The sequence below is a fragment of the Enterobacter cloacae complex sp. 2021EL-01169 genome (genome assembly GCF_020733125.1).
In the GTDB taxonomy this organism is placed as follows: domain Bacteria; phylum Pseudomonadota; class Gammaproteobacteria; order Enterobacterales; family Enterobacteriaceae; genus Enterobacter; species Enterobacter roggenkampii.
The window spans coordinates 1-57,671 of sequence record NZ_JAJFTC010000017.1; the positions used below are offsets into that span (position 1 = coordinate 1).

Annotated in this window: 58 protein-coding genes and 1 pseudogene (1 of these 59 running past the window's edge); 18 read left to right on the forward strand and 41 right to left on the reverse strand. The window is 44.9% G+C overall.

Features of this window, described 5'->3' with window-relative positions; all coding sequences use genetic code 11:
* Nucleotides 1-507 (forward strand): 3'-5' exonuclease (locus LLF79_RS23600; RefSeq protein WP_275060748.1); only part of this gene is annotated, 507 nt, incomplete at its 5' end.
* A gap of 2 nt (nucleotides 508-509) precedes the next feature.
* Here the strand turns inward: LLF79_RS23600 and LLF79_RS23605 are convergent.
* Nucleotides 510-764 carry a hypothetical protein gene (locus LLF79_RS23605; protein ID WP_000880375.1) on the reverse strand — a complete coding sequence of 85 codons (255 nt, stop codon included), beginning with the start codon at nucleotides 762-764 and terminating at the stop codon, nucleotides 510-512.
* A gap of 140 nt (nucleotides 765-904) precedes the next feature.
* A pseudogene (locus LLF79_RS23610) lies at nucleotides 905-1,125 on the reverse strand (type I restriction-modification system subunit M N-terminal domain-containing protein); the annotation flags it as partial.
* A gap of 625 nt (nucleotides 1,126-1,750) precedes the next feature.
* Between LLF79_RS23610 and LLF79_RS23615 the strand changes: the two are divergent.
* Both LLF79_RS23615 and LLF79_RS23620 read left to right on the forward strand, forming a co-directional pair.
* A complete protein-coding gene (locus LLF79_RS23615) occupies nucleotides 1,751-2,092 on the forward strand; it encodes a hypothetical protein (protein ID WP_001151572.1) in 342 nt (113 codons plus the stop codon).
* 91 nt (nucleotides 2,093-2,183) lie between these two features.
* On the forward strand, nucleotides 2,184-2,375 hold the full coding sequence (locus tag LLF79_RS23620) for a hypothetical protein (RefSeq protein ID WP_000398479.1): 192 nt from the start codon (nucleotides 2,184-2,186) through the stop codon (nucleotides 2,373-2,375).
* 240 nt (nucleotides 2,376-2,615) lie between these two features.
* Here the strand turns inward: LLF79_RS23620 and LLF79_RS23625 are convergent, their stop codons facing one another.
* The 8 genes from LLF79_RS23625 to LLF79_RS23660 all read right to left on the reverse strand — a co-directional run bounded on the left by LLF79_RS23625 (nucleotide 2,616) and on the right by LLF79_RS23660 (nucleotide 9,382).
* The gene (locus LLF79_RS23625; RefSeq protein ID WP_000374058.1) at nucleotides 2,616-3,071 is read right to left on the reverse strand and encodes a hypothetical protein; all 456 of its coding nucleotides are present in this window, start codon (nucleotides 3,069-3,071) and stop codon (nucleotides 2,616-2,618) included.
* 90 nt (nucleotides 3,072-3,161) lie between these two features.
* Nucleotides 3,162-4,403, reverse strand: coding sequence for a VWA domain-containing protein (locus LLF79_RS23630; RefSeq protein ID WP_001053340.1), 1,242 nt, complete (start codon nucleotides 4,401-4,403; stop codon nucleotides 3,162-3,164).
* A gap of 428 nt (nucleotides 4,404-4,831) precedes the next feature.
* Entirely contained in the window at nucleotides 4,832-5,407 is a 576-nt protein-coding gene (locus LLF79_RS23635) for a TerD family protein (RefSeq protein WP_000301247.1), read from the reverse strand.
* A 68-nt stretch (nucleotides 5,408-5,475) separates the two neighbouring features.
* Nucleotides 5,476-6,054, reverse strand: coding sequence for a tellurium resistance membrane protein TerD (gene terD, locus LLF79_RS23640; protein ID WP_000116680.1), 579 nt, complete (start codon nucleotides 6,052-6,054; stop codon nucleotides 5,476-5,478).
* Between the two features lie 48 nt (nucleotides 6,055-6,102).
* Nucleotides 6,103-7,143: a tellurium resistance membrane protein TerC gene (gene terC / locus LLF79_RS23645; protein WP_000255079.1), complete on the reverse strand. Its 1,041-nt coding sequence runs from the start codon at nucleotides 7,141-7,143 to the stop codon at nucleotides 6,103-6,105.
* Nucleotides 7,144-7,165: 22 nt separating this feature from the next.
* Nucleotides 7,166-7,621 carry a tellurite resistance TerB family protein gene (locus LLF79_RS23650; RefSeq protein ID WP_000007449.1) on the reverse strand — a complete coding sequence of 152 codons (456 nt, stop codon included), beginning with the start codon at nucleotides 7,619-7,621 and terminating at the stop codon, nucleotides 7,166-7,168.
* 22 nt (nucleotides 7,622-7,643) lie between these two features.
* Nucleotides 7,644-8,801 (reverse strand): TerD family protein, encoded by a 1,158-nt coding sequence (locus LLF79_RS23655; RefSeq protein ID WP_001054786.1) that lies wholly within the window; start codon nucleotides 8,799-8,801, stop codon nucleotides 7,644-7,646.
* The gene (locus tag LLF79_RS23660; protein WP_000254137.1) at nucleotides 8,801-9,382 is read right to left on the reverse strand and encodes a tellurium resistance-associated protein TerZ; all 582 of its coding nucleotides are present in this window, start codon (nucleotides 9,380-9,382) and stop codon (nucleotides 8,801-8,803) included. The genes LLF79_RS23655 and LLF79_RS23660 overlap by 1 nt, the downstream gene beginning before the upstream one ends.
* A gap of 320 nt (nucleotides 9,383-9,702) precedes the next feature.
* Here LLF79_RS23660 and LLF79_RS23665 point away from each other — a divergent pair, with 320 nt between their 5' ends.
* From LLF79_RS23665 to LLF79_RS23725, 13 genes are all read left to right on the forward strand, one after another.
* The gene (locus tag LLF79_RS23665) at nucleotides 9,703-10,761 is read left to right on the forward strand and encodes an ATP-grasp domain-containing protein (RefSeq protein ID WP_012695441.1); all 1,059 of its coding nucleotides are present in this window, start codon (nucleotides 9,703-9,705) and stop codon (nucleotides 10,759-10,761) included.
* Between the two features lie 9 nt (nucleotides 10,762-10,770).
* Nucleotides 10,771-11,913 (forward strand): phosphoribosyltransferase domain-containing protein, encoded by a 1,143-nt coding sequence (locus tag LLF79_RS23670; RefSeq protein WP_001280115.1) that lies wholly within the window; start codon nucleotides 10,771-10,773, stop codon nucleotides 11,911-11,913.
* A complete protein-coding gene (locus LLF79_RS23675) occupies nucleotides 11,906-12,679 on the forward strand; it encodes a hypothetical protein (RefSeq protein ID WP_001040058.1) in 774 nt (257 codons plus the stop codon). Before LLF79_RS23670 ends, LLF79_RS23675 begins: the two co-directional genes overlap by 8 nt.
* A 1-nt stretch (nucleotide 12,680) precedes the next feature.
* Nucleotides 12,681-13,760, forward strand: coding sequence for a cysteine protease StiP family protein (locus LLF79_RS23680; protein WP_001585166.1), 1,080 nt, complete (start codon nucleotides 12,681-12,683; stop codon nucleotides 13,758-13,760).
* On the forward strand, nucleotides 13,760-14,716 hold the full coding sequence (locus tag LLF79_RS23685; protein WP_011152965.1) for an HpcH/HpaI aldolase/citrate lyase family protein: 957 nt from the start codon (nucleotides 13,760-13,762) through the stop codon (nucleotides 14,714-14,716). Before LLF79_RS23680 ends, LLF79_RS23685 begins: the two co-directional genes overlap by 1 nt.
* Nucleotides 14,717-14,726: 10 nt before the next feature.
* Nucleotides 14,727-15,935 (forward strand): DUF4236 domain-containing protein, encoded by a 1,209-nt coding sequence (locus LLF79_RS23690; RefSeq protein WP_058688214.1) that lies wholly within the window; start codon nucleotides 14,727-14,729, stop codon nucleotides 15,933-15,935.
* Between the two features lie 17 nt (nucleotides 15,936-15,952).
* Nucleotides 15,953-16,420 carry a tellurium resistance protein TerW gene (gene terW, locus LLF79_RS23695; protein WP_001176767.1) on the forward strand — a complete coding sequence of 156 codons (468 nt, stop codon included), beginning with the start codon at nucleotides 15,953-15,955 and terminating at the stop codon, nucleotides 16,418-16,420.
* Nucleotides 16,421-16,883: 463 nt separating this feature from the next.
* Nucleotides 16,884-17,522, forward strand: coding sequence for a VWA domain-containing protein (locus LLF79_RS23700; protein WP_001388628.1), 639 nt, complete (start codon nucleotides 16,884-16,886; stop codon nucleotides 17,520-17,522).
* 22 nt (nucleotides 17,523-17,544) lie between these two features.
* Nucleotides 17,545-18,186: a TerD family protein gene (locus LLF79_RS23705; RefSeq protein WP_000116681.1), complete on the forward strand. Its 642-nt coding sequence runs from the start codon at nucleotides 17,545-17,547 to the stop codon at nucleotides 18,184-18,186.
* A complete protein-coding gene (locus tag LLF79_RS23710; protein WP_013087240.1) occupies nucleotides 18,186-18,824 on the forward strand; it encodes a VWA domain-containing protein in 639 nt (212 codons plus the stop codon). The genes LLF79_RS23705 and LLF79_RS23710 overlap by 1 nt, the downstream gene beginning before the upstream one ends.
* 85 nt (nucleotides 18,825-18,909) lie before the next feature.
* Nucleotides 18,910-19,950 carry a TerY-C metal binding domain-containing protein gene (locus LLF79_RS23715; RefSeq protein ID WP_045899550.1) on the forward strand — a complete coding sequence of 347 codons (1,041 nt, stop codon included), beginning with the start codon at nucleotides 18,910-18,912 and terminating at the stop codon, nucleotides 19,948-19,950.
* Nucleotides 19,950-21,587 (forward strand): PP2C family serine/threonine-protein phosphatase, encoded by a 1,638-nt coding sequence (locus LLF79_RS23720; protein WP_013087238.1) that lies wholly within the window; start codon nucleotides 19,950-19,952, stop codon nucleotides 21,585-21,587. The genes LLF79_RS23715 and LLF79_RS23720 overlap by 1 nt, the downstream gene beginning before the upstream one ends.
* A 25-nt stretch (nucleotides 21,588-21,612) precedes the next feature.
* Complete coding sequence (locus tag LLF79_RS23725) at nucleotides 21,613-23,112, forward strand: helix-hairpin-helix domain-containing protein (RefSeq protein ID WP_058688213.1); 1,500 nt, start codon at nucleotides 21,613-21,615, stop codon at nucleotides 23,110-23,112.
* Nucleotides 23,113-23,277: 165 nt separating this feature from the next.
* Here LLF79_RS23725 and LLF79_RS23730 read toward each other — a convergent pair whose 3' ends face one another.
* Both LLF79_RS23730 and LLF79_RS23735 read right to left on the reverse strand, forming a co-directional pair.
* Entirely contained in the window at nucleotides 23,278-24,360 is a 1,083-nt protein-coding gene (locus LLF79_RS23730; protein ID WP_001232447.1) for a hypothetical protein, read from the reverse strand.
* A gap of 360 nt (nucleotides 24,361-24,720) precedes the next feature.
* Entirely contained in the window at nucleotides 24,721-24,933 is a 213-nt protein-coding gene (locus tag LLF79_RS23735) for an Hha/YmoA family nucleoid-associated regulatory protein (RefSeq protein ID WP_001285422.1), read from the reverse strand.
* Nucleotides 24,934-25,102: 169 nt separating this feature from the next.
* Here LLF79_RS23735 and LLF79_RS23740 point away from each other — a divergent pair, with 169 nt between their 5' ends.
* Nucleotides 25,103-26,278, forward strand: a complete 1,176-nt coding sequence (locus LLF79_RS23740; protein ID WP_000795949.1) for a tyrosine-type recombinase/integrase — start codon at nucleotides 25,103-25,105, stop codon at nucleotides 26,276-26,278.
* 21 nt (nucleotides 26,279-26,299) lie between these two features.
* Here LLF79_RS23740 and LLF79_RS23745 read toward each other — a convergent pair whose 3' ends face one another.
* The 24 genes from LLF79_RS23745 to trhI all read right to left on the reverse strand — a co-directional run bounded on the left by LLF79_RS23745 (nucleotide 26,300) and on the right by trhI (nucleotide 47,795).
* Nucleotides 26,300-26,644, reverse strand: coding sequence for a hypothetical protein (locus tag LLF79_RS23745; protein ID WP_001805195.1), 345 nt, complete (start codon nucleotides 26,642-26,644; stop codon nucleotides 26,300-26,302).
* On the reverse strand, nucleotides 26,580-27,485 hold the full coding sequence (locus tag LLF79_RS23750) for a hypothetical protein (protein WP_001198595.1): 906 nt from the start codon (nucleotides 27,483-27,485) through the stop codon (nucleotides 26,580-26,582). Before LLF79_RS23750 ends, LLF79_RS23745 begins: the two co-directional genes overlap by 65 nt.
* A 9-nt stretch (nucleotides 27,486-27,494) precedes the next feature.
* A complete protein-coding gene (locus tag LLF79_RS23755; RefSeq protein WP_000119428.1) occupies nucleotides 27,495-28,457 on the reverse strand; it encodes a DNA replication terminus site-binding protein in 963 nt (320 codons plus the stop codon).
* Nucleotides 28,458-28,547: 90 nt separating this feature from the next.
* The gene (locus LLF79_RS23760) at nucleotides 28,548-28,994 is read right to left on the reverse strand and encodes a hypothetical protein (protein ID WP_000549069.1); all 447 of its coding nucleotides are present in this window, start codon (nucleotides 28,992-28,994) and stop codon (nucleotides 28,548-28,550) included.
* A gap of 16 nt (nucleotides 28,995-29,010) precedes the next feature.
* Nucleotides 29,011-29,547, reverse strand: coding sequence for a hypothetical protein (locus LLF79_RS23765; RefSeq protein WP_000107167.1), 537 nt, complete (start codon nucleotides 29,545-29,547; stop codon nucleotides 29,011-29,013).
* Between the two features lie 73 nt (nucleotides 29,548-29,620).
* Nucleotides 29,621-29,878, reverse strand: coding sequence for a hypothetical protein (locus LLF79_RS23770; protein WP_001371933.1), 258 nt, complete (start codon nucleotides 29,876-29,878; stop codon nucleotides 29,621-29,623).
* Between the two features lie 7 nt (nucleotides 29,879-29,885).
* The gene (locus tag LLF79_RS23775) at nucleotides 29,886-30,476 is read right to left on the reverse strand and encodes a hypothetical protein (RefSeq protein WP_000578891.1); all 591 of its coding nucleotides are present in this window, start codon (nucleotides 30,474-30,476) and stop codon (nucleotides 29,886-29,888) included.
* 44 nt (nucleotides 30,477-30,520) lie between these two features.
* Entirely contained in the window at nucleotides 30,521-30,796 is a 276-nt protein-coding gene (locus LLF79_RS23780) for a hypothetical protein (RefSeq protein ID WP_001004201.1), read from the reverse strand.
* Nucleotides 30,797-31,059: 263 nt separating this feature from the next.
* Nucleotides 31,060-32,016, reverse strand: a complete 957-nt coding sequence (locus LLF79_RS23785) for a hypothetical protein (RefSeq protein ID WP_000149830.1) — start codon at nucleotides 32,014-32,016, stop codon at nucleotides 31,060-31,062.
* 171 nt (nucleotides 32,017-32,187) lie between these two features.
* Complete coding sequence (locus tag LLF79_RS23790; protein WP_000472041.1) at nucleotides 32,188-33,126, reverse strand: hypothetical protein; 939 nt, start codon at nucleotides 33,124-33,126, stop codon at nucleotides 32,188-32,190.
* Between the two features lie 66 nt (nucleotides 33,127-33,192).
* Nucleotides 33,193-34,113: a hypothetical protein gene (locus LLF79_RS23795; protein WP_000991697.1), complete on the reverse strand. Its 921-nt coding sequence runs from the start codon at nucleotides 34,111-34,113 to the stop codon at nucleotides 33,193-33,195.
* 68 nt (nucleotides 34,114-34,181) lie between these two features.
* Entirely contained in the window at nucleotides 34,182-35,117 is a 936-nt protein-coding gene (locus LLF79_RS23800) for a hypothetical protein (protein ID WP_000691119.1), read from the reverse strand.
* 69 nt (nucleotides 35,118-35,186) lie between these two features.
* The gene (locus tag LLF79_RS23805; RefSeq protein ID WP_000762003.1) at nucleotides 35,187-36,065 is read right to left on the reverse strand and encodes a hypothetical protein; all 879 of its coding nucleotides are present in this window, start codon (nucleotides 36,063-36,065) and stop codon (nucleotides 35,187-35,189) included.
* Between the two features lie 78 nt (nucleotides 36,066-36,143).
* Nucleotides 36,144-36,665, reverse strand: a complete 522-nt coding sequence (locus LLF79_RS23810; RefSeq protein ID WP_001011130.1) for a hypothetical protein — start codon at nucleotides 36,663-36,665, stop codon at nucleotides 36,144-36,146.
* 269 nt (nucleotides 36,666-36,934) lie between these two features.
* On the reverse strand, nucleotides 36,935-38,167 hold the full coding sequence (locus LLF79_RS23815; protein WP_000220379.1) for a toprim domain-containing protein: 1,233 nt from the start codon (nucleotides 38,165-38,167) through the stop codon (nucleotides 36,935-36,937).
* Nucleotides 38,168-38,280: 113 nt separating this feature from the next.
* Entirely contained in the window at nucleotides 38,281-38,502 is a 222-nt protein-coding gene (locus LLF79_RS23820) for a hypothetical protein (RefSeq protein WP_000192120.1), read from the reverse strand.
* Nucleotides 38,503-38,574: 72 nt separating this feature from the next.
* A complete protein-coding gene (locus tag LLF79_RS23825; RefSeq protein WP_000762700.1) occupies nucleotides 38,575-40,581 on the reverse strand; it encodes a VWA domain-containing protein in 2,007 nt (668 codons plus the stop codon).
* Between the two features lie 77 nt (nucleotides 40,582-40,658).
* A complete protein-coding gene (locus tag LLF79_RS23830) occupies nucleotides 40,659-41,786 on the reverse strand; it encodes a DUF3150 domain-containing protein (protein ID WP_000174396.1) in 1,128 nt (375 codons plus the stop codon).
* Between the two features lie 63 nt (nucleotides 41,787-41,849).
* The gene (locus tag LLF79_RS23835) at nucleotides 41,850-42,023 is read right to left on the reverse strand and encodes a hypothetical protein (RefSeq protein WP_001176645.1); all 174 of its coding nucleotides are present in this window, start codon (nucleotides 42,021-42,023) and stop codon (nucleotides 41,850-41,852) included.
* A gap of 131 nt (nucleotides 42,024-42,154) precedes the next feature.
* Nucleotides 42,155-43,213 carry an AAA family ATPase gene (locus LLF79_RS23840; RefSeq protein ID WP_000063335.1) on the reverse strand — a complete coding sequence of 353 codons (1,059 nt, stop codon included), beginning with the start codon at nucleotides 43,211-43,213 and terminating at the stop codon, nucleotides 42,155-42,157.
* A 57-nt stretch (nucleotides 43,214-43,270) separates the two neighbouring features.
* Nucleotides 43,271-44,248, reverse strand: coding sequence for a hypothetical protein (locus LLF79_RS23845; RefSeq protein WP_000810361.1), 978 nt, complete (start codon nucleotides 44,246-44,248; stop codon nucleotides 43,271-43,273).
* Nucleotides 44,249-44,308: 60 nt separating this feature from the next.
* Complete coding sequence (locus LLF79_RS23850) at nucleotides 44,309-44,686, reverse strand: hypothetical protein (protein WP_000120822.1); 378 nt, start codon at nucleotides 44,684-44,686, stop codon at nucleotides 44,309-44,311.
* Nucleotides 44,687-44,743: 57 nt separating this feature from the next.
* Nucleotides 44,744-45,616: a hypothetical protein gene (locus LLF79_RS23855; RefSeq protein WP_000041927.1), complete on the reverse strand. Its 873-nt coding sequence runs from the start codon at nucleotides 45,614-45,616 to the stop codon at nucleotides 44,744-44,746.
* A 394-nt stretch (nucleotides 45,617-46,010) separates the two neighbouring features.
* Nucleotides 46,011-47,795: an IncHI-type conjugal transfer helicase TrhI gene (gene trhI / locus LLF79_RS23860; RefSeq protein WP_000517885.1), complete on the reverse strand. Its 1,785-nt coding sequence runs from the start codon at nucleotides 47,793-47,795 to the stop codon at nucleotides 46,011-46,013.
* Between the two features lie 179 nt (nucleotides 47,796-47,974).
* Here trhI and LLF79_RS23865 point away from each other — a divergent pair, with 179 nt between their 5' ends.
* Nucleotides 47,975-48,847, forward strand: a complete 873-nt coding sequence (locus LLF79_RS23865) for a hypothetical protein (protein WP_000771834.1) — start codon at nucleotides 47,975-47,977, stop codon at nucleotides 48,845-48,847.
* Nucleotides 48,848-48,875: 28 nt separating this feature from the next.
* Here the strand turns inward: LLF79_RS23865 and trhN are convergent, their stop codons facing one another.
* The 5 genes from trhN to rsp form a co-directional block, all read right to left on the reverse strand.
* The gene (gene trhN, locus LLF79_RS23870) at nucleotides 48,876-52,064 is read right to left on the reverse strand and encodes an IncHI-type conjugal transfer protein TrhN (protein ID WP_000776701.1); all 3,189 of its coding nucleotides are present in this window, start codon (nucleotides 52,062-52,064) and stop codon (nucleotides 48,876-48,878) included.
* 18 nt (nucleotides 52,065-52,082) lie between these two features.
* Entirely contained in the window at nucleotides 52,083-53,138 is a 1,056-nt protein-coding gene (gene trhU / locus LLF79_RS23875) for an IncHI-type conjugal transfer protein TrhU (RefSeq protein ID WP_181231580.1), read from the reverse strand.
* Nucleotides 53,139-53,282: 144 nt separating this feature from the next.
* Nucleotides 53,283-54,794: a TrbC family F-type conjugative pilus assembly protein gene (locus LLF79_RS23880; protein WP_001256132.1), complete on the reverse strand. Its 1,512-nt coding sequence runs from the start codon at nucleotides 54,792-54,794 to the stop codon at nucleotides 53,283-53,285.
* Nucleotides 54,781-55,293: an IncHI-type conjugal transfer protein TrhF gene (gene trhF, locus LLF79_RS23885; protein WP_001286760.1), complete on the reverse strand. Its 513-nt coding sequence runs from the start codon at nucleotides 55,291-55,293 to the stop codon at nucleotides 54,781-54,783. The genes LLF79_RS23880 and trhF overlap by 14 nt, the downstream gene beginning before the upstream one ends.
* Nucleotides 55,294-55,570: 277 nt before the next feature.
* On the reverse strand, nucleotides 55,571-57,671 hold the 3' portion of the coding sequence (rsp, locus tag LLF79_RS23890; protein WP_001232109.1) for an IncHI-type conjugal transfer protein RSP. Its footprint extends 2,204 nt past the window's final position; only the last 2,101 of its 4,305 coding nucleotides appear in the window; its start codon lies beyond the right edge, outside the window — the gene reads right to left on this strand; the stop codon is at nucleotides 55,571-55,573.

The following is a 57,671-nucleotide window of genomic DNA, read 5'->3' on the forward strand; positions in this document are numbered from 1 at the left end:
AACTCATCAAGGCGCGGGAATAAAATCCCATTCAGACGCCGGATAGATTCAAGCAAGCCAACTTGTCGTCAAAATCGGTGTTGCAAAAACGGGAGTGACCATAGATTCCGTTTTCTGAGACGACCCCTGATCGGGCTGAATGAGCAGGAATTTCCTGGCGGCAAACCCGATGATGTTTACAGCGTTCGCACATCGATGAACACCCCTCCGGCCGAAGAGGAAATCGAGGAGGAACGTCGGCTGTTTTATGTCGGTATCACTCGCACAAAACAGCAGCTAAATCTGGTGGTCCCTCTTGATGAAGGGCTTGCGCGGTGGCTCAAAAACCGCTGGGATAGCACCCCGAAGAAGTCACCGATAGCTACTCGCTTCGTCTATGAGGCTGGCTGGACTGCTTGTGCGGTTACCAGTGATGCGATCTATAACAGCACGGTAGAGAAACAGAAGGCTGACTTCAGCAAGTTTCACCAATGGTATCTAAGAGATCTTCAGCGGCTAAAAGTCTAGGGCTACCGATACTTTTCGATTTCAGACAGGTGCTCGTTATCCAGATCAATTGTGGCTTTTCTTTCAGAAGCGAGCTTCTTCGCTCGCTTTGCATACTGAAGCCCCTTGGCTGGCTGCTCTCCGCGTAGGATCTGTTCAGCCTGCTTGCTCGTGCTGTGCCCCAGAAAGCGTTCGTACTGCTCGTCAGATACCTCAGTGCCGATCAGTCGTTCGATCCAGCCGCTTTTCGGCGGGTAACTTACGCCCAGCGCAAGCAACTGCCTTTTCTGTACCCACTATTTCCGGCGCGGCCGGCTTCAATCAAGGCTTTGGTTAGAACTACAGCCATTTGGGGACTCTCATACACAAACCTGAACCATGCGGGTCTGATTGGCGGTCAAGATAGCAGCGCATCGAAATCAACACTGAACTCTGCTTCTAAGAACTCAATCGTGGCTGGTTGGCTATCGAGCGATGCTTCCCGTGTAGACTCCAGTGCGCACTCCAATCGACGCAGCAGAGTAAACGGCAAAATGATCTTGCCGAAGTCGGTATGCTTGAAATCCCCCCCCACAGGTCTTCCGCGTTCTTCCAAATGAAATCAGCTTGCGAAGCAGCCGAACCTACGAACTCTGCCATCTTGGCCTCCAACCAACTTTTGCACGAAACGGCACATCTTCCAAAAGAGGGTTGTCAACCAAGTTTTGCACAAAACGGACTTTGATCCATTTCTAACTAAAATCTACAATCCAACCTCAGATTGCAAATAGCCTATGTTTATTACAGATGGTATGGTTCGTGTTTTTGTTTATTCGATGGCAACTGTACTCTTTCTGCCGCTTGGCTTGTTGAAAAGCACGTGGTGGTTTTCACCATTGTTTGCGATAGCTGCTATTGATTACTTAATGTTTCTGCGTCGACAAGGCTAGTTGCTGAACCTCATACCTCAGAGCAATCTGTATGTTTTTTACACCACTGGTTAAAAGGTCAGGCTACGTTCCTGACGTTTTTTAAAAAACAGTTTTATGTTTGATGCGTTACTGGTCTGTCTGGTAACCCAGTGGTACATTACCATTATTAAGGCTGGCTGGCGGTGGTGCATCATGCTTAAACGACCCTCTCTGAGCGTACTTTCCGACAGTCCTGTGCACCGCACCACTTACCCGGCAGGCCTATGTCTTGGTTATTCTTCGTTGTACCTTTTTCTTCAGCTTTATCCCTGACATGTCTGTCTGAACAGTTCTAAGCAAACCGGAATGTTGTCATGGCCAAAGTACAAGGGCTCTTTGTTGGATACCGAAAATTCGCTGTTGATCGCGACTGGCTTCGTCAGCAGGAAGAACAACGTTATCGGGATCGCCAGCGACAATTTGATGAATGGTCCAGGAAATGGGTCACTGTAACCAGGCTCAAAGAGACTCGTTTATGGACTGACGGAGCCATCAGGCGATGGTTGGGTGAACCTCAGCAGCAGGGTAAATATAAAGTTTTCCCCGTTGAAGCGGTTTTGGCTGCTGAGAAGTTGAATGAGTTTCGGCTCTGGCTTAAACCCCGACTGGAAAAGAAACGTGCCCAGCACCACCACTTTTTAATTCCATTTCTGTAAAGTAGAAACAACGGCAGTTCCGGCCGCATTCAAGGCTTCGGCATCTGGTCAGAAATAAAGCGCCATTTTTCAGTATAAGGGAGGTTAGATAGTGGAAGGTATTGAGACACTGAGTTTGCAGCTTGATGAGAATGAAACTATGGCCCTTGCTCAATTAGTTAAACGTCTGAGCTGGAGCGATCTTCGTGGCTGTGCTGTGAGTGACGAAGAAGCCTGGGTAATGAAAAGCGCAATTGAAAAATTACAACAGGCGTTAAGGGAAGAAGGTTATGCGCCTCGATGAGGCTGGCTTCGTTCTTTATTCCGATAACAAATTTGCTTAAGGACTAACTATGAGCCAGCACTGGTATGAGGTGAAAAGCAATCAGGGAATTGTTCAGGTGATTGTTGGGAGAAGATATTAATGTAATGCGTTTCTGCATTACATCAAGCAGATTAGCTTTTTCTGGTCAAAATAGACGATGTGATTTTTCTTTAGCCGAAGTCCATCCGCTCCCCACGCAACCGGTAAAGGTTCGCAGGTTTAATAAAGATAGGTTTCGTATCTCCCTAAGGGTGGGATAGGTAAACTCATAATGGCATCTGTGTTTACTATGTAAGTATTCGGGTAAAATTCATCTAATACAGTAAAGTTTAGTTTCTTACAAAAGCTTAATAAATATGGGTTTTTCACGTCTTCTATTACAACATCGCACCAGGGATTCGATTCACAGCAAAGCTTCAGAAAAGACTTAAACCATCCCTTGTTTTGTATTTCTTCCGGAAGCCGTACCACATGTATGGTCAGACAATCTCCATGATAACGATTAGTACTTTGTCTAAGCCCTACAACAATCCCCTTTTCTTGAATCTGTACACCTGCCTGATGCTCTTTCATGTCGGGCGTATAGTGCCTTGCTCTGTTTAACCAGGCCACCAGCTGCTGAGCCGTACTTGGTGATTCTTCAGCTATCCATTTCAGGTACTTGATGCGGTCCATATGCGCCTCCCTGTACGATTTCCAATGAACAAAGGCTCTACAGTATTAAGCTGCTGTAGAGCTCATTCAACCAAGCTCAAACTGTGCGTATTAAAGGATGCCTAACCTTTTTGTTTCATCGATCCACGGTCTGAATTCTTCCAGTAGATTATCATATAACTTTTCATCGCTAATCGAACCGAAATCATCCATGGCAAAGAAGTGGGTGTTATCAACCCGGCGGTCAGTAAAGTCATCCAGATTTTTGAGGATACCGTAGCTTGAACCACCCAGGCCGACAAACTTCCAGAAGATGGGGTAGTTGGCAGAACGCCGGATTGCATCTTTAATCGCCCGGGTCTTGCTGATCCCGCCATCGGTAATAAATACAACATACACCGGGATTTTCGAGTCCTTAAAGTAGTCGACTATTTCTTCCATCACAGGAGGCTCGTTGTTTGTCCCTCCGAGGCCCGGCAGGTTCTCCCAGGCTGAACGCTTTCCAGCCCCGCGAATGGACTGAATATATGTGTCCAGGTTGTCCAGTGTGACGTTTGGATACTTCTTATGCTTCTCTCCAAATCCCCAGACATCCATTTCACCGTCGTCGTCGAACTGGGCGGCAAGAACGGCGATGCGGTCCAGCACAGACTGAACGTTACCCTTACTGAACTGGCCACTCATTGAGCCGGATGCGTCAAGTACAAATGCAACCGCTGCCTCAAGGGTGTCCAGTTTATTTTTAGTAAGACTGACCGAGGCTTTTTTAGCGAGGCTTACAAGGCGCGGAGATCTGGTTTCCAGTTTCTTTTCCAGACTGATACGAGCAGGCTTTGCTGGCTGCGGAGCTGGCTGTGCGACATCAACGCCATAGCTAATGGCCAGAGGCTCAAGACCACCGTTGAAACCCTGCCCGAGCGCACGAAGCTTCCAGGCGCCATTGTGCCGATATACTTCACCCAGGATAATTGCTTTCTCACTGCGGCCCTGAGTCTCAGCCTGGAACTCAGCGATTCCTTGAGCCTGCATGCTCAACGAACTGAGCCCACTGATGGTATCTTCACCATCAATGACAACTGTGATTGCAATTTTACTGATGTTCGCAGGAACACGATCCAGTGCTATCTCAATGCTGGACTGCTGAGAACCGGTAACGAGCTTTACTGCCCCTTCAGGAGAAGACAGATTATTGTAAAAGATAAAGTCAGAATCGCCGCTGACCTTTCCCTGAGCATTAAGCAGGAACAGGCAGGTATCGGGTTCGCCTTTAAAGCCGGATTTGGTAGGGTACTGAAGATTCAGCCTGATCGCAGATTGCTGAAGTGGTATGTTTTGTCCGGATTGTAGATTCACATTAACTCTCCTGATTTTTGATTATTTTAAAGCGCAGCGTTTATATAGGTTCCCCTGGCTTAGTTCAGGACGCTGGATTTCTGGTGAGGCGTATATATGGTGTGACACCATATTTCATCACGTTGAAGTTTCTATACCTGTTGAATTGGAATTTCCATTGGTCGGGTATTTTATCTTCCAGAACCCGTGCCTTCATAAGTCGCAAACGTAACATATATCAGAGGGGCATGCTGTTGATATAAGGCACGGAATACAGGCTTTAACCAGCAACCAGAGAAAAATCCGTTTCCTGCCTTTAAAAGGCTCACGTCAGAATTAACATCTCTCTGCTTTCTGAGATTCCCGAACCCTTTCTGCCCCCCCCCTCCTGATAGCGGATCGCAACCAAAAAAAACCCCGGCATTGCCGGGGTATGATTCAGCGTTATTTTAGATGTTAACGCCGTGCTGGGAGGCAAGAGCCGCCAGGCCACCGGCAAAGCCCTGACCGACAGCTTTAAACTTCCACTCAGCGCCATGACGATACAGTTCACCGAAGACCATAGCGGTTTCGGTTGAGGCATCTTCAGACAGATCGAAACGGGCAATTTCCGTGCCGTTGTCGTTGTTGTAAACGCGCATGAAGCTGTTGCTCACCATGCCGAAGTTTTGTTTACGCGCTTCTGCATCATAGATGGTAACGGCAAACACCAGTTTTTTGATATCTGCTGAGACTTTGGTCAGATCGATTTTGACCTGCTCATCGTCGCCGTCGCCTTCACCGGTACGGTTGTCGCCCTGGTGCTCTACCGCGCCATCAGGGCTGGTTTTGTTATTGAAGAAAATGAAATGCGCATCTGACAACACTTTACCGTCTTCGCCTACTGCGAACACGGAAGCGTCCAGGTCAAAACCCTGACCATCGGTTACACGGGCATCCCAGCCTAGGCCAACCATAGCAACATTCATGGTTGGTGCTTCTTTGGTCAGAGATACATTGCCGCCTTTTACGAGAGAAACTGCCATTTTTAGCTCCTGCAAACAGTTGAATGAGGGCTGCATTAACAGCCCCGGGTAGAAAAGTTACTTTTTGATCAGGACGCGTTAATGCCGTACTGAGCACATACAGATGCCAGACCACCAGCATAACCCTGACCTACTGCGCGGAATTTCCACTCACCATTGTGGCGATACAGCTCGCCGAACAGCATGGCAGTCTCAGTGGACGCATCTTCGGTCAGATCGTAGCGAGCAACTTCAGTCTGGTTATCGTCATTAACCAGACGAATAAACGCACCGGATACCTGACCAAAGCTCTGGCGACGAGCCTGAGCATCGTGGATGGTCACAACGAAGATGATCTTGTCAACTTCAGACGGGACGGCGTCCAGTTTAATTTTCAGCGATTCATCATCACCATCGCCCTCACCGGTGCGGTTATCGCCGGTGTGCGTTACGGAACCGTCGGATGACGTCAGGTTGTTATAGAAGATGAAATCTGAATCGCCGCGCACTTTGCCGTTTGAGGCCAGCAGGAATGCTGAAGCATCCAGGTCAAAGTCCTGACCGTCTGTTGAACGCGCATCCCAGCCAAGGCCCACCAGGACGTTTTTCATTGACGGAGCTGCTTTACTTAGGGAGACGTTCCCGCCTTTGGAAAGAGAAACACTCATAAAATAACCTCTTCGATTAGTAATTGTTCAGGTTAACACTTAAGGGGATTAACTCCCCTTTTCCTCAGATTCAGGTTTGCCCGGGAACATGACGCTTGCGAGAATGCCCAGCGCCAGTACACCCAGTACAACATACAGGCTGGTTGTTGCCGCGATGCTGTAACCATGATGCCAGATGTGATCGGTCGCATTCAGGCCGAGTTTTGCCGCGATGAAGAACAGCAGCACGATAACGGCCTTCTCCAGATGAACCAGGTACTGTTTCAGTGCCTCAAGGACAAAGTACAGAGTACGCAGGCCCAGGATAGCAAACATCATGGCACTATAGACGATAAGCGGTTCACGACTGACGGCAATGATTGCCGGTACCGAGTCAAACGCGAACATTACGTCCGAGAGTTCAACCACAGCCACACACAGGAACAGCGGGGTCGCATACAGCGCCGCTTTTTTACCACGGCCAATGGTGACATCGCTGTTTTCTGGTTTCGCCAGTTCAGCATCCACTTCCTTCTGGTTAAGCAGGAAGGCATGCCCTCTGAGCTTCGGCCAGATAGGGAAGAAGCGTTTAACCATGCGGTAAGCCAGATGCTGGGAGTAATCCTCAATTTCATCATCGTCATCACCGCTTTTAAGCATCATGACCGCTGTCCAGGCAACGATAATAGCGAAGACAACTTCAACATACGGCCCCAGACTCAGCAGGCTCGTACCGATGGCGACAAAGATGCCCCTGAAGACAATGGCACCAATGATCCCCCAGTAGAGAACACGGTGGCGATAACGATCCGGAACGGCGAACCAGGAGAAGATGGCCATCATGACGAACAGGTTATCGACCGACAGCACTTTCTCCAGCGCATAACCCGTGACAAACAGACTGGCAACCTCAGCACCGTGGTGGATATAGAGGAAACCGGCAAATGCCATCGCAACCACAACCCAGAATACGGACCAGAGCGCCGCACTCTTCAGCGAAATAGGCTTGTCATCACGGTGCATAAACAGGTCAATAAAGATGGCACCGACTGAAAGCGCAATAAAAACAATGACCGTTTCAGTCGGGAAGCCGATGTGTGTGGAAACCATATTTTACCCTTAGGGATGTGGATCAGAGGCCAAATTCAGCCGGGTCGAAGCCCAACGCGATAGCGATCTCGCGGGAGGCCAGTTTCTCGTCCTGATCGAAGTTACCGTCACTTTTCGCAACGGCAATACCAACACGTAAGGCCAGCTGAGCGGCCTCAGGCTGATCTTTCAGCGCCAGGATGTATTTCATGGTTTCGCCCTTGCCGATTTCAACATCGAAATCGAAGCTTGAAACCAGTTTATTGAAGAACTCAATCACCTCATTGGTATCGAAGACCTTCAGCTCTTCTGAAGAGCGCAGAAAGCCCATCATTTTCTGCTTTTCTTCCGAACTTACGCCGTCACTCGATACGGCAATACGGGCACATACAGCAACGGTGCCCTGCATGAATTTTTTGTTTTTGAAACGGCCAACCTGGCGGGTCAGTTCGTCACGGCCTGAGTTAATGGCACCTTTAACTTTGTCGAAAAAGCTCATACCTGTTTCCTTTGTTGCTGTGTTATTTAGAACCGGCGCTCCAGCGAAATCCCCAGCCAAATGCCCGGTCCATTTCGTCCTGGCCTTTGAAGTACTGGTTAATTCGCTCGACTTTAATTGCGCCGTTTTCGTTTACGAGTCTGGCAATGGCGCACAATGTGCGACGGTTTTCACCTTCGGTCAGGCGGGTCTCAATGGGCGGTTGATCCGGCACATGAATGGTGACCACACCATCAGTCTTGTCCCAGCTGGGAACACCTTCATAAATAAAGGCGTAAATCAGCACTTCGCGGATATGCTTCCATTCACGTCCATTGATATGCAGCCACTCGCCGTCTGATACATCACCCGTCCGGTCATCGCCCTTGAGCTGAACATACGGTTCATCGCGATAATCACCGAATGCATTACCGAGCGCCTGAATGACCGATTTATACCCGTCCTGAAGCTCAACAAAGGCCCCCAGATCCAGGTCGATTCCTTTGGAGCCGAACATGCCTGCAAAGCCTGATTTGCCGCTGCCCCGGTGCCAGTTCAGGTTGATCCGGATTTCACCGAAGTTATCCCGTTTGGTCAGGCTGATTGCAGGCTTCTCTTTTGTCAGCGATACCTTGCTCAGGCTGATTTTTGTCTCAACTGGCGGAGGGGTTACAACCGGAGGAGTCGGGGCTGCGGGAGCCGGTTCGTCGGCAATATTTACGCCGAAATGCTCTGCCAGCGGTTTAAGTCCACCGTTGAACCCCTGCGCAACGAAGCGGAATTTCCAGTCATTATTACGACGGTAAAATTCACCCAGAATTAAGGCTGCTTCCTGACGGCCGCTCAGTTCGACACTGCCGCTAACCAGGCCGGTAGCCCCTTGCTCCACGTCGATGGAAAGATTACGAAGACCGGACACCGTCTGCCCACCGTCACAGGTCACGGTGAACGCAATTTTCTGGACATCAGGTTTCAGCCGGTTGAGCGCGACAGTAAAGGTTGAGTACTGGCCTTCACTGACCAGGCTGACGGTACCATCATCGTTACGTGGCTGACCATAAAACACCATGTCCGCATCACCCTGCACCTTCCCGTCGGCATACAGGCGAAACGCCGAAGCATCCACCTGGCCGCCCGAGGTGATCCGGACCCGCAACTCCTGGGCTGGAACGGGGGCATTGCCCCCCGGCGTCAGGTTCATTAGCGAATAACCGCTGAAACGATATCGGAGTGCATATCGTCAATTGTGCGGCCGCGACAGGCATGGCCAAGGGCGGTAAAGTCCCAGTTGCCGTTATTACGGCGCAGCGAAGAAATAACGATCCCGGTATGTGAGCCCTGCTCAGTCAGCTTGTAGCGAGCCAGCTCTTTGCCGGTTTGATCGACAACGCGGCAGAACGCGTTTTCGACGTCATTGAACGACTGACCACGGAAGCTGTTTACCGTAAACGCCAGGTATTCAACGTTTGCAGGCAGTCGGGAGAGGTTGACATTAATCACCTCATCGTCACCGTCACCTTCACCGGTCAGGTTATCGCCACTGTGCACAACAGCGCCGCAGGTGGATTCCAGTTTGCGGAACCAGATGGTGTCAATTGTTTTACCGGTGCTGTCCATTAATACGCAGCCAGCATCGAGATCGATTGAGTCGTTGCCTCCAAACAATCCTCCAAGAAGACCTTTTTTCTTAACCGGATCCCAACCGAGACCGAAATGAAGCTGGCTTAATGCAGATGATTCTTTGCTGAGTGATACCGTCTGGTTCTTAACTAATGAAACCATGTTTTATTCCTTAAAATGGTAATGACCGAGACAATCAAAGGTATATTTAGTAACTGACGAAGAAAATCATATCATGATGAAGTTCTCTGACAAGGGAAATTTTGGTAGTTTTCTGTAAAAACACAAAAAGAAATCCTTTTCAGGGTGTTAATTTTCTAAGTTTAATTTAAATATCAATGTGTTATCAGGAATCCAAAAAACCTGACGCACTCCATAACCACAGGAGTTATAAATCATATTATGATTGACATGTAGCTTAGACACTCATAGACTCACTTCTCAATCATAAATTTGCATGGCGTTCCGGATAATTAAAAAAAATGAACAAGAAAATTTGGTTTATGGAAGGTTTATCCTCCCAGCGAGATATTATTCAGGGGGTAAAATCATTTGCAAAAAAAAATAATTTTGCCATTACCGTTTTTGCCTCCCACCGTAACGAAAGAAATGAAATCCTTTCCGTTGCCGACTATTCTTTGACTGAACCTGAAGATCCTCAAAAACGTCTTCAGTTTATCCAGGAAACCATTCAGTCCTACGGCATCCACCATATTCATACTGGCCGTAACAGCCAGTGGTTTGAAGAACACCGTTCAGCCATTGAATCGACCGGTGCCACCCTTACTACCGGTGCAACGGGCGTCGACTGGTTAACTCTGGCTGACGAAAAAGTTACTTTTGCTCAGTTTATGGAGCAAAAGGGTCTCCCGGTCGTACCATCCTGGCGGGTGAATACGCTGGCAGAATTAAAAACACACCTCGCGGCCCCGCCGTTCACTGACAGCCCGGTATGCGTGAAGCCGGTGACGGGTATCTATGGCATGGGATTCTGGCGCTTTGATGACAGTGCTTCGCCTATGGCCGTCTTTAATCATCCCGAACATCGTCTGGTCAGTCCGCAACAGTATATTGCAGCAGCATCAGCTGCTGAGTCGTTTAAACCCCTTGTTTTGATGCCGTACCTGCCAGGCCCGGAATTTTCCGTCGATATCCTCGCGGATAAGGGCGAAATACTCGCAGCCGTGGGACGCCGTAAGGAAGGGGTTATCCAGTATCTGGTAAACGAAGGAAGCGCCTGGGAACTGGCGTGTGACTGCGCCAGGGTTATGAAGGCCGACGGGCTGGTGAATGTTCAGACGCGAAACGATGTGAATGGCAACCCGGTGCTGCTTGAAACCAACATGCGTCCGTCAGGGGGGGTGGGTTATACCCTTCACAGCGGGGTGAACCTTCCTGGGTTATTTGCTGCCTTTAAGCTCGGTCTGATGTCTGAAGATATGGTGCGCCAGAGCGCTAAAAACACCTTTTCTCCGGTTGCGGTGAGATCCATTACGGATGTAATTGCATACCCGGAATCACTCTCTAACCTTCTGAATTAAGGCGTATTTATGTCTGATATCCTCGAAGATATGATTTATCGCCGTACCCTCTCATGCGGTACGATTCAGGTAACCCGCGACCAGGGTGAAGTTTCGCTCGATGACCTGTTTGACATCGCTGAAAGACGTAACCCGAAACGCGCCTTTCTGTTTGTCAGCAAAGTACTCGGCAGGCACATTCCCGTGCCACCCTCAGTCATGCGGCAGGCCTACAGACAGCTTGCCAGCCAGTTCCCCTCGACACTGACAGGACCCGTACTGTTTATCGGTATGGCTGAAACCGCCGTTGGGCTTGGGGCCGGTGTATTTGATGAAGTGCGCCACCAGCATCCTGAATCTGTCTATCTGACCTCTACCCGTCACCCGGTTGATGGCACGTTGCTTTGCGAGTTCAAGGAAGAACACAGCCACGCCACCGATCATCTGATCTATCTGCCAGATGATGAAGAGAAAAGACGTCGTGTTACCAACGCACGAACGCTGGTTTTGATTGATGACGAGGCAACCACCGGTAATACCTTTATTAACCTGCTTTCAGCCCTGCGTAATACCGGCAAGCTTCAACATATTGAACAGGTTATAGCCGTTACGCTTACCGACTGGAGTGGCAAAGCCTTGTCCGAGCGCAGCACCTTACCAGTCACTTCGGTTTCTCTTGTAAGCGGTAAGTGGGGATGGACCCCATTACCTGATGCACCTGTCCCGGACATGCCGAAAGTCAACGTAACTTCACGAGGAGAATGGGACATCCAGGGAAAACAGTCCTGGGGCCGACTGGGGATGCTCGCACCTGCGGCCGATCTCGGCCATGAGGTCTCCGTCCACAAGGGGGAACGTATTCTGGTTCTCGGGACCGGGGAATTCGTCTGGGAGCCGTTCCTGCTTGCTGAACGGCTCGAAGCTGCCGGAGCACAGGCATTTTATGGATCGACCACCCGCTCCCCTATCGCCGTTGGTTATGCCATTGAGTCCGCCATTTCCTTTACGGATAACTACGGGCTGGGCATCCCCAATTTTGTCTATAACGTCGCCCACCAGCAGTTTGACCGCATTCTTGTGTGTACTGAGACACCCGCAGAAAGTATTGACACGCAGCTTCTTAAAGCGCTGGCTGAGGTTGCGGCCGTCGTGGAGATTGTTACCTATGAATAAACCCGTTGTTCTGAGCGACCTTGACGACACGCTCTTTCAGACCCGTCGTAAAATGGTGGACGAGCTGGCCCTGGAGCCATTCCGTACCGGTGCCGTTGATCGCACCCTGAATCCACGAAGCTTTATGACGGAAGAACAGTCCATGTTGGTGGACTGGCTCCTGGAGCAGGCTGAACTCATACCCGTTACCGCACGGGGAACTGAAGAAATCAGCCGCGTACGGATCCCTTTCCACTCCTGGGCAATCACCACTCACGGGGCCGTCATTCTCACGCCAGAAGGCAAACCCGACGAGGAGTGGAAGGCCCATATGCTCGGCCAGCTGGCTCCCTATCAGGAAAAGCTGACATCGATGCAGCGTCTGATCACTGAAATGATGGACGCAAAAGGGATCAATGCCTGGGCAAGGCTGAACTTCGAATACGGTGAAACGGCGGTTTATATGGTGATGAAGCACCGCGACAGCACCCGCCTTGACGAGCTCAATGCCATTGCAGATGAGATAGAAACGGTGTTTCCGACCGAGGGCTTCTACATCCACCGCAACAGTAATAACGTGGCCTGGCTTCCCACCGCGGTTGAGAAAGGGCTGGCAGTCAGATGGCTTCTTGAAAAACTTCGGGCTGAACGCGGAGTCTTCCCCGTAATTGGTCTGGGCGACAGCCTGAGCGATCATCGTTTTATGAAACTGTGCAGCTGGTTTGGCATCCCGCGTCAGAGTCAGTTTGCAGATGCCATTTCACAGCGAATTTTTGGAGAAAATTAAAATGCAGCCACATGACACATTTACCGGCTCATACCAGCCCGGTGACGTGGAATTTCTGCTAAAGCCGGTAGTCATTGAGATGACGCCGGTTGAGCAAAAAGAAGAGCTGATTCAGTCAGGGAAGAAACATTATTCGGACATGCTCAGTCAGGAGCCAGCGCCAACACAATGGCATCTTGATTTGTTTCACCGGGCGCTGGATCGGGGCGCAGAGAGACTTGCAAAAGAAGTCACACAGCTCGCTATTGCTCTGGCCGAACGCTTCGGTGATGAGCCCATTGTACTGGCCAGTCTCGTCAGAGCTGGCGTGCCGCTCGGCGTTATGCTGCACCAGGCCCTGCGTGACATGGGGAAAACCTCATGGCATTACGGTATCAGCATTATCCGGGATCGTGGAATTGACGGTGCAGCCCTCGACGTCATTGAAGAGCGCCATGGTACCAGCGGTATTGTCTTTGTTGACGGATGGACAGGTAAAGGCGCAATTACCGGAGAGCTTGTACGCGCACTGAAAGATCGCCCGGGCTATCCTGAGCAGCCGCGACTGGTTGTCCTGGCCGATCCCTGTGGCTGCTCCTGGCTTGCAGCCAGTGATGATGACTGGCTCATTCCTTTTGGCATCATGGGTGCGCCGGTATCAGGCCTGATCTCCCGGTCAGTATGGTCCTCTGAAGGATTACATGGGTGCATGGTTTGCGAGCATCTCAGTGAATTCGAATGCAGCCGGATGCTTGTCGATACCGTCGCCCATTTCCGTAAGAAGTTAACCCCGTCATCCCTCGCTACCCTGAGCTGGAATATGGAGTCAGCCCGGGTCTTATGGCAGACAAGTCGCGACGTTATCGCGTTCCTGGCCGATGAATTTAAAGTGGACAGCGTCAATCGTATTAAACCCGGTATTGCTGAAGCAACCCGGGCTGTATTACGTCGGGTACCGGACCATGTATTTGTGCGTTCTATTGACGACCCGGACGTTGCCTTGCTTGTAGGGCTTGCTCGTGAAAAGGGAATAGTTGTTACAGAAATGGGGGGAACCCTCGGCCAGTATCGGGCTGTAACCATTATCAAGAAGGTACTCTGATGAAAAATCGTCTTTCTCCCTGGAATCTGGGAGCCACGCTATACATGCCTGCAACACGGGAAGATATTGCTGATGCCGTCCTGCACGGGAAAATCCCGGGTTTGCGCTCTCTGGTGATTTGCCTGGAGGATGCTGTCAGTGAAGCAGACATCCCCATCGCCCTCAAAAATCTGGAGCACCTGCTGCACGAGCTCAGTAACAGCATGCGTAGCCTGGGTAAAAATGACTGGCCTCTGGTGTTCATTCGCCCTCGGCATGCCGAAATGGGCAGATGGTTAAAAGCGCATTATGATCTTTCCGCTGTCGATGGGTTTGTGTTGCCGAAATTTACCCTCAGTTCGTTAGCTGAATGGTGGGATATCATGGGCGGGACTCACCTGTGCATGATGCCAACGCTGGAAACAGAAGACGTCTTTGACGTGGTTCAGATGCGCGAGCTGGCCACTCGCCTGGTGGAACATCCCTGCCACGACCGCATTATTGCGCTTCGAATCGGCGGCAACGATCTTATGAACGTTGTGTCGCTTCGCCGCCCCCGGGACCTGACGCTGTATGACAGCCCGATGGGCTACGTCATCAAAATGCTCGTTTCAGTCTTCGGCCCGCGTGATTTTGCCCTGACCGCGCCCGTATGTGAGCATATTGACGATCATGCCGTTATGGCCAGAGAGCTGGCTCTTGATATGGCACATGGGCTTGTTGGGAAAACGGCCATTCACCCGGGTCAGATAGAGGTCATTCAAAACGCGCTGATGGTCACTCAGGGTGAGTATTCTGACGCTCTGCGGATCCTGAACTCTACCCAGGCCGTGTTTAAGTCGCAGGGAGCAATGTGTGAACCCGCCACACATCGCCGCTGGGCGGCTGGCATTCTGGACAGAGCTCGTTTTTATGGGTTACAGAACGAGCAAAGCGCTGATGGAATCAGATTACTTACCGTGACCCAGCATCATTAAGGAAATCATAATGGGGTTCAGGTTCAGAAAGTCGATCAACATTATTCCTGGCGTTCGCCTCAACCTGAGTAACGGTGCACCGAGCCTGAGTGTCGGGCCGAGAGGTGCTTCCGTTTCTTTTGGTAGCCGGGGGACCTATGCCAATCTGGGCTTGCCCGGTACCGGGCTGAGTTACCGTACCCGGCTTGACCGGGCCGCGCGTTCCGGAGGTGGAAACCGGACGGCAACCGACCCGGGGCTCAGACAGGCGCTTGAGCAGGAAGCCGCTGAACTCATGTCAGCGGTAACCGCAATCCGTAATATTCACGAGCTGACGCCGGATCCAAAAACAGGCATCAGCTGGGCAGAGCTGGAAGCAGTATACCTGCATAACAGAACGTCGCCTTTTCAGGTTCCGGCACCGGTGCGTCCAGAAAAGCCAGACTACCTTGCATTGCCGGAAAAGCCTGCCGAGAGCGAAGGCATTAGTTTTCTGGGTAAATGGTTTGAATCGGAATCAGCTAAAGCTGAGCGCCACGCCGAAAATCTTCGCCGGTGGCAGCAGGAGCTGATTGATGTGGAGCGTGAGAATACCCTTCGACAGCACCGGTACCAGCAACAACGGACGGCCTGGGCCGAACAGTATGCAAACTGGAAGTTTGAAGCAGAAGAACATGAAAAACGGCTCGCCACGGCTCAGGCAGATGCCCGGCAGCAGTTCCGGACAGACGCCGCGTTTTTCGAATCATACCTGGCGGGTGTGCTGGCAGAAACTGAATGGCCGCGTGAAACGCTTGTTGCATTTGAAGTAAAGCCGGAGCTATCAGCAGTCCTGCTGGATGTTGATTTAGCTGAGATTGAAGATTTCCCTGATAAGATTTACGGCGTTAATGCCCGGGGCACGGAGCTGACGGAAAAAGCCATGACGCAAAAAGCCGTACGCGAAAACTATGCCCGCCACGTCCATGGCTGCTTGTTCCGCCTGGTCGGTATCGTTTTACATACGCTACCGTTCGACAACGTGATTGTGTCAGGCTTTACGCAACGGGTCAGTAAGCGGACCGGCTATCTGGAGGATGAGTATATCCTGTCCTGCAAATGCAGTCGCAGCCAGATGTCGTCAGTAAATTTTGCAGGCTTAGAACACATTGATCCGGTTGAAGCGTTAGGCGATCAACCGGTTATTCGAAAGATGAGCAGTACCTTCATTTTTCAGCCTATTGAACCACTAACCCTTTAAGCAGGCTAAATCTTACGATGCAATTAAATACCAGACAGGCCCGGATTTTTAAGCTTGCCAACTTACTGGGCACCGGCAAGCCCGTTTCCGCTGCCGACATTATAACCAGTCTGGAATGCTCAGAGCCGACATTAACCCGGGCACTCAAAGAGCTACGCGAGTCATATTCTGCGGAGATCAAATACAGCAAGGCAGGTCATTCATACCATCTCGTTAATCCGGGCCAGCTGGATAAAAAGACCCTTCGCCGGATGAATGAAGCGCTCGCACAGAATGCTGAACTGAAAACCGGTGAGTCCACAGGGAAGGTCGTACTCGATAAGGATAAAAAAACAGCCGTGTCATTATCGCTACGCATGCGGATTTTAAGAAAAATTGACCGTCTGGCTGCGCTGAGTGGCTCGACCCGAAGTGAAGCGGTAGAGAAGCTGGCTCTGCACTCCGTTGATGAACTGATAAAAGAATACAGCGCTAAAAAGTCCTGACGCTAAATCTCAGACCGGGGTGAAAACCCCGGTTTTGTCATATTTCACCTCTGTATCTGCGTGACGGAGTTTTGATCTATTCTCCTCCCGCAATGTCAGCAGCGCCTTTCTGCCTACAAAACCTGGTGTCTTGACATCCTCTTGTGCTACACATCAATCTTTGGGCGATTTACACTCCATTCATGCAGATCTGTGATGTATGATGATTTTCATACATAAGAAAGTTTATTTTTGCCGGAGTTTTTTTCAGAAATCTTATATTCCAGTACGGTCTGAATTTTTTTCTCTGATAAGAGGCCATTCACATGTCGGTAATTCAATGGTGGTTAACTTATTTCTTTAATGCCGCTTCTGAGTATTTAATCTCCACCCGACAGATGTCGTGCCGTTTTATCAAATCTACAAACTCTGGCCTCTTCCTGAAACTACTCTCCTCTTCCGATCTCTTAAGAAGGAATTACATTTGAGACGCTTACCCGTATATCTGCTACTCGACACGTCCGGCTCTATGCACGGAGAGCCTATCGAAGCGGTTAAGAATGGCGTTCAGACGCTGCTTACCACGCTGAAACAGGATCCGTATGCACTCGAAACGGCTTACGTGTCAGTGATCACCTTTGATTCTTCAGCCCGACAGGCAGTCCCCCTGACAGACCTCCTGAGTTTCCAGATGCCAGCACTAACAGCCAGCGGCACCACCTCTCTTGGCGAAGCGCTTACCCTGACGGCCAGCTCCATTGCCAAAGAAGTACAGAAAACGACGGCTGACACTAAAGGTGACTGGCGTCCCCTTGTATTCCTGATGACGGATGGAAGTCCGAATGATGACTGGCGTAAAGGCCTGAATGACTTTAAAGCGGCCAGAACCGGCGTTGTTGTGGCATGTGCAGCCGGGCATGATGCCGATACCAGCGTCCTCAAAGAAATCACTGAAATCGTGGTTCAGCTCGATACAGCTGACAGTTCGACGATTAAAGCTTTCTTTAAATGGGTCAGTGCGAGCATTTCGGTAGGCAGTCAGAAAGTGGAGTCCAGCAAAAAAGAAGTGATCGGTCTTGAAGACCTGCCACCGCCGCCGCCAGAAGTAAACGTGGTCTTATAATTTTATTAATTAAGGGGATGTCATGTCTGTCAGTCTGAGCAAAGGCCAGGGCGTAAGCCTGAAAAAAAATGAATACGATCTCTCGTCCGTTACTATCGGCCTGGGTTGGGATATTAATGAGGAAAAGAAAGGTTTCCTCGGCGGGATCTTTGGTAAAAAAGAAGAAGAATACGACCTTGATGTGATCGCTTTCCTGTGTAATTCAGCCGGAAAGGTGACCGATCTCGGCAATGTGGAAAATGGTAAACCAACGCTTGTGAATGGCGATATCATCTTTTTCAACAGCCTTCGCCATAAGTCAGGAAATATCTGGCTGACGGGCGATAACCGAACCGGAGCCGGTGACGGTGACGATGAGCAAATTATTGTGCGCCTGAATTCCCTTGACGCTCAGTACGAGAAAATTGTGTTCATCGTTCAGATCTACAATGGTGAAAAGCTCCAGCAGCACTTTGGTAAAGTTCAGAATGCCTTCATCCGGGCAGTAGATGCCCGTAATATTGAAATGGCACGATTCGATCTTTCTGGCGGACCCGCCTTCGCCAGCCAGCGCTCCATGGTTTTTGCCGAGCTGATACGCGAGGCTACAGGCTGGAAACTCAGGGCAATTGGTGAGCCTTCAGAATCAGATTCGTTTGTCTCGCACCTGAGGAATTACATGTGATGCGCCGCCTGCCTGTTTACCTTGTTATCGACACATCCGGCTCGATGCGCGGTGAGTCCATCCATTCCGTTAACGTTGGAATTCAGGCGATGCTTAGCGCTCTTCGCCAGGATCCCTACGCCCTCGAAAGCGTTCATATCTCCATTATCACCTATGACAATGGGGCGCGTGAGTTCATTCCTCTCACGCCGCTGGAAGACTTCCAGTTTTCTGACATCGTTGTGCCAAGCGCAGGCGGGACGTTCACCGGTGCTGCCCTTGAATGTCTGATGCAGTGTGTTGAACGGGATGTACGTCGCTCAGATGGTGATACAAAAGGAGACTGGCGTCCTCTGGTATTCCTGATGACTGATGGAACCCCTTCTGATGCCCTGGCGTACGGTGAAGCGGTAAAAGCGATTCGCGGCCGGGGATTCGGATCCATCATTGCCTGCGCCGTTGGTCCTAAAGCAGGCCATGAGCACTTAAAACAGCTCACCGATAAGGTTGTGTCTCTGGAGACGCTAGATTCAACCGCGTTTGCAGGTTTCTTTAAATGGGTATCGGCCAGCGTGTCTTCCGGCAGCACAAGCGCGGGGATCAATAACGGAACTGATACCCTTCCCCCTCCTCCACCAGAAATCCAGCTGGTGCTCTGACAGACAGAAAGGTGCTGCTTTCCGGGCAGCACCTTTCTGTACAGCAACGTTTTCTGCTGGCCGTACCAGCCGTACGAGGAAAATTATGAGACGCCTTCCCGTGTTTTTTGTCCTGGACTGTTCAGAGTCCATGATTGGTGAAAACCTGAAAAAAATGACTGATGGTCTGCAAATGATCGTCGGAGATTTAAGAAAGGATCCACACGCACTTGAAACAGCCTGGGTTTCGGTAATCGCATTTGCCGGTGTAGCCCGTACGATTGTACCTCTTCACGAAATTGCCTCGTTCTACCCTCCCCGCCTTCCCGTTGGCGGCGGTACGAGCCTTGGGGCCGCATTGCGTGAGCTGACCGTACAAATTGATACCCAGGTCAGAAAAACCACTCATGAGGCTAAAGGCGACTGGAAACCCGTCGTGTATCTCCTTACCGACGGACGTCCGACTGACGACACAACCGCAGAAGTGAAGCGCTGGAAGGATCACTACGCGAGTAAAGTGAATCTCATTGCCGTTGGCCTGGGGCCGTCAGCGGACCTGAATACCCTGCGGCAACTGACAGAGAATGTCATGCTGTTCACCGAGTCTCAGGAAGGGGACTTTACCCGCTTCATCAAATGGATCACAGCCTCGGTTACGGCGCACAGCCGCAGCGTCGGAGACGACAAACAACCTGAGCTCAGCCAGACTGAATACATAGTCCGGCTGGCCAAGGACGAGCCAGTAAAAGCGTACGACGAAAACTGCGTTACGCTTACCGGCCGTTGCAGCAAGACCCGTCGTCCGTATCTGATGAAGTATGAACGGCCACCAGCAAGGATTTCCGGGCTCGATTTCAGCCTGAACCTGAACAGCTTTAATATTGCCGGATGCTATCCCATCGATGAGGACTATTTTGCATGGTCAGATGCCACCGCTACCGGTTTGCAGGTAAACACCAGCGAACTGCATGGCGTACCGGGTTGCCCTCACTGCGGTAATGCCAGTGCGTTTGCCCTGTGCTCATGCGGAAAATTGCTGTGCATTGACGGCCCGGATGACGTGATCTGCCCGTGGTGTGAAACAGGTCTGTCATTCAGCAATGATGGCGGAAACACTAACTTCGACGTAAACAGAGGGAGAGGTTGATGTCGCAAAATGCTTTACTTGAAGAGAAGATTATCCGCTTAGTGCTGTCTGAGCTGGGCCACCCTGTAGAAGGTGAGCGGCTTTTTCTTCTATCGCACGACCCTTCCCTTACTGAAGAGATTATGCGGCTTAAAGAGCGGATTGAGAGCCTTGCACAGGGTTTATCTGCGCGGGTTAGCGAAGGTTATAACGACGCAGAGATCGCCCCCTCGTCAGCATCCAGCCTTTCCGATCAGCAACAAACGGTCGTAAGTGATGCAGATAACCCGGGCATTGACGCTACCGATACACCATTACTGCAACCCCTGCCAGAAAATGAACCTCATCCTCCGTTCTGGAAGCTGATGCCTTATTACGAATTTGATAAACCAGCACAGAGGGAAGACGAAAACCTGTCTTCCCTGGTATTAAAACCCGGGCAGATACCGACAGGCCAGCAGCGGGCCGGATTAGCTGTGCCACCTGCCGTTCCCCCGAGAGCTAAAATAGTTATTCCCAACGCCCGCGCAGGCGAACGTTTCTCTTCGCCGGTTGCTATAGTTCTGGATGAGGGCCAGCAGGCTACTGTCAGGGACGTTGTCTTTCCCAGGAACATTGGCCTGACCTTTGACAAAGAGCATAAGTTGCTGACAGGTACACCCACCGAAAGCGGCGATATAGAGCTTTCAGTACTCTGGTCATGCGCTTCGCACGACGAATGCGAAACAAAACAGCTTTTTATAGTCAATCCCGATCCGAGAAGCCTGTGGAAGGTGGTAGAGCCACCAGCAGGCGCTTCCTACCCTAAGTCCCATCTGGACGCTGCTGGCCTGGTCAGGGGTGACATACGTATTGCTGCCGCCAGTCGCCGGGGACGATCTCATGAGCATGCCGGGAGCTTCAGAGATGACGACTTCTATATCAACCACTGCCAGGAAACAGGATGGTCTGTCATGCTGGTCGCAGACGGGGCCGGTAGTGCGGTAAATTCCCGGGAAGGCTCCCGGATTGCAGTCCAAACGGCTGGCGATTACCTTTTCAATCAGCTCAGTGGTTTGAAAGGCGTCCATCTAAAGCAGCACATCACGGCGTGGGAAGGGAGCGATCAGCAGGCAACCATAAACGCCATGCTTCATCATTTTAAACAGGCAGCTACGCTCGCGGTCAACAGTATCCAGAACGAAGCCATTTGTGCAGAACAACCTGTGAAATCCTATTCAACAACCCTACTGGCAACTGTAGCGCTACGAACTGATAATGAGCTGTTTGCGGCTGCATTCTGGCTTGGTGATGGTGCGATAGGTGCATACAGCCCTTCCGGTAAAGTCAGGATACTGGGAAATCCCGATAGCGGAGAATACGCAGGACAAACCCGCTTTCTTGACCAGAGCATTATCGCAGACCCCTCGTTTAGCGGCCGCATCAGCGTGGGTAAATGGAATGATGTATCTCACTTGATCCTCATGACAGATGGCGTATCAGACCCTCTGTTTGAGACAGATAACGGGCTTCGCAGTGACGAAAAATGGACCCGTCTCCTTGATGAGCTCATCCCTGTCCTTACAGACGCCAGTATTGCGCCTGAGAGGTTAGGCGACTGGCTTAACTTTTTCTCCACAGGGAACCACGATGACCGCACTATTGCGGTGTTGTGGTAAGGGATACGCTTCTTCGGTGATCAATATGGCAAATATTGTTACGTGCAAAACAAAGGACGGCGAAACAGTCCAGTATGTTGACGAGGTAATTGGTTCGGGCTCGATGAAGGATGTTTACTTCTCGCCTGATAAATCATACGTCGTCGCTTTTTATCATAAACCGCAGAACGAGCAGGCCCGGGATCGGATTGATATGATCACCGGACGCTACAGGCAAAACATTTTTGGCCAGTCCGGAGGTGAATACTGGAAGGACCTGTTTTGCTGGCCGACCCACGTTGTTGAGCATGGGGATAAAATCGGCATCGTGGTTCCAACCTACAAAAGCTACTTTTTCTTTAAATACGGCTCTAAAAACGATGATTTTCTTGGCATAAAAGGCCGTGAAAAGGAAGGCAAATGGTTTGCCAGCGCCAGCAACCAGAATAAATTTCTCGACCCACGTGAACGAGGCAATACGCTTACCTATCTCAAGGTCTGTCTGCTGCTAACAAGAGCCGTCAGAAGGATGCATGCGGCAGGTCTCTGTCACAGCGATCTAAGCTATAAAAACGTGCTTATCGATCCAGAAATGGGACATGCCTGCATCATTGACGTAGACGGCCTGGTTGTCCCTGGAAAGTATCCTCCCGACGTCGTGGGCACCCCGGATTTTATCGCTCCGGAAGTGGTGAAAACCAGCCATCTTTCCAAAGAGGATCCGAACCGCGTATTGCCAAGCATTTCTACTGACCGTCATGCGCTGTCGGTGCTTATCTACATGTATCTGTTCTTCCGTCATCCGCTACGTGGCGGAAAAATACATGACATGTCGGATGAAGTACGTGATGAGACCTTATCTATGGGTGAGAAGGCACTCTTCATTGAACATCCGACAGACAAAAGCAATGCAGTCAAAGTCAGTCAGCTATCGTCCTTTTCACTGCCCTGGGCTGACCCGGAGAAAATTCCTTACACCATCATGGGCCCTTATCTGACACCTTTGTTTGAGCGCGCCTTTATAGATGGCTTACACGATGCCACTAAACGCCCGACCGCCGATGAGTGGGAAAGCGCCCTGGTTAAAACAGTCGATCTGATACAGCCCTGCCAGAACAAGGCGTGTGAACAGAAATGGTACGTTTTCTCGGGTAAGACAAAGCCGGTTTGTCCCTACTGCGGTACGCCATACAAGGGTAAATTACCGGTTCTAAATTTATATTCTTCCCGAAAGGAAGGCAGTTATCGTCCTGACGACCACCGGTTGATGGTGTGGAGCGGGCAGTCAATCTATGCGTGGCATGTGAATCGCCTCATTGCGCCAAATGAGCGTACAACCGATTTGCAAAGGAAACGAGTTGGGTATTTTGTTTTCCATAACGATCAGTGGTGGTTAGTAAATGAAGGCATAAATGGGCTTATGTCATTACCGGATAAACGACAGATTGCCATTGGGGAAAAAATTGAACTGACGAATAACGCTCAGTTTGTTCTGTCAAAGGAGGAAGGCGGCAGGCTGGTCGTCGTTCAGTTAGTAGAAAACTAACGGACGCCCATAACGACTAAAACGTTCTGGCAGCATACTGAACCTGTTTAATGAATCACTATATTAAGCTGTGTCAAATTTAAGCTGCCAGAAAAACTGACTGTCTGTGCCGGATATGCGGTACACCTCCTGCGGCAAGGGTTTAATGCGCAAAGCCCAATTTATTTATAAGAGTGAATAGTTTTGTGGCTCTACCCTGCCGCTCTCCTTTCCTGTGTCATGGTTTTTAACATCTGAAATACTGACATTGTTAAGCCGGTGATTGTATAAGGCGATGCGGACAATCTCATGAAGATATTCAAGTTCGTTTTGTGTCAAGGACTGGCCTTCCTGGGTTTTTGAAATCATTTCCTGCCAGCAGATCAGTCTTTCGTAACTGACATGTTCGCTGTTTTCCAGGCAGTGCAACCTGAAATAGCGAAGGAACAAAGGAAATTCATCGGTCTGAGCGATGTCATAAGCCCGAACCGTTAACCGACACAGACATACAATCGTATCCTGCTGTAACCTGACTAACGCGTTATGACTGCCCGGAAGGATATCAGGCAATTTCATCTTACAGTCAGCAAGGCGCTGAAGAAGAGGCCCTTCCTCTGAAGGCTCCCGTCCCCGATACTCCTGAAGAGGTTCAGATTCAAGTTCATGCATTAATGGATGATATAGCCATTCCCGGGAACTGGTCTCATCAATGATCAGGCTTTCAATGCACTCACTGTATGTTGTTTTACGTCGCCCGAGCTGCACCTGACTGATTTCATATTCAATATCTGGAAGATCGATACGCAATGCGGCAACTCTTTCGGAAGGATGAAGGTGGTCAAAGGTTAACTTCGCAGAAATGCTACGATCCCTGTCCAGAAAGACGGCCACACATAAATCATTAACCTTTACGAACAGATCAGCTGTGCCTCCGAACATACTGCCGCTTCCAATAACCTCATTCAGTGAAACCGGCCCACCATCGTCGCCAGCGAGAAGATTTGGGAAACCAAGAACCTGGTGCTCGTTGATGACTTCAATAATTTTTCCCCGGATGGCTTCCATCAGACCATCACAGTCACCGGCTACAGCAGTACTGTGTGAGAAATGCCAAAGCTTGACCTCCCCCTGCTTTGCTAACAGATCAGTTTTGCAAGCGGGGCAGATGCAGTTACAGTCGATACCCCGGCTGACCTCTGTAATATCTAAAAAGAGTCCTGATTCTCTCTGGAGTCCAAATGGAATACCAAATGTGTAACTCTTACGCATGGCTGCACCCCGTTTTTGATAATTATTCAAACTATATCCGAAATAACGGAGGAGGATTTCTGTAAAACGAATTAAAAGAAATGATTTTTTAGTTTTCCAGATTAATGTTTGACAAGAATCAAATGAGAGCCTTACAAATATGGAGAGAGAAGTTTAGGTAAAGTAACTTTTATCACAACTTCTAAAATTAAGGAGAATATCGGATGTATTTAGCAGTGGGCTTGGCTTATGATTAAAGTCTTTCTCCGAACTTAATAAGAAAGTTAAAAAGACAGGCTATTACAGTGCCTTTAGCCCCGAAAGGGGCATAAACTATTTTCAAATCCAGACACAGTCTTTTTGTTGTGCCAATATCAATAATTACTCGCGAACAAAGGTCCACACACTCGCAGGAACTTTGTCATATAACTTTTTCATTGTCAGTTCAGCTTTACGATGATCATAAGCACCAGAAATTTCAAGAGAGGCGACACCCGAGTTTTTTTCACATAACCTTTCAAATACTTTTTCGAGCGTTTCGAACGAACTACACTTACGGAATTTCATTAAATAAGACTGCTTTGTGTCAGACATAATCAACCTTCTTTAGACAGGCCTCAACTGGCCAGGGATAATCTTAATATCATTTTTCACTTAAGCCTAACGATTTCACAACCTTTTTCGTTGTTTCCACCCTGTTCATAACCAGGTACATGAGTGCTAAAATGACTGTAAATAAAACCAGTGTATCCCGGTGAGCAGGATGAAGAATCAATCAGTGATCAGACAGTTTTCGGAAAGCGAATTGCATCAGCAGCTGGAAACGTTCGGCAACCATGATAAACAGCTTTCACGCTTGATCCGTTACTTTTCCCATCTGAGATACAACACAGCTAAAACCTATCTGCACTGGCTACGAGTATGGAACGAATGGTATCAGGCGAATGCCCGGTTGCATACAGACTGGCCAGTAAGTTCGCTCCCCGTGTCTGAGGAAGCTCTGCTGGCGTTTATGGGGCATCTTGAAGGCAAATTGTCACGAAGCAGCATAAACAGCTGTCTTCAGGCCTTAAACAGTATCCATAAAAAAGGGCTTAACCTGCCCGGGATTATTACGTCTGAAGCATGGTACATGCTGGAAGCCTTAAAACAATCGGAAGCCCGGAAGCGAAAGACGACTAAACAGGCAACTCCCTTTCTTATTGGCGATCTCAAGGCTCTGATAAAGTTACGCAGTACTACAAACTCAGTTCGTAAGCTTCGTGACCTGTGCCTGATCTGGACAGGCTTTGAAACACTGCTCCGTTCATCCGAAATTCGCCGTATACGTCTGAAAGATCTGTCTCTGGATAGTATGACCGGTGAATTTAACCTGACGGTATACCGTACAAAAACGAACATCAGTACACTTCTTACCTACCGGCTGACACGTCAGTTAACTAACTGCCTCTTGAGATTGATGAACCTTGTGAAAATGGATCAGCACAGTCATCCGGATGAATACCTTTTCCAGGCCGTAAATTTCCATGATACAGGCTATATGCCACCCGGCTGGAAGCTTCGGAGTAAAGGGAATGAGCTATCTGAGCTTCTTAAACGGCATAACCTGCCCTACCGTGCTAAACAAAGTCTTCTGAACGATGAAGATGAGGAAGACACTGTGGACGATGCCGGTATGCTCAGCAAAAATTCCCTTTTACGGGCATTTAAAGAAATGTGGAATGAGCTTTATCCAAATGAGACTAAAACCCGTTACTGGACAGGGCACAGCGTTCGTGTAGGCGGTGCGATACAGCTGGATATTGAAGGTTACTCGCTACCACAGATTATGGAAATGGGGAACTGGTCGAATGAAGAAATGGTTATGCGCTACATTCGCAATATTGAAGCTGGTAAAAAAGCCATGATCAAGCTTATGCGAAATGCCTTTGATGAATAGCGCCCTCACGGGCGCATAACTTTATTTTTTCTTGAACGGGTTAAGTCTGGTGAGATTAGAGAGTGCCCCTCCCGGAGGCAAAATTCCCGTCCTTTTATATTTGTACACGCCATTTAATTTCATTGTCTGGATTCCAAGATTAATAAGCGTGACAAGTTTAAGGGTATACAGGAGTGTAAATTGGGGAGCAACCTGAATAAAAACTAATAACAAGCCTGCACACATTACACGTAGCCATGCCGCGTACTCCATGCTCAGCGGACGCTTGAAATAGAATCTTTCGAGCAAATCAACTGTCTTATTACTGATCCACGCCGCCGCCACTGAGAGTAACAACACGATGCACACCATAATGCCCAGTTCCATTTTCACTCCCTTCTCTTTTAGTCTGTTTAAGTTGAGGCTTAGCCACAGTAGTTTTGTTTTTTGCTTTTTTCTTAGGTTTGGTATGGTGAAACAGAAAACAATCCACCATTACCCAACCATTTTTATATCGAGCCACCAGCATCTTCTGGCTGGGGTAATGAGCATGAAACAGCATTTTCACGTCCATGGTGCCCATCAACGACTGTTTGCGCTTTAGCTCATCCTCAGCCATCTGAAATTCTTGTAAGAATTCTGAAGACAGACGCTGACGCAGAATTCTTATGGCACTGGAGTTTTCATCATTCTTTGCCAGGTGCCCGAAGCGTACAAGTGCCTTGTGGGTTATCTGGATGGGTCCCAGATGAGAGCTGAGCTGTTCGTACTGCCAGAAGTAGGTCAAATCCACCTTAACCCAGCTGATGCTGTCCAGCAGAGCCTCGTTCATGATGGTTCCGGACATAGGTACCATTGTCAGCCTGGCCAGACGCATATGTATGTAGTCCGTAAGCAACCTCAGCGACTCAGGAACGTTTTTATTGAGTAGGAGATGCTGAAGCACCGGGGTTGCGGTCTGCCAACACAGATTGCGCCCGTCAGGCAGGAAAGCAAACTTTTGATCGTCAGGCGCAGAGTTCGAAGCGTTTTCCTTACGAAGCAAAAAATAATGGCCGCACAGCAGCTCTGCTCTTACCTGGTCCTCGTCAGGGTCATGTCGGGCTTTACTTAGATCAACGGTTAGCACAACGCGGTTAATCGCATCAGCGTGATATTTTTTTACCCAGACGCAGACACGATAGAGACGCTCATCGATTTTCTGGCTGGCTGTGGAAATCCATTGCATTGTTGTTCCTTAATTTTCGGGGCTGACAATGAAAATGCCCAGCTCAGCCCCCGGCACGAGTTCTGTATATTTCAGGCTCAGCTTCCGTTGGTTGGACGGACCCTGGCTGTTTTCAGGAGCCCAGTCAGAGAGCGTTTTTAATTGAGGTATGTTGCCTGCTGCGAAAATGGGCAAGGATGCTTTTACTACTGAATAATCAGTCTCAGCATATTTATTCCCGTTTCGTTCCTGCCCTTCAGGCCTAAATGCAAAAATGTGAGCAATCGGAACAGGGAAAGAGTTAGTTCGACAAAGGCGATAAGATTCGCCCTGCTTCAGTGGGTGAAATTCAAGACGGTGTAAAGCCTTATCGATATTAGACACGACATTCAAATTGGTAGTTGCTACATTTTTTACTTCTGAGGCTCTCCTGCGCTCCAACAAACTCACAAGTTGCTCTGCTGTTTTAACTTCCTGGTTTCGGTTTAGCCGCCATGAAAAAGTAACTTTTTTAAGCTGGGACTTGATGAAAAGGATATTTCTTGTTGAGTGCATAGCGACAAGGCCCGGGAGCTTCTTGTGCACTTTATCAAAACGGACATTCTTTTTATTATCGATACGCCTCATTGCCGCAGCAAAATCATTTTTTGCTTCGTTTATAGAAGTGATCAAGCTTTCGAGAAGATCTGCTCTTTCGGGGACAATGATTAGACCCGGGTATTTAGTGGTTACTTTGGTGGAATCATGACTTAATGACTCTATGTCATCCACACAGATGTCAGTAAGTGCCTGAATAATTTCCTCAACCGAAGCATCGTCTTTAATACTAACCCTGATGGGTTTAACCTGCTTCAAGCGCTCTTCTGTTCTAGATACGGTGGAGACAGTCATCAGGTTTGCCATCATCGGGGGGGTGTTCGAAAGAAAACACTTGAGCGAGTCGATGCGTTCCAGAATCTGGTCACGAAAATAGGGCAAATCGTCATAACTCATACGTTTCTCCAGGCTCATGTTATTTCCAATCAATTTTGCTGCCCAGGCTGACCTTGCAGAACATAAATGTCATGTAAACCTCTAAAGAAGTCATTTTGAAACAGCTTTCACAGCATGCGATTTATGTTCGATAGGGCTCATGAACAAAGGATGATAATGGAGACGCCATGGATAGTGGATAGTCTTACCCACCTGGGTGATCCGATTGAGGCGAAAACGACCATTTATACAGTCAACTGACCAAAGCCCGGGAGAAACTAACCTCTTCCAGCGGTAAAAAGAGAAACCTGCAACACAGAGGTCATGCTCCAGGAAATGTTGAGTTTCGACGACGCGAACTTTTATCAAAAACCCCAGCATTGGCGAAAACCAGATCAACAACCATGTTGGCGGCAGGATGACTTTGTTCAGGAGATGATCTGTCATAAGCAAGGCAGATAACATCAGAAAACTGATAGTCAACCACAGGGCCATCCAACCGGCCCATACGCGGCTCTGACAGGGTTTCCATTCGAGAAGAAAAAGTTTTTTATGCATTCTGCCCCGCCTAATTTTAATGTATTGCCGAAGTATGCTGCATCATGATGGTGGTGCGGGGAAAGATTTCAAACTTCCACAATTCTGAAGCCGTGTTCCAACCATGAAAGATCCCGTCTCCACAGCGAGTGTTAAAAGCAAGAATTTCATCCCTGACCTGGTAAGCGAGCACTTCTGGCATATCAATAAACTCAGGTAAGGAAAGAAGAATTCCATGGATAACTTCTCCGGTTAACTTACTCATAACCTCTTCCTCAGACAGGGCAGCGTCCGGGAACAAACACAACGGAAGTGAAAAACAACATAGGTCAAGACCAATAGCAGCCCTTCCTGCGTCGTAGCCTTCTTCATTAACGACAAAACGAAAGAATTTTTCTGTCTCACCCCGTAATGATGACGGTCCTTCAGACGGAACTTCAATACCACTGAAGACTTTATCGGTCCAGTTGGTAAAAGGACTGGTGAAAACCCAACAAATTAAGGATAACGCCAGCTCTTCCTTAAACATACGTTCAGTGCCGGTAGTTCTGGAAAGTTGCTTTTGAGTACTCATGTTTTACCTGTTGCATGAAATTATTGATGTTATATAAACACAACCGGCATTTTATCTAATAGGTTTGAAAACACTAAAAATCGCAAATGCTGGTACCTTTCTGTTTTAAGAGATTTTCAAGGTAAAGTGAGGCTAGATCAATTGGCTGGTTCTCTTCAAGACAGGCTCGCACAAGATCTTCAATAGAGACCGAATCAACCCCCCTTCCCTGTAAAATTTCTTTAGCAGATGCCAGCGTTTTATGAACGCTTCGACTTAGTTGTAATCTGACTTGTGTGCGGGTATCAAAAAGACAATCTTCTGTGACACTTTGTGAAACGGTTCTACTCATTAAAAAATCACTCCATTTCTGGGATCGAATGAAAATTAACAGCTATAGATGTATCAGGTTTCCCATTTTCTACGATACTCAACCACGTACGCGCTGAGATTTGTTGTTCACAGACGAGTATGTAACCTGTTCCCTGTTGATGATGTAGCTCAAGAGCTTTTAGGATAGGCTCTGAATGAGGTCCGAGAGCATCACGCGTGTGAATAAGCGTTTGCTCTGGCAATACGTTGCTAAGCATAGACAGCAGAACATTACGCTCATCCTCATTATCCGACAAAACAAGAATTATACGAAAACCCGTTTTTATACGAAATCTGATTTCTGAAACTAACTTTCTTAATCTTAATTTATATATGACCAGGCGGAATCGAGTCATCAGTAAAGAGACCACTGTGAAGATAACGATTACTGCGCCATATTTTGACCTGTAGAACCACCAGTTAAGGCCTCCAGCAACTATCAGGATTAACATTAAAATTAAACTCCCATAGAAAAAAAGTGCTGGGTAGCGAGTTGTCTTTCCTTCAATTAGTGCTGAGGCAAATATCAAAATGGATATTCCGTAAATTACCCAGTCAAAAATACTTTCTCCAATCATTCTTTAGTGAACATCCTTAAAAGTGGAAATGTAGGTTTATGGGTTTATGCATTTTCCTGATGGCCTTGACAACCAAGGATTTCACAGAAATTGTCACAGTGTGAAGCTGTAACAAAGCGCTCTCCACGTTCGAATCGCTCAACCAAATCCTTTCTTACTTCACTTCCAGGTTTCTGGAAGATGTACTCAAGCTGGAGATCCTCGGCCGTTGAAAGTAGTCGTTCTATGCTGAAATCAACATGGTAAAAGCAAAACTGATTATCAACCGGGGGAAAGTTGCTTTTGGTACTGTTCTCGTTTTTGGATTTTAGTTCATTCATGAGCTCTCCTTGGTTGAGAACAGTATACAAATCTCTTTAGGGATTTTTTTTCGTTAATAGCACTTTTTTGAGTTTAAAGAGTATGTTCATACCAGAGCATTAGAGGCTACGAAAAGGATAATGGAATTAGAAAGATAGATTTTAAGTGGTGATGTAAGGTGGGATAGGTAGAAGAGGAGTAGACGCTTGTAAGCGAGGCAAAAAAAAGGCACGGAAACCGTGCCATAAGAGTATGTGAGAAAAAATCAAAATCAGGGAAAGAATCAAGCAGCTTGTGAAACTGAATCTCCAACTGCAAGATTTAAATTTCTTAGGTTATCGAAAACTTCAGATACTAAGTCATTACGGTCGTGGATTTTAATCCGCCCACCGGTTAACTCTGAAACATAAACGGTATGGCAGAGGTCAGTAACCACTTCGCCGTATTCATCAACGACTTCCAAAGATGCAATCATCGGAATATAAGAAGCCGCAGCATAGCTCTCATAAATACTTATTATGGAGTCATTGTTGCGTCGAGAAATTACCCTACCAGAAGGTAAAGCCTCATCTTCCATATAGCAATCAGATAGGTCCTCACAGAAGTCATTTTCTTTAAGTGAAATATTAAGGGTCAATTCACTGTTGATAGAGCGTGAATAAGAATATTCACTCAGTTTATAGCAAGCCAAACTTATATCACTAAAAGTTTCATAAGCTTTATAGAGGCTCGATGTTATAGACTCAGATACAAATGTTATTAGTCCAATAAAATGAGTATCCCAGAACTGTTGCAAAGCAAAACGGGCAATCATAACCTGACCATCAACCTGCATCAGTCTGTTATATTCATCCCGGTCATAACCTTTCGACTGAGAAACATCATTAGACATGCTAAGAACTTCACTACAAACATCATCATATTCAAAACGGCTAGTTGCAAAGTGTTTTCCTGAAATCTCAAGGTACTGACCAGAGACTGCGTCAAACACCTCAAGAAAGTAACAGAGTCGAGATTTTAAAGATTCTCTGTTTAAAGCTTCTATTTCATTCTCAGAGATACTATCGACATATAAATCAACAGCATTCTTGAGTTCAATAGCTTTGATATTACAGGTAAAAGAAAGCTCGTCACTTTGACAATGGCAAACACTTAATACTATATCCGCCTCATCAAAATCTATGCCAAGATAGCTCAGAACTGCTCGGACATAGTTTTTATCATCAGATGAATGTGTCATATACACTACCTCAAATTTGAGAGGAAGTGCCCCAGAAGGGAAGCGACTTCCCCACTGGGTTAGATAAAAGTTTGGTTAAGCTAAAAGAAGATGCCAGCGACAGATTTTACATTGTCATAGACAAGTGTCTTCAGCCAACCAAAGTTACTTTTTTGGACTGAAGCAAAAGGATCATTGAGACGCGTTACGAAAATCGTCAAAAGCTTCAGTTATTAGTAATGTGCGATCAGTTACTCTGTATCGGTCATTACTTTCGAGAGATACGTAAGTTGAATGCGAAGAATCACAGACAACACGCCCTCTTTTATTGATCAATCTTACTTCCATCATCACCGGCACATTGATAATTGAAGCAACATCGGTATAGAGGGATATGAGGGCATCATTGTCACAATATAACGCCCCGTTCCCATCAAATGTATCGTTAAACTTAATATATATATCTGGCATATTTGCCGGATAATCATCAGTATTGAAATCAATGCATAACTTTAAGTCATCATTAATACGGCGATTAATCTTATGCTGCCCAACACGTACAAAGCCATGTTCAACAGCTTTGATAATCCTTAAAGTTTCATTAAGACAATCTGTAATTCTTTTCTCGACAAATGAGATAAAGTCACCAAAGTCGGAATGAAAAAACTGTTTAAGTGCAAATTTCGCAACTAACACTTTCCCATCCACCTTCATTTTATCGAGATAAAGATTTCTTATAGCATCAGTAGAAGAATTAGCTTTAGATAACTCTTCACAGTCATTAATAATCATTGAAACAATATCAATAACTTTAACTGGGCTTAAAGTATTACTATATCCGCGAATATCAAACGTAAAAAATCCGAAATTCTTAAATACTCCAAGAAAATAAATTATTTTTTGTTTCAAAAGAATAGAATCGGAGTAAGATGCGTTGTGCTTTATTAGTTCAGATATGTAGAGATCCAACATACAATTTAAATTATCGATATCTACATCGTAATCAAAGGTTACTTTGTCGAACGAAGTATCAGATAATTGAACGGTTATATCGTCAGCGGGAACATTAAGGCCTAAATTTTGATAAAGAAAGGCACTAACAAATTCCACGTGGTCAGATTCTTTAAACATTTACACTACCTCATGACTAAAAAGGAAGTGCTTCCCACCGGGAAGCAAGTTCCCGGATGGGTTAGATTAATTATAAAAGAGTTCTTCAGAAGGTACATGCATTTCTGGTTTGAACTGTTTTAAGGAGTTGTTTATAGCTTTTCGATATAACCCTGAAGAGTGTGGCTTAAACATTTGATATTCCGTAACGAGCAGAGGAGACGTAAAGCATCCTAAGTTCACTAGTGAAATATTTGATGTTTCTTCACAAACATCTAATTCAGCGTATATCCGCCTCTTCATTACCCTGCCTGCTAAATAGCGACGAACATGATTTATAAACTTGTCCGCATCTGATATAGAATTAACTATATAATCAGATGTGACTATCTGATTAGATACAGTTTCAGGTATAGCTTCGGCTATTATTTTTACGTTCATTTCATAATCAACACTATGGAAGCAAGCAAGAATTTGTGGCTTCGCGCTTTCTAAAATCTTTTCAAGAACAGAAAAAATCAGAGAGAACTCGTTTAAAATTCGCTTTTGTATAAGTCCATGTAGATGTTTTATGAAAGGAGAACCGTGTTCAACAAGGCCTAGTATAAGATCCTTAGAGGCCAAATCTGAGCGGTAATAAACGTATTCTAGATTATCCCGGTTAAATCCTTTGATAAGCAAATCAGGCTGCTCTGAGACCAGTCGTAAATGAGTTGAAGCTATAGAAACTTCAAAACGAAAGTTCGCGAGATTTACAGGGCCTGCTTTTAATGTAGCCGCTTCGGAAAAATAAATGAAAAGAGGATGCAAATCATCGTTACCACAGTAAAGATGGTCTGCGCCCTTAAGATATTTCACCAAATGAGGTAGAAAAGATATTACTGGAATATCAGCCACAAATCGAATATGCCGAAATGGTTTTGAATCCAAATATATATTTTCCACTACAGCGCCAACAAAACCCATTTTAACAAGAATAGATTCAACTAACTTTTGTATCGCATTCATTTAAATACCCTCTTAATAGAGGGATTTCTCCCAAAGGGAGAAATCCCTATGGGAGAAAATAATTTTAATTAATAATTGTAGCGAAGCGCATGTTCTTTTTCACTAAGATGGTTTTCATATTCCGACTTACCAGAACTTAAACACTCTTTGAAAAAGACCTTTGAAAAATTCTTCAAGTCACTTCGGTTGTTAATTTCTTTGTCAGACATCAACTTAGCTGAGTGTGAGGTATCCACAGGCCCCAACCACCATTCATATTTAATATAAACACAATTGGTTTTTGTATGTCCATTTAGAAATCGTTTTGCATTTCTAAGTATTTTTCTACAACCGTTAAGGTCTGAAAGTAAGATATCTGGAGCAATGAGCTCTTCCAGAATATGACCAGGTAAGCCTTTCCTAAAAAGCTCAACATCGTAACTACAATACCAGTCACGATAATTAAAAGCTTTAATAAGTCTTTCAGGTGTATCCAAAGATATCTTATTCAGGATTTTTAATGCAAAGCATACAGCATCTTTTAACAACTCGTGCACCTCAACATTGATAAATGAGAAAAACGAGCTTAATTCTTTCTCTAAGGAATTATACAACTTACCGTAAATATCCTGAGAAAAAAGATACTGCAATCTTTCTTTATTATAAGTGCAATTCGAAATTGAATAGACTTCTCCTCTTTCGATTTTGCACCCTTCCCTTAAAACTATAGGAAACCTCAAATGGTTAACAATGAAAGAATGATTCTTTCTTTGCTTCAAAGCATCTAATTGAAATTTCGTAATTTCCTCCAGATTTGCATCTTCAAAACCTGGAAAGGGAATATCACAGAAACAAGAACTATATGCTTTTGCTGATTCATACATAAACTCCAGTGAAACATCAGCATCAAAAGACATACCAGAGAACATGCCCTGCCCATTGTCTAAAAATGTAATGTTTTTAACCTGTATTTTTTTATGTTGAACAACCAAAAAGGCATTAATGATTTTTTCGATAATTTTCATGTGATCCTCTCTCAATAAAAAAGGGATCACTCCCATATGGGGTGTGATCCCCACATGGGTATAATTTAATTAAAAATCTGTAAGACCTAAATCTTTATTTCTACCACAAACTGTAGAAGATATAAGACGTTTTACTCGCTTTCGAGCACTTCGGCCTGACGTATCTTTCAAGTACATCGGTAATGACAATGATGAGATTTGATTACTTCGCTTATGATGGCAGACTATATAGCCCTGCCTCCACCCCGAACGCACAAACTCACGGATGCGGTTAATATATGCCGAAGCTTGAGATTTTGTACTTATCGATTCAGAACACTTTAAGTTCTGTTCGATAGAGTAAAGCTCAGCCGCCATTAATTTCACCTCATACAGGTCATCCCCATAACTTATAGTTTTCAACAGCTCTTCCTTTTCCCGAATGAAAAATACTTGCTGCATTCCAAGGATCAGGTCATAGGCCTCTCGAAAGAGGTCGATAAGCTTATTACGAACATAAATCATAAACTCCTCAAAGTGCTGAAGCCAGAAATAAGCCGCATTACTTATTTGTGAATTGTGAGAACAAACAAGCCCTTTAGCAAGCTCGACCTCTTCCTCCCGAAAAGTAAAGTTACTTTTCTTAAACCGACTTTGTTCAAAAATGCTTTGATGCATTTCTATCCATACAGAAACAAAACCGAGGGATTCAAATTCTTCGTTTAACAAATGTAAACTTTCGAAGATTTTCTGAATTTCGATCCCGATGTCATATGACAGTGGACATTCTTTTATAGAATAAACATAACCGGGTAGGAAGTGAGATAAATGCTCAGTTCGCAAATATAAACTGAATTTAAGTTCTGTCAGTGGTTGTTTCAAAGATAATTTAGATGATTCGCTTATATTTACTGGTTCAACACCATTTCTAATCAAAATAGCTTTTACCAGGTCCGTAGCTAACTTCATACAGCCTCCAGTCGTTATTGAGGCCTCCCTGATGCAGGTTGGCCATCAGGGAAAATATGTAAATCAATTAGCAACCAATCAGACCGTTGCCATTACATTGTCAATGTATCTGACAAGGGATGGGCGGTCGTCCTGTAAGGCAAAACGGCGAAGGTCATCAAGATTATACGCAGGAAGATAATCAGCGTAACCTCGAATACGAAGGTCCTCAACCACAACTTTTATATACTCAAATCGTCCAAGATTTCCTTTTAATGGGGGTTTTCCTGGACTAGACAGCATATCGTCTGCTTGCTCCCATGTGATTTCTTTAGCTTCACCACTATGTAGATCAAGATGGACATATATGAATGACTTATAATCTCCACGGCAACGAAGATAATATTTCGGATAGAAATATTTGTCACAACGCAACAAACACGTTCCTGAAGGACGAACTACGTACAACAGGTTTCTGTCATTTTCTAATATGCCATGTTTCAAAATCGTTATATCTATCTCATTATCATGCAGCAAATAGCATGACGATGGTTCATTGACGATGCGCGATTTTATAACAGCAGCAAATTTATTAAAAACTTCGTTAGTTTGAAAATTCATTAAAATGCTCTCCGATGTAAAACGACGAGCATCACCATAACGGTAATACTCCCGTTATGGGTTTTAATAGTTTATGGAATAACCATGTCATACAACCGACCATAGCCAGTAGTACCGCACATTTATTTAACTGAGCAAGCATCTCAGCCGTGAAAAGACCTTAAAGGCAGGTAATTATCACGAAGGAAAGCGGTTATCTTATCAATACAATTTAAAAAATAATATTGATAAGATAACCCCCCCCGCAAAATGCGGGGGAGTTATCGTTGTTACAGCTGATTAAGACATTCAGGAGCCCAGTGAATCGGGAATCCATCCTGCCCTGTTAACTGGAGAACATCGTTCCAGTCGATACCCTTTTTCCCATCAGGAATATCTTGTGCTGGTTCGAAGACTTCAATTGTCAGCTTTGATGCGGGATATCGTTTAGCCAAAAACTCAACCATGCGGCTTTGAAGTCGCTGAGCAGCTTCGATACCGGCACGAGTGCCTTGTGAGTTAGCAATATCCTTATCCGCCCAGATATAAAAGTTTATATATTTTACATCCGGCGGAGGCAGTAAAAAATCAGGAACAGTAACGTTTTCAAGGCACCATGCGGAGCTGGCTGCCCAGCATGGTGTTGAAGTCGCTTCTACAACAGAAAGCGCATTCTCGATCCCTTCAGCCACTCCCAGTGTCCAGGTCGAACTACCTGAATCATAGTGAGGGTCAAACAACTGAATTGAGCCACCTGTCATATCGGCAGGAGGCTTCATCATCAGCTTTGGATTTTCTACAGGTGCCTTATCACCGTTTTTGTCTACGTATGTTCTATGGATAGTCAGAGGCCGACCTCGGGTGTCACGATAGATTGCAATCATTCCCGGATAGATAATCGATTTCTGCTTATCTTTATCCCAATAGTAGATCCGGTTATTAAAGCCTAAATCCTTTGGTAAGTGACTCAGTAAGCGGGAGATCCCACGATTACGGAGGTACAAAGCAACAGGAGTATTAGGCTTTATTTCACCGGTATAGTGATACATCACATCAAGTTTTCGCATTCGCTTTGCCACTTCCTCTCGGTCAAGAGTTTCTGTGGCACGAACTGCTGATTTATAGCGTCGTTCATTTTCAATGTCGGCGTCAGTTAACGGAGCATGCAGATCCATCCCGAAAAAATCTGAGAGAATCTTTTTGCAAGTCTGCGTTTTACTTAATTCATAATATTTCGCCAGAACATCAATTCCGTCGCAAAACTCATTTACCGGAAAGTCATTATGGATCGCACATCCGGTATAAAGGTCTTTTTGCCGGAAACGAAACTTCGATTTCCCTGCGCCAGTAAACGGGCAAGGAACCTGGCTCGGGGCTTTTGCACAAGCGTCTTTGAAAGCAGGTATTCTTTCGAATATATACTTCCAGCCAGACACTTCAGCAATTCGAGCATGAACGAGTTTAATAAAGTGTTCAGATACTTCCTGTGGTTTACGACGAAGAGCCGGGGATGCATAAGTCATGATGATCTCTCTTATCTGGCATTGTGAGTTTCTCAATGCCTTCTGCGGTGCAGAAGACAGGGAGAAACCCACAACGCAGAATTTAAGAAAGAGGGCCCGGGGGCCCTCAACATTTATGCTTCAGTCGTGAAGCCATTATTCTCAAGACGCTGTATGTAGTTATCTACAAGTAACGCAGCCTGCTGGCTATTACCCTCCGCTATAGTGACTTCGCGGAAGATTCTTTCCTGAGGGCTATCATTGCTTATAACTTCACCAACACGTCCGAAAATACGGACTTTATGCATCGCACCGACTTTTTCATGTTCTACACGGTAAGTTTTTATCTGAGTCATATTTTGCTCCTTATTCCTTCATGGAGCAAAAAGACCCACCGGGGCCTTTTTGCCCCGATTGGGTAGAGTTTATTAAGAAAGTATTTGATGAACTAGCTTACTGACTTCAATAGACAATAAAGAAGTATCATCAACTGTTACGAAAGTGTCCGTTTCAAAACCAATTATTTCATCAGTCTTAATACCAACACCAACGATTTCTATTCCATTACATTTAGCCTTTTCCATAACTTCGACGATAGTAAATTCCGATTTATTCGGATAACCATCAGTTATAAGAAAAATTATTTTCCTATCGAATTGGCTGTCAAGTAACAGATCAACAGCTGCCATTAAAGCAGATCCCGTAGGGGTATAATAACCCTTACATCCAAGAGTGAATTTCGATAGAGATTCCTCAACGCTTTGATCAAACGTTTTGATAATCTCAAATTCACTTTCCTTGAAGGGAAAAACTATATTGGAGACATGCATTTTTGACAAACTTTCAGCGGCCATCGATAAAGCAAGATCTGACTTAATGGCATGAATATATCTTTCATCATTAGCCATTGACGCTGAAATATCACGAACTAATACGAGGCCAACATGCCCTCTATTTTTAGATTCGCTTTGAGCTCTGAAGACATCACGAACTCCCATTTGTGACAGAATTAATCGATTTCCATCGAAGGTAATTCCACGCTCATGAGTTTTGTTTCGGCCACGCATTTTAACCTGCTGTAAAACAGACAAGTCGCTACCGATTGAATGACTCAGAGACAAAGCCTCATTGTAAACATTCAAATCGATAAGGAGATCAGGGATATCCCATTCAGAAGCACCGAATTCGGCTTTCACGTCATCGGATACTTTTGATGCAATACCTTCAATCTCTTTAGCCAAAGCATCGTGATAATCTTCGCTATCCTCATCACTGCTAAGAAAGGCATCCAACAAATCTGCCAGTATCTCCCATTGAGCCGATGAAAAGTTACTTTCATCTTCAACGTTAGTCGAACTGGCTTCATCTGATTCACTCTCGGAAGGGTTAATCGCATCAGTATCGTCTTCAATAATGTTATCACCCGTGGGATTGCCACCGGTGGGTTCATTATTTCCCTCGTTATCTTCAGCAAGTTCTGAAGGCTCAGAACATCCCTCTTGAGCAAGATCAGCGTTATCGGAAGTATCTGCCTGACCTTCACTATCGTCCTCAGAATCATCCTCACGACTATCAGTCGACGTAAGCGATTTATCTTCTGATTCGGTATCGGTATCGGTCTCGGATTCATCATATGCCTCCTGCTCCTCCTGCTCTGTCTGCTGCTGTTGTTCCTTTGCCTCATCCCGCAGTCTCTCTAAAAGAGCCAGGGTCTTACGAGCAAGGGATTCACAGCCCTGAGTATTTTCACAACCAAGAGCATCATGAAAAATTTCCTCAACATCAGAAATTACTGGAGAAAGTATCTTTTGGGCATAGTCAAAAAACGGATCGAGGGTTTCTTTGTGACCTACCTGCTGAAGGACTTTTACTCGCAATGAGTTAAGCAGATACCACTCAATAAATAGGACAGGATTTTCCGGACGAGAAGATATATCAGGAGTCATCCTTCCGGCTTTAACCATCAGTGCGTAAGTGGCTGCAAGCCGCCGCTTTGCATCCGGATAATCGTTACCAACCTTCTCTTCCATCTGTACATCATCGAACAGATTTATAAGCCCGGTAAGACGTTTTGCCCTGCTATAAGCTTTACGTTTCTCAGCGAGGCTCTCAAACTCTGCATTCATTCCGTCATCGAAGCGTGTAAACCCTTCAGATGACATGAGAACACTATTAAAGGCGTCACTGTAAACCTCACTGACGGTATAGCGACCATGACCAGCTTCATGACAGGTAAAACCTTCAATCAGACTGACAAAGTCATCATCGCTATAATCGCCGTTTGGTAAAACACAAACTTTATTGACAGGATCAAAATACGGTCCTTTGGTATTGTCGTCTATTACAACTCTTACATCGCCTAAGCCGCTAATGACTTTTGCTATATTCTGTAAACGCTTAATATGGCGCGGCGATGATTTAAGATCTAATTTCATAGAATACCTCTTTATAAAAAAGGGGTACTCACCCAGATGGTGAAGTACCCATCTGGGGTTTTTAATAAAGCAAACAGTTACCAGCCTTTGAGCTCGATATCAAAACCATTTTCAGCATTGTCTTCCTGTTGCGAAACTGATTTCTCAGGTTCAGCTACAGAATCAGTGTTTGAAAACGTGCTGTTTTTTATATCGTTCTCTACGACAGGTTCAACCTGAAACACATTTGTTGAATCTAAAATAGCTTCAATACCTGTGTTCTGTAGCGCGTTCGGTTCTGTTTGTGAGCTTTGATTAAATGATCTGGTAATAGATTCCAACCAGTCAGTAACCTTTTGCTCTCCTGAAATAATACGCTTTAACATTGAAGCATCACTCATGAAATAAAACCACTGCTGTAACACCGCAACGTCGCGAGGTTCAGAAATGGCACCTTTAGGTAAATTATTCATTATGTGTTTTATAGCTTCTGCAAGTACTGCCGCCTCTTTATGTATAAACATGAAGCTAATGATCTTATTTTGCATTTGCTTCAGTCGGTCAATAGTACTTGAGCGCAAATTATTATTTTTACTAATTTTTTCATAAACCCTCATTGCTTCTTCTGCCAGATCTGTTATCAATTGTTCCTGATAGTAGTCCTGGGTTTCATCACCTTCAACGCTAATAGGCGTAAAAGGAATAAAGTGAGCAATATTAAATCTAAAGGATTTTATGAAATCATCTTTAGTTAATTTCAACTGATCAATCAAAGAAGACATTCTTGGGCTTCTATTTTTTTCAGCCTCAATATGCATCTCATAATTGTCTACAACGTTTTGAATACCTGCCTGAAACTCTCGTTCAATCTCTTGGGCCCCTTCCAGAAACTCTTCCATACTGGAAACTGGTAAAATCCACATATTGCTATAGCGGATGCACAAGCGTGAGCAAAGGGTTGATATTCTGCTGGTAATCGTACTTTTGAAGCTAAGGGCTTTTATGTCAATCCAACGTACTTCGCTTTTAGATACGCTTTTTTGATCCGTAATATCATCTCCATCATAAGACAAATCGATTTTATCGGTTCGACGCGATCCTTGACAGCCACTTATTTCAATTTTTGTTATAACTGCACCTTCCAGTAAATCTGGATATGATTTTGCAAAATTCTCAGAGATTTGTTTTGCAGATACTTTGTTAAGCATTGAAGTATTTAAAGTCATGGGTTTCTCCAAAAAAAAGGGGAAACCCTCCCCAACGGGAAAGATTTCCCGATAGGGTTGATATTAAAGCTTCTCTGGTGCAATTAAAAGAATACCGGGAAACTCAGCGGCAACATCATCATTGCCCATTGCTCCCTGATACATATAACCTTTTAATTCCATTTCTTTAATTAGACCTTCCATATTTATTTTACCATCATGATAAAACAATAAAGAATAGTCGTTATTCAGTTGCATAAGTCCAGTAAAATTAGTTCCGTTTTTTGCTATAGCAATGGTAGCAGCACCATCCGTACTTAAAAACGCACTAAATTCAAGATGGGATAACTCTGAGATACAAATATCAGAGGTTTCATAACAAATCCCATCTAACTCGACTTTTTTGCTGTGAAATACTCCAGCGATTTATCCTTGTCTTCGCCAAGAGAAAGATCTATAGCTTGAAGAACAAGATCGACCACATGTAAAGGTAAAGCAGAAGCAAAAGCTATTTTGAAAGTGTCAAGAAGACTAAAGGTTTTTAACGTCATCGACGTGCCAACCCAAGCTACTAATTGACGAATATCCATCACACTGTCTTCTGTACCAGAGTCATTTACTGCAATCGCTACTCTTACGAACTTCTCAATGACCTGAAAAGGCAAAGAGCTATATCGTTTAGTAAGCACATTGGTTAAAGCAACTTTGTCGGGCTTCTCCATTTCAACTATCAAGAACCGCTTTATAAAAGCTGCATCTTGACGTTGAGAAGAAACGAACCGGCGAGCGCCTCCACTCATGTTTGTGTTTGCAGTACCAATAAATCGCGTGTAGCCATTAGCAGTTATAACCTCACCACCATTAGCACTGAGTGACCAGGGCTTACGTTCAATGGGCATGTGAAGTTTTGCTGCCGTATCAGGATCGATTTTGTCCACTTCATCCAGAAGAATGAGGTGACCATTACGAAATCCCGTTACCAAATCGCTGTGTACAAAACCTGTATTACCACCATTAAGACTGCGCTCACCTTCAAGCTCATCAACTCGAATATTGCTGTTGATCTGCTTAATTGTCAGCGGCCAATTCATCATGTGGCTAATGTACATTACCATTTCAGTCTTGCCAGAACCGGACTCACCTTTAAGACACACACTTAAATCTATATCCGGACTGATAAGCAGTTTAACCACTTGTTCAAGTATTCGGGGATTTGGTATGTAGTCTTTGTTCAGCGGAGCTCGATACGAGGTTTTAGTTTTGAAAACAGGCACAGCCATCTTTGGATCCATTTCTGGAATACCAAAAAGGTCCTTTGCTAGAACTAAAAGATACTCACCTTTATCCACATAATGTTTTAACTTTATAACATCCGGGGAAAGAAGAGCTTCTAATTTTTCATAAGCATCAGAAGATGTTTCATTTAACTTCATAGCGGCATTAGACATTTTTAACTCCGGTAAAATGCAAACACCGCCCTCTGGCAGATGTTTGCCAGTGGCATTTTATTTGAGATTCATTTGGCAAATAGTTGCCATCAGTTTCCTGATTTGAGGCACATTATAACCAAGATGATTTCCCACTATTTCAAAAGCTTCAGACATGATCCATTCAAAATGATTTTCGAATATTGGATTTATTTCTAACTTGCCAAAAGCGTTTCGTTTAGTTAACAGATCACATGAAACAAGCTCGTCAAACAACTCTAATGTGGATTTAAAAGCTTTTATGTAAACATCCATAATTTCCCTGTCAGTCCATTTAACAGCCAGTTTTTTTTCTGACATTAAATAATCCTGATCAAAGAAGATGTCCCAGCCCATATCGTCATTGCAATCATGCAAAATGATTTCATCATCATTCCTGCATTCAGCTAATTTCGTGTTTTCACTAATCGAACGATGCGAATGATAATAGAGCCATGATTTTAATTCCGCTCTAAATTCACATGCATCAAGTCCATGAGATAAACAAGTGTATTCAAATGATTTTGACATATACCACCGTGTTTCAGCTTCTAAAAGTGGATTCACTGTGATATTACCATTGTCATCTTTGAAGAATAACTTTCTCCTCAACACTAGTTCTTTAATGATTTCCAAAGACTCTTCCATAGCGGATAGAAAAACAACATACACATCCTCAGGGGTCCATTCTATTACCAGACCACCCAAATCTGGGTTATATTCTTCAACCGAATATAGATAATCTGTTTCTGCTGCAAAATTAATTGTATGCAAAATCTGATTTTTAAGTAATTTGGATTTTTCATAAAGGTGATTTTCACGCCTTTCAGAATCATAATTTATCTCAGAAATGTTACTTTCATCTGATTTAAAGTTTAATCCGGACGTGTATGCATCATTTAAATGCTCTTTGGGTGAATCAACTATTTGCGTTATTTCATCTTCATCTATATCGAATATAGAAAAAAAACTAAGTTGATTACTACTTATTGCAGTAGCCCTAAATTTTTGTTTCATGGGGACTCCAAAAGGAGAAATCCCATGAAGGGATTTCTCCCCTTTAGGGTGGGTTTAATGTCAGATCTGATTAAAGCTACTTTGTCCAAAACCTTTTAGAGGTTTAGGTATGTGAGCCAACTTACTTGTTGCTACCACTCTCATGTAGTCAAGAGGATGTTCTCTCCCTTCAATCATAATAGTATCGACAACAATATAACCGGAGACCATCAACTCATCACCCTGATTTATACCAGTGAAACAGGTTGAATACATTTCAGGCGACACCTTGATTTGAACTGAAAATTCTCTCTCAGTGATTTCACCATCAACTTCTGTCTTCATCCTATTTTTGAGCTTTATTAACAAACCTATACTCTGGTCAGTCATTTTTTTCTCCACAGCACTGATAACTATCCCGGACACTTTTACTTCATTGATATATTCAAGATATGACATTTTCCGCTCCTCGATTTGTTCAAAGAGAAGCCCCGTTAGGGTTCCCCCTTAACAGGATTAAATAAATTTATTAGTTACATACATGAACGTGCAGACTACCAAACAGGCAATTCCGGCAATATGTAACCAATTTCTTGTTGGTTTAGTTGGTGCAATCGCTAAAGAGTTCTCCAACTTCTCTGTTACAAGACGTCGATTCTCTGCTTTAGCCGCATCATCTAAATATTGAGTTTCACGCTTAGCGAGAGTCTCAATTTTCGATTTTATTGCATGGTCCCATCCTTTAGTTTCAAAAACGCTTAACTCACTAAAGGTGTGCGTCATGAGATCTTCTGGGAAACCCAGTTTTTTCATTAACGGACGAATGGTATCATACATTTTTTCTACATTTTCGTAGTGGGCCTTTACTGCGACATCAAAACGCTTACGTAAAGTTAATTTTTCACGTTTGCAAATGATGTCCGAAACCCAATTTATTAACTGCTCATTTTTGAGTTCACTGGCTTTTTCAAGTGAGTAATCCAGATTATCCACGTCAAGAAATGAATTTAATCCGTATTTTTCAAACTCCTCAACAAGATATTTATCCAGTTCAGTTAAGCTTTTAAAAAGTGGTACATCTGGGGAAGCTTTAAGAAGCTTATAAGCTCCTTCGAAATCAATTTTCTTGACCACGAGCTCCACAACATCCACATGATAATAGCTTGAATAAGCAGAAAGCTTTTCGGCCAACAAAGACACAGGCTTAAGAGACTTAAGTTCAATGATATTTGGGCCGTCCTCATTCAAAATAACAATCAGTTCATTATCACGTTCTGTATATTTCATCAGAACTTCTAAGAGCTGTTTGTTTAGCGCCTTATCCATCTCTGGAATAATTTCACTAAAGGTTTGATGAAGGGCTTTACTGCGAGCTTTATTTTTAGACATTTGGGGTCACCTATATATAGTAAGAAGGAAGAAACAAATTTTTGTTTCAACACGAAGGCAAAGCCTGTCATTCATCTCCCGTAAGCTATGAACCGCCTGATTTATACTATCTGGCATTAGAAGTACGCAACAAAAATAGCCCCAGGAGGAGCTAAATTAGTTACGGTTTGGTAAATTCAGATTGCCTTTTGCAGTCATGGGAAGTGCACCAGCGACAAAGGTGACATTTTGCCGGTGGTGTCTTACAGCTTGTTTAAGCTGGCCGCTTTTCACGGCTAAATCAACGCTTAACGCGAAAGTAACTTTAAGCAAAGTTACTCAAATTTGGGAGCTGATATTTAAGCTCATTGTTTTTATACTATAGCTTTAAGCATAAGTAAATGCCCATATCGAATTATTCTGTATAAAGTGGAGAAATTCGAATATTAGCTGCTTCTTTTATCTTTTCTTCACTGCATTCTCTTAAAAAGAAAGAAGGATCACCATACCACATTACAAAAAGTTGCTTTTCTGCACGCGTAAATCCAACATAAAGCAAACGTCTTTCTTCTTCTATTGCCTCCTCCCCAACTGATCTTTTACTTGGTATCTGATCCGCATTACAACTCATTATTATTACTTTATTCCACTCAAGACCCTTTGAACCATGCAAGGTTGATAGGACTACTTTCTCTGGGCTGTATTCCTCGTCCTTCTTCCTAGGGCCTAATGACATTGCAGCAGCACGATTTATCATATTCATCCAACCAGTCTTTTCTGCCCACTGTTTACAAGTGTCTAAAGCAATTTTTGTTAAGGTTGCTGTACCTTTATTACTCCTCATCTTGATTGACGACGATTCCATCCATTTCGTAAGGTTGGCGAAACGTTTTGCTATCTCAACTTTATCAGAACTTTCCTGGGTAAAGCGCACGAAGTTTGAATGTAATGTTTTTGTTTCGAGAGAACTGTCCTCCGGGATGGCAAGGTCGCCAAAAGTAACTTTTCTTCCTCTCATACTCAATGCCACTTCATCCAAAACTGATTCCTGTTCTCCAAACAATGCCAATACTCTCTTCATTAAGCGAGGATCATTTGATTGTCGGAAAAAGGCCATAAGGCTTAACACATCGCTTGTTTCTTTTTCATCCCAGAATGATTTACCTCCGTAACGAATTACTGGCTGTTCGATCAAACTTTCTAGCTCATCCAAGTGAGCATTATTGCGGCTTAGAATTGCCCATCCATGTGGATCCTGATTTATAAGGCTTAAAATACCCTGTATCTGTTCCTCCATATCTACATATGAACGAAAAGTGACCTTTCCCCCTCCCTTTTTTGCCGAGCGTAACTCTTTGGCATAACGGTAAACATTCTTTCCTATCAGTGCTCCGGCCACCTCTAAAATTTCAGGTTCACACCTAAAGCATGTGTTTAAGTAAAATATGTTAGGTCTGAAGTGTTTTTCAAACTGTTGAAATATTTTGACTCCTCCTGAGGATCTGAAGGAGTAGATGGCCTGATCATCGTCTCCAACTATACTCGTATAGACTCCAGCTCTTGTATGCAATGCTATCCATGAGAATTGTATAGAGTCAGTATCCTGAACTTCGTCTACTATCAAATGTGTCAAATCTAACGTGCGCATTTTTCCCGAATGCATTTGACCGACAACAAATTTTGAAAGAGCATTGAGGTCCGCCACATGGTCTTTCTGGCATAACGCCTGATAGGTATTAAACAAATGGATCTGTTGTCTGTTATGCCGAACTGAAATCACATCCGTATCCATTTCTCTGCCGATAGCATCAATAACGAATTCAGCTTCAGCAAACTTCATCGTTACACCGGATTCTTTCAAAGCCCGGTGAATGACAGATCTCTGTGCTGGCCCTATCAACATCTTTCCCGGCCAGCGAATCATGTCCAGTTGCTTCTTAACGAGTCCGTGAAAAGTATCCACCAGCACCCGGTCAAGATCCTTCTTGCTCAATCGCTTTTGTAACTTTGCTGCAAGTGCGTTTGTTGCAGCGCGAGTAAAGGTCACCATCCCGATTCTTGCATATGGATACTTTTTGAGAATCGATATAACCGCTTCTATCATGGTGAACGATTTGCCTGATCCAGGCGCTGCTATCACCATATTGTTTGCGCTAGCATTCTCGATAACAGGTCTTTGCTCTTCTGTTGGCTTACCCATTTCAACCTCATTACTTCGTTTTAATAATTATACATTTTTATAAAAGCGCTTTTCTTGTGTACTGCTGGTTCTACTGGAAATCACTTTTTTTCCTTTTTTATGCAATCAGGTTGTTTGTGAAACGCGTGACTATGGAATAATGGTTCCATCTCCAAAAGACATTACAAAAAGGGCTTTAAATGAAACTTTTACGTTTAGTATCTCTGGTCTCTTCTGTCGTCATTGGTTTTTCCCTATCGGGTTGTGCCGGTGACACCGGCACTACGCCAGGCACCGCTCTGAATGCGTACAGTCACGGCCAGTACTGGCATGCTAATGCAAATGATTCTGTCGCCAAGAATGCCTATTCGTTTGCTGGTTTCGACGTTAATTTTAAGGAGCAAGAGGTTACTCCTGGAGGGGATGCCGACAACTTTCTTTCTAAGTATCTCATCAATAGTTCGATGGGCTACGTAACAGGCGGTCTAAAAGGTTTTGGGATCATGAGCCTCAGCTCTTTGTACAGTTCTTCTGACGCCGAATACATCCAGGTCAATCAATACCTAGTGTTCGTCCCCAATCCAAAAAAATTGCCTTACAATGATGAAAGTTTGGTACGTGAGGGAGCTAAGTATGTTTTTGAGCATACAAAAGCAACTCAGGCCTCATTTGGATACAACCCTGAAAAACAGAAAGCAGCTCTGGCCACATGTAAAATTGATATGGCAGTCGTCAATAAATGGAGTACCTGTGATCTGCCCTCTAAGCCTGATGCTGATGTTTTCCCTACAGATTCAATGTACAGCTTTCAGGCGATTCGCCCCGCAACAGGAACCGAAATTCCTGAGCTAAACCTTCCCGCTGGTGATTACGCTGTAATTCGTTATGTGTTCATCCCATTTAAAGGAAACGAAACAAGCGCTGATTTTTCGGGTATCATTTTCCGTTCTGATAGCCCAAATACAACAACTCCAGGGGGTGTTGCAGCCTCCATCAACGGAAAAGATTATTACCTCTTTACCGGTGAATACGGTAAAAAAGGCTTCCCAGAAAAAACATTGAAAGCCAAGTAATTAAAAAAGGGGCCTAACGGCCCCTTCTTCAATATTTCGGCAACTGCTTGCCCGTAACCGGATCCAGCGTAGTTGAACCTACCTCACATATGGCCGGTCGAGGTAAATAGCTACAATCTACATTTTCCTCTTTTATAGCCTGAGCATTTTCTTGTCTGGCCTTTATCATATTTTCTTCACCGCCCATTGCTTCCTTGGTACGTTCTGATGGAAGTTGATAGTTCTCATTCTGGAATGGTAAGTTTTCCACAATTGATTCTTCGGAGAATTTTGAATATTGATCAGGAACTTCTCCTACCTGAACTGCATCATTAATCCACTCCGTCAGATCAATTTTATCGAAATCCAGTTGCTGTATTTGCTTTATTGATAGCCCCACGCAATTAGAGGCGACAGGGTCTATTCCTAATTGCGGATAAGCTTGTTGCATAATAACGCGTGACAACATGGAATTATAACAGCACATGTCTGTTGCTTTTTTAACGCATTTCTTTGTGAAACCAACATTCAGATATTTGACGCATCGTTCCGTATCTAATGTAAAACAGGATTTTTGATTCTTATGAATAGAAGCTTCCATCTCTTTCTGGTCGCATGCTACCAACATTTCTAAAAGCATTTTAGTGACCTGATAGGCTGTATAAATCCAACCGATCACGTTTAATGCAAGCATAAAGTTTTGAACCGCAGCCGAGAAGACAACCTCTCCTCCGGTAGTAGCAACGTTCTTAAAGACAAAGTCACGAACTGTATCTGGTAGCAATTCGTAGGCTTTCTTCATTGCCATCTGCTTAAGCTGACCTATACCGAAGCTGGACATTGTTTCCTGTGCCAACTGGCCAGCACCTCCTGCCCCTCCAGAAGTTGCGGAAGACCCAACTGCCCTGCTTAGATTACCAGCGACGTTTTCATATACGCTCGTTAAGGAGCTCGTGACGTTGTTCCACATTTGCCCTACTGTTTTACCAGCTGATGCAGTCCACTCTCCGACCGCATTAGACATAGAAGCCCATGTACCTGTATCACCGCCGGTCCATTTTATTAGCTGAGCATTAACTCTGGTCCAGTTTGTGTTTCTGATCATAGATCCGGCAAGCATGATACCTTCAAGTGCTCCTGCGGTTCCCTGTGGTGCTTCGCAGCAGTCCGTCTTTGCCAGGCCATTTACAAAGCCTACTGAACGACCACACCATTCAGGTTTTCCTTCAAAGACGGAACATGAATTGGCATCGTTAGGGTCTTCGCATTTGGCTTCGCCCTGCATGTACTGAACCATGTTTGAATAAGCCGCAACTTTTCCAAAATCGTTGTTCTCTTCCTTTGGCCCAGTTTCGCATGTTCCACCTGAACATGGGATCATGCCAACACAGGCATTTGTAGAAGATTCAACCTCCCGAACTACATCCTTCCCTCTGTCACAGGTGTATTTCTGTTCATACATGTAGCAACTGTTAGTGCCCTCATCGAACCAACCCTCTGCACATGTTTGTTTATCGAGTACACATGCTGCATCATTTTTATAAGCACTACATGCATCAGGCATACTCTTTATTTCTTCATAGTTGTAACAGAGGTCCTTTCCATTAGCGTCTTTCATAATTTTTCCACTAGCGTCATAAGAGCAAATTTTGTCTTTGGCCAATGGATCACAAAAGTAGCCTTCAAGGTTTGTCTTCCAGGTAAGAAATCCTTTATCACCTTCATACAGAGGCTTTGCCAATGAAAGCACGCTTTCCGGAAGCCGTTTTGTGCCAACATCCATATCTTTAAACCGATCGAAACGGCAGAATGTATTCGGAGCTTGTACAGCATCGTAACAACCAGCTGGTTCCTGGACGTGCTTATCTTCGAGCTTCATATTTTCAAAAGTCAGCTCAACCTCAAAATACCCTTCACCCTTCCCACCAACCCATACTCTGGATGCCATTGTCACTTCTCGATCAGGCTCCTCATACACCGATTTTCTGACCTTATCAGTCACATCGTAAACCTTGTCGAGTTTCCACGATTTTTTTAACTCCCAAGATCCCTTAGGAGCCGGATAGTCACTTTCTCGATATGCACCATCTATGTGAGCAAAAATCTGCGTGCCATCAAGTGTTACCCGCATGTGGTCATCCCACTCCGCGTTAACAATCTTTGCTGAGGCCAATTTTGCATCCGGATGGAATTTTAATGTCAGTTCGTTATCATATACCCCGTCACTCCAGTAGTTGTCATCACGGCGACCAAACCATATACGCACACAATTATCGCCGCACATCGACATGTCTCCGTTTCCGCCTGAAATGTAAACAGGGACTGAAAAATCACGGGTTATCGTGCAGCTGCTGAAGTTATCTTGCTTAGGCGAGTTACAGTAGAACTCTTTGTAATCAGGATAGTGTGTGGTTACTGTTTTTTTAGAGGTCTCAACATTACAGTTCTGAAGCCAGTTTCCAGTACCAGCAACAGCATTTGTTATCTCATTTCTCCCCGCAGTAAACATGGGATCGTTAGGCTTTATAGATGATGCCGGGTTGTCCTTGTTAGCATTTACGAGGGTGCGGTAGGCAACGCCATCATAACTTTGAGCATCAAATAACTGGCTTTTCCGATTCTTTATATCGTTTACAAAGCCATCCTCATCCCCATAACGATCTGCGGCATTGAACTTAATATCGCTGTGCTTTTGCTCTGAGCTGAAAATCTCTCCGGTATTTGTTTTGGTTCCAGGAGTAGTATTGGGATTACTGCTTATACCAATGTTGCCATTAGCATCCCGAGAGAGCAGCTTTGCCCCTTCCTTGGTATAGTTTGAATTGATTGTCCCTCCAGACATACTCGGCAGTTGTACGGCGCTACCAATGGACTTTCCATCGGATGCGGCATTTTTCATGACACTTTCATTTGAGTTCCCTGCCCCATACTTTCCGAGATTAAGATTAGCGGATTCGGCTTTACCCACGTATTTCTCGGTGATCTTCCCACTGACATTCTCGCCTGAATCCGCATTCTTGTACTTCTCAACAATGTCCTGAGCACTGGTTGTCGCATTGCGATTTGCGTTAGGATTAGCAAGATTAAAGTTACTTTCGAGCTGGTCAAATATAGCGTCTGCCGCATAAATACGAGGAGTCATTACCATATTTATGAGAGAGATATAAAAAGCCCAACTCATAGTATTGGCAATCATTGATGCAATAATAGTTGAAGCTATCGTTTTTCTAAGTTTCATTATTTTTACCCTTAGAAATCAAGCGCCTGGTATATATCTGACGCAACAGTCATTGTAACGCCACAACATATAGACATAATTATCATTGCCTATTTTTTTGCGCCCACCTTTAAGGGTTGACCAGTCATGTACCGAATCACCAAGACGATGACAGCAATCCGGCCCTTTCGCCTCAGGAGTTGGGAAAAGCATTGAAAGCCGATACTGGGAACGAGGTGTAAAGTATTCCCACGTTTTCTCACACATTGCGTCTGCTCCCATCGTTCGCATCAGCATTCCCTGGCGATGTAGTTTAGTCAGAAGACGCTGGGTTATCAGTGAACTCGTCCTTACAGCGTCATCATTTGCGTAAATGTGGCCGGTTAATGGATAAAGGTTGCCATCGCATCCGGCACAAAAGTATGCAGCGAGATTATCCTTTCCTGCTGTTACTGCTACACAGTCAGCAGCGCACACCATTGAGGCAATTGGGTTTGCAAAAACTACTGCCTCTGGATTCAGGACGAGTGTAAGCAGATCACTTTCCCACATAGGGTCCACTTCGCTTATATAGGTCAGGCTGGCATCTATATAGGGTTCAGCAGTGCACTCGCCAATAATCAGTAATTTGAGCATTGTCATGATTGGGAACTCCCAAAGATGAACATCGTAAAATCCGGCTTCAGTTGCTGTCATTGGCTGATTTGTGTTGCTTTTACCAATATCAAACTGCGATTTTTGAAGCATCGTGCCTTCAAGAAAGGGGCTGCACCAGGGGCTCTTTACAACTTCAACAATCTTCACCGGCTGAAAGAAGCTCAATTGCCAACCTATTTCCGGTACGCCGTTCTGATCTGTGCAGTAGCAACCCGGACGTGAAGGAGCAGCGCCTTCTGGAGCTGCCCCTATGCCCATTATCCTCATGGGAAAAATGCAGCTCCAACAGATATTCTTAATCAAGCCCTGCCACACTCCAGCTGACTGACACATAGCCCCAGGGACTCCAGCATCTGCTGCCATAGCCATACCCGGTATAGAAAGCGAAAGCATAACTGCTACAATGAACTCTAAAAGTAACTTTTTGAATTTTTTCACCATCATGCTCACTTGGATGTAATAAATGTTGCAACACTTTCGATATAGTCGACGGCTTTGGTAAAATAACTTCTCATCTGGTCCGGATAATTTAGCGTCAGCCATGTTGCAAAGAGAGCGCCTATAATAAATCCGAGTTTCATCTTATTTTTCCTCTGAAAGATTTGGGGCTCCGATACCACGGACTTCTGCCTCGCTAAACAGGGTGATCCGGAATTTATCTTGGTCAGTAGTTATAAGCGCAGGTGTGTTTTTAATCTGAAAGCGTGAGATGATCTGTTCGTTAACTTTAAACACCTTACCGTTAAATTTTTCACGTAAATCATTTAGGTGATCCCATCCATTATCTTTTTGGATACGGGTAAACATTGGCATTACTTTTCCACTACCCAGACGTTGTCGATACTGCTGCTCAGCCCATACCAGCTGGCCCGGATTGAGTGGATCGAAAATTATCATCGTCAGGTTTTGAGGAAATCTCGAAAGTGGATTAATCAACTCACCGGCGGAAGCTATTACACGGCCCTGCTTATCTTTTACGTCCTGAGTGACCCTCACTGTAGGGTCAATTAAAAATTCTTTGTGTTCCTGGGCAGGAGGGAGGTCGACCATCCATTGATTTTTCCATGTGTCAGAAACGGCCCTTTTTTTTGCACCTTCCCAGTCATATTTTTGTGCACGTTCTTCCAGTTCTTTAATGATGCTCTTTTCTTCAACGGGATAAGTGGTACCAGCAACCGGGAAAATATCCTGATCGGGTTTTTTAGCAAGTTCTCGCTGAAAAAACTCAACGTTGAAGGAGCCTACCATTTTTGCAAAACGAGCTTGCTCCCTAGAAATAATTGTCGGTACTTGAGTTACTTGATACTGACTGAAGCTATCAGGATCAATTGTAATCAAAGGAGATTCAAATTTTCCTTTGACAATCATTTGGTTTATTGCTGCCTGTGTCTCTGGTAGCCGAGTAGTTCCTTTCTTTAGACCATTGAAAACTACACGAGCTTTATGCTCTGAGGCCGTACGTAGAAGGTCTTCCAGTACATAATCCGGCAAGCTAAATGAAGCAAAGATCGTTATTCCATTTTCAGTTGATAGTGCTTCTTCACGTGTGCTATCCATTTTTCTTTCGAAGTCAGCAGCTGTGATGCCCGAGGAACCAAACAATTTTTCGATATTTTTAGATTGTCCTCGCATGACTTCCGGCTTATTTTCCACAGCTTTCAGAGCCGCTTCATTAAGGCTGGCGTTTTCTTGAATTTCATCACGTCTTCTAATTATATCGTTGACAGCTTCAGAGTTATTACTTTGGGCCCTGATAGCCTGGGTATGGTCTATAACTGCTTGAACACTATCCGCATTCATACCGGGGACGTAACCACGGTTTATTTGCTTGCTCAGGTCCTGGTTTTTTTGGAGTGCTTCAGCTTGCGCTATGTACTTCTGCACATCTGGTGATTTTAGCGTAGCATCAAGGCTAAGAGCCCCATCTGGCTGCTGTGCACCTTTAGCCTGTGCCCCAAGCCCTTTTGCTTGCTGAGCGATTAGGTCAGCATCATGTTGATACTCAGTGCTTGCATTTGTATTACTTAAAACTGCACATAACGCAAGTCCAGGAAGTATTGGTAAATATTTTTTATTTACATTAAAAGATCGCATATGTTTTCCCAATTACTGAATTCAGCTTTACTGTTCCCCAAAAACGGGAATCCCATGAGTGATCGGTTTGCCCAATTAGGAAAACTTCGCCTTCAGGAATTATCAATTCTTTTTCAATCAAAATGGACGGAATATTGTATTTCTTCGAAATACGACGTGCATTAGCTTCAAAAAATTTGTCCCCGTTATAAACCCCATCCATTGTTACTTTAAGTTTGTCACCGCCCACACCGGCAACAATTTTTATGACTCGTTCATTTTCTGGGATAAAACGTACCGATTTCGGCATGTTAAATGCTATGAGTTCACCAGTTTTAATACTTTTATCCGAATGATCAATCATATAAAAATCAGCAGGCAGGCACCCATTCAATAAACCGTATCCAAATGTATAACGGGTGAAAAAGACACACATAACGAGAATCAGCAATAAAATATTAAGGGGGACATACCAATCCAGTATAAGCAGCCCTCTCTTTTTAGGTATGTAGTCGCTCATATTTTTCTCACTGGCACTGAAGAATATTTTTACTAGGCAGATGCACCTCTATCCAAGTAACTATTATCCATGTTTTTCAACGCTCGGAAGTCTGCAAACTAACCTAATATTCACCTATAAGAATGTTAATTCCTCAGCATGTATACGCAGCTTTGTTAGCGGCCATGAAAGATGCCTTTGGAGCAAAGTTACTTTCCGACATTAATTTTTCAAAGGTCCAATTATTGGGTATAAAAAAGCCGGGACATAATGTCCCGGCTTTATATTTAAAAATTAACTACTCACTGCTTGGTATTGATACAGTGTTTTCAGACTTACTTGCCTCTTCAGCCGGTCCGAAAACTGTCACGTGCTGTGTTGCAAAGTCTCCACTATCATCATAAGCAATTACTTTTATGTCCTGCTTACCACGGTTAAGGTTTTTAGAAAGTGTAGCCGTACTACCGAAAACGTTCCTTAATTCGCCGTTGATGAACCATTCATATCTAACCATTTTTCCATCAGTATCATCACATTTATTGGTAAAGCTCCAGCTTAGGTTGGTTTCCGTGTAGCTCAATGTACAATTAGGCACTGCGTTTTTAACGACATCAAACTCAACAGATGCTGAACCTCTCTGTCCAAGTTTACTAACAACATCAATTGTAATCTCGTATTTCTTTTCTTTTAAACCCGAGATCAGTTGAGCCCAATAATTTTTGCCGCTGGGTATTACTTCACCGTTCACCTTGTATGTGACCGTATCTATCGAGTCCGCCGAATGAGATAGCTTGATGTTTGACCTTAAGGTTACATCGAGTGGAGCTCTCATATATTTGTTAGAGAACTTGGGTGTCATCTCAACGTTCATTGGCGTTTGTTCATCGACAACAAAGGTATTTTCGATACGCTGTTCATTGTTTCGGTTATCTTTGAAAACAACCATCAATGTATATTTGCCAGGATTTTCAATTGTAAATTCTTTGGTGTCACCTTCATCTTTAGTGATTACCAGATTCTCTTTGTCGTAGATCCATTCACGGGAATAAGTAACACCAGGATAGTCTCCATCCTTAATACCGCTCAACGCAACGCGTAGGGTGGTCGGTGCCATGTCGTATTTAAGTTTGGAGCTTATTTTCATCTCGGGAAATTTATAAACCCACGATTTGACAGAAACTCTACGGGTAGAAACCGTATTCTCCTTATTGTCCGCTAACCATGCACTGTATTCAAAAGCAGCATATCCCTGTTTATCCAACATTTGCTCAGTAAGGGTAACAGACAGTGAAGAGCCCTTAAATGTCTGGCCATCCGGTGTTTTCCATTCTTCAACTACGTTATTACCATTCTGGTACTTACTGTTAGGGTTCGTGAACTTACCTTCCAAAGTAACTTTTTGACCAACCTCTACCTTTGAAACCCCCGTTACCGAGACAGAAAGGCGCTTGGGTTTTGCGGCTGCCAACCGAGCAGACGTTTCCTTCCATGAAGACTCCTCTGCCAGTTCATCGGAATCAAGGTAACGCATCCGGGCATAAATCGTAGACGGTAGGGTATCAGCTGAAGCCACAGTGTAAGTTGTATCTCCCTGCACCCAGTTGACTTTATCCTCTGACCAGAGAACCTCAGCGGTGCCTGCTGGTATAGGTTCATCGTTATCAAGCAGGGTTACAGGTATATCTGAGCCCTGAAGAATGTCTGTAACATCTATACTGAGCTTAGGCTGCTTGTAGGTAACTACCGTTAAGGCATCTGTGTAGGAAATCTTGGATGTGAATTTATTAGTCATTTTTGCCCTATAAAGCCACTTTCCTACTTCTGTCTTTTTGATACTTACACTTCTCTTTCCGGTCATGTCGGAAAGCATGGTCCAGGTTTGACCATTATCAGAGGACTGCTGCCATTCGGTGGGGGCGAGTGCATCAGAGTTAGCCGTACTGGCAGATTTGAAGCTTACCAGAGTACTAAGTGGGATCCTTCCGATAATAAGGCTTTTCGACAGGTTACCCTCCAGTTCCTCACCTTTATAGATTCGAATGCCTACAGCACTGGTCTCACGTTTCATTTCAAAATCAGAGAATGGCGATCTGACCTTAGCCACACCAACCAGACGCATATTACCCAGATCCATATTTTCAATTTTAATCTTGGTTTCGACAATGCCCGCATCATTGACCGGCAATGCTTCAGTCAGCGCAGTTCTTTCGTATGTAGTTTTATAACGGCCTGTTTCTGGATCTTTGCCGTATACACTTTTTTGAGAGTATATCGTGACGTCCCATTCTCCCATTGTTTTACGGTCAAATGCACTTTTACGTGTGGAGTTGTTATAACGCCCCACTGTTACCTTTAAGGGCACTTCAAGAGATGTGGCTGTTTTTTTGTCATCCACTTCC

Coding starts and splice junctions, on each gene's coding strand:
- LLF79_RS23705 (WP_000116681.1), top strand. CDS start 17,545: ATGTCTGTCAGTCTGAGCAAAGGCCAGGGCGTAAGCCTGAAAAAAAAT.
- LLF79_RS23780 (WP_001004201.1), bottom strand. CDS start 30,796: ATGAATGAACTAAAATCCAAAAACGAGAACAGTACCAAAAGCAACTTT.
- LLF79_RS23660 (WP_000254137.1), bottom strand. CDS start 9,382: ATGGTTTCATTAGTTAAGAACCAGACGGTATCACTCAGCAAAGAATCA.
- LLF79_RS23685 (WP_011152965.1), top strand. CDS start 13,760: ATGAAAAATCGTCTTTCTCCCTGGAATCTGGGAGCCACGCTATACATG.
- LLF79_RS23670 (WP_001280115.1), top strand. CDS start 10,771: ATGTCTGATATCCTCGAAGATATGATTTATCGCCGTACCCTCTCATGC.
- LLF79_RS23820 (WP_000192120.1), bottom strand. CDS start 38,502: ATGACTCAGATAAAAACTTACCGTGTAGAACATGAAAAAGTCGGTGCG.
- LLF79_RS23845 (WP_000810361.1), bottom strand. CDS start 44,248: ATGAAACAAAAATTTAGGGCTACTGCAATAAGTAGTAATCAACTTAGT.
- LLF79_RS23810 (WP_001011130.1), bottom strand. CDS start 36,665: ATGAATTTTCAAACTAACGAAGTTTTTAATAAATTTGCTGCTGTTATA.
- LLF79_RS23795 (WP_000991697.1), bottom strand. CDS start 34,113: ATGAATGCGATACAAAAGTTAGTTGAATCTATTCTTGTTAAAATGGGT.
- LLF79_RS23725 (WP_058688213.1), top strand. CDS start 21,613: ATGGCAAATATTGTTACGTGCAAAACAAAGGACGGCGAAACAGTCCAG.
- LLF79_RS23750 (WP_001198595.1), bottom strand. CDS start 27,485: ATGCAATGGATTTCCACAGCCAGCCAGAAAATCGATGAGCGTCTCTAT.
- LLF79_RS23805 (WP_000762003.1), bottom strand. CDS start 36,065: ATGAAGTTAGCTACGGACCTGGTAAAAGCTATTTTGATTAGAAATGGT.
- LLF79_RS23850 (WP_000120822.1), bottom strand. CDS start 44,686: ATGTCATATCTTGAATATATCAATGAAGTAAAAGTGTCCGGGATAGTT.
- LLF79_RS23735 (WP_001285422.1), bottom strand. CDS start 24,933: ATGTCTGACACAAAGCAGTCTTATTTAATGAAATTCCGTAAGTGTAGT.
- LLF79_RS23720 (WP_013087238.1), top strand. CDS start 19,950: ATGTCGCAAAATGCTTTACTTGAAGAGAAGATTATCCGCTTAGTGCTG.
- LLF79_RS23710 (WP_013087240.1), top strand. CDS start 18,186: ATGCGCCGCCTGCCTGTTTACCTTGTTATCGACACATCCGGCTCGATG.
- LLF79_RS23865 (WP_000771834.1), top strand. CDS start 47,975: ATGAAACTTTTACGTTTAGTATCTCTGGTCTCTTCTGTCGTCATTGGT.
- trhN (WP_000776701.1), bottom strand. CDS start 52,064: ATGAAACTTAGAAAAACGATAGCTTCAACTATTATTGCATCAATGATT.
- LLF79_RS23715 (WP_045899550.1), top strand. CDS start 18,910: ATGAGACGCCTTCCCGTGTTTTTTGTCCTGGACTGTTCAGAGTCCATG.
- LLF79_RS23755 (WP_000119428.1), bottom strand. CDS start 28,457: ATGAGTTATGACGATTTGCCCTATTTTCGTGACCAGATTCTGGAACGC.
- LLF79_RS23680 (WP_001585166.1), top strand. CDS start 12,681: ATGCAGCCACATGACACATTTACCGGCTCATACCAGCCCGGTGACGTG.
- LLF79_RS23625 (WP_000374058.1), bottom strand. CDS start 3,071: ATGGACCGCATCAAGTACCTGAAATGGATAGCTGAAGAATCACCAAGT.
- trhF (WP_001286760.1), bottom strand. CDS start 55,293: ATGAGCGACTACATACCTAAAAAGAGAGGGCTGCTTATACTGGATTGG.
- terW (WP_001176767.1), top strand. CDS start 15,953: ATGCAATTAAATACCAGACAGGCCCGGATTTTTAAGCTTGCCAACTTA.
- LLF79_RS23825 (WP_000762700.1), bottom strand. CDS start 40,581: ATGAAATTAGATCTTAAATCATCGCCGCGCCATATTAAGCGTTTACAG.
- LLF79_RS23615 (WP_001151572.1), top strand. CDS start 1,751: ATGGCCAAAGTACAAGGGCTCTTTGTTGGATACCGAAAATTCGCTGTT.
- LLF79_RS23785 (WP_000149830.1), bottom strand. CDS start 32,016: ATGACACATTCATCTGATGATAAAAACTATGTCCGAGCAGTTCTGAGC.
- LLF79_RS23880 (WP_001256132.1), bottom strand. CDS start 54,794: ATGCGATCTTTTAATGTAAATAAAAAATATTTACCAATACTTCCTGGA.
- LLF79_RS23740 (WP_000795949.1), top strand. CDS start 25,103: ATGAAGAATCAATCAGTGATCAGACAGTTTTCGGAAAGCGAATTGCAT.
- LLF79_RS23790 (WP_000472041.1), bottom strand. CDS start 33,126: ATGTTTAAAGAATCTGACCACGTGGAATTTGTTAGTGCCTTTCTTTAT.
- terD (WP_000116680.1), bottom strand. CDS start 6,054: ATGAGTGTTTCTCTTTCCAAAGGCGGGAACGTCTCCCTAAGTAAAGCA.
- LLF79_RS23815 (WP_000220379.1), bottom strand. CDS start 38,167: ATGACTTATGCATCCCCGGCTCTTCGTCGTAAACCACAGGAAGTATCT.
- LLF79_RS23730 (WP_001232447.1), bottom strand. CDS start 24,360: ATGCGTAAGAGTTACACATTTGGTATTCCATTTGGACTCCAGAGAGAA.
- LLF79_RS23830 (WP_000174396.1), bottom strand. CDS start 41,786: ATGACTTTAAATACTTCAATGCTTAACAAAGTATCTGCAAAACAAATC.
- LLF79_RS23800 (WP_000691119.1), bottom strand. CDS start 35,117: ATGAAAATTATCGAAAAAATCATTAATGCCTTTTTGGTTGTTCAACAT.
- LLF79_RS23665 (WP_012695441.1), top strand. CDS start 9,703: ATGAACAAGAAAATTTGGTTTATGGAAGGTTTATCCTCCCAGCGAGAT.
- LLF79_RS23675 (WP_001040058.1), top strand. CDS start 11,906: ATGAATAAACCCGTTGTTCTGAGCGACCTTGACGACACGCTCTTTCAG.
- LLF79_RS23855 (WP_000041927.1), bottom strand. CDS start 45,616: ATGTCTAAAAATAAAGCTCGCAGTAAAGCCCTTCATCAAACCTTTAGT.
- LLF79_RS23650 (WP_000007449.1), bottom strand. CDS start 7,621: ATGAGCTTTTTCGACAAAGTTAAAGGTGCCATTAACTCAGGCCGTGAC.
- LLF79_RS23835 (WP_001176645.1), bottom strand. CDS start 42,023: ATGCAACTGAATAACGACTATTCTTTATTGTTTTATCATGATGGTAAA.
- LLF79_RS23655 (WP_001054786.1), bottom strand. CDS start 8,801: ATGAACCTGACGCCGGGGGGCAATGCCCCCGTTCCAGCCCAGGAGTTG.
- LLF79_RS23765 (WP_000107167.1), bottom strand. CDS start 29,547: ATGAGTACTCAAAAGCAACTTTCCAGAACTACCGGCACTGAACGTATG.
- LLF79_RS23840 (WP_000063335.1), bottom strand. CDS start 43,213: ATGTCTAATGCCGCTATGAAGTTAAATGAAACATCTTCTGATGCTTAT.
- LLF79_RS23775 (WP_000578891.1), bottom strand. CDS start 30,476: ATGATTGGAGAAAGTATTTTTGACTGGGTAATTTACGGAATATCCATT.
- terC (WP_000255079.1), bottom strand. CDS start 7,143: ATGGTTTCCACACACATCGGCTTCCCGACTGAAACGGTCATTGTTTTT.
- trhI (WP_000517885.1), bottom strand. CDS start 47,795: ATGGGTAAGCCAACAGAAGAGCAAAGACCTGTTATCGAGAATGCTAGC.
- LLF79_RS23770 (WP_001371933.1), bottom strand. CDS start 29,878: ATGAGTAGAACCGTTTCACAAAGTGTCACAGAAGATTGTCTTTTTGAT.
- LLF79_RS23760 (WP_000549069.1), bottom strand. CDS start 28,994: ATGCATAAAAAACTTTTTCTTCTCGAATGGAAACCCTGTCAGAGCCGC.
- LLF79_RS23745 (WP_001805195.1), bottom strand. CDS start 26,644: ATGGAACTGGGCATTATGGTGTGCATCGTGTTGTTACTCTCAGTGGCG.
- LLF79_RS23635 (WP_000301247.1), bottom strand. CDS start 5,407: ATGGCAGTTTCTCTCGTAAAAGGCGGCAATGTATCTCTGACCAAAGAA.
- LLF79_RS23690 (WP_058688214.1), top strand. CDS start 14,727: ATGGGGTTCAGGTTCAGAAAGTCGATCAACATTATTCCTGGCGTTCGC.